The sequence below is a fragment of the Flavobacterium chryseum genome (genome assembly GCF_004362015.1).
In the GTDB taxonomy this organism is placed as follows: Bacteria; Bacteroidota; Bacteroidia; order Flavobacteriales; family Flavobacteriaceae; genus Flavobacterium.
This window is the reverse complement of sequence record NZ_SNWW01000012.1, coordinates 57672-115342: the sequence shown is the minus strand read 5'-3', so window position 1 is coordinate 115342 and position 57671 is coordinate 57672. Positions and strand designations below refer to the sequence as shown.

47 protein-coding genes and 4 tRNA genes (2 of these 51 cut by a window edge) are annotated in these 57671 nt (G+C 33.1%); 37 read left to right on the top strand and 14 right to left on the bottom strand.

All coding sequences use genetic code 11. The features are described 5' to 3' along the window. Positions 1–721, bottom strand: the 5' portion of a protein-coding gene (locus EV143_RS19210) for a M23 family metallopeptidase (RefSeq protein ID WP_133509551.1). The gene continues 257 nt to the left of window position 1, outside the view; 721 of the gene's 978 nt are visible here — the first part of the coding sequence; it begins with the start codon at positions 719–721; its stop codon lies beyond the left edge, outside the window. A 221-nt stretch (positions 722–942) separates the two neighbouring features. Here EV143_RS19210 and alaS point away from each other — a divergent pair, with 221 nt between their 5' ends. Both alaS and EV143_RS19200 read left to right on the top strand, forming a co-directional pair. After that, the gene (alaS, locus tag EV143_RS19205) at positions 943–3579 is read left to right on the top strand and encodes an alanine--tRNA ligase (RefSeq protein WP_133509550.1); all 2637 of its coding nucleotides are present in this window, start codon (positions 943–945) and stop codon (positions 3577–3579) included. 118 nt (positions 3580–3697) lie between these two features. After that, complete coding sequence (locus tag EV143_RS19200; RefSeq protein WP_133509549.1) at positions 3698–4075, top strand: GxxExxY protein; 378 nt, start codon at positions 3698–3700, stop codon at positions 4073–4075. A gap of 91 nt (positions 4076–4166) precedes the next feature. Here the strand turns inward: EV143_RS19200 and EV143_RS19195 are convergent, their stop codons facing one another. After that, the gene (locus EV143_RS19195) at positions 4167–5912 is read right to left on the bottom strand and encodes an ABC transporter ATP-binding protein (RefSeq protein ID WP_133509548.1); all 1746 of its coding nucleotides are present in this window, start codon (positions 5910–5912) and stop codon (positions 4167–4169) included. A gap of 148 nt (positions 5913–6060) precedes the next feature. Here EV143_RS19195 and EV143_RS19190 point away from each other — a divergent pair, with 148 nt between their 5' ends. The 4 genes from EV143_RS19190 (at position 6061) to tamL (ending at position 15550) form a co-directional block, all read left to right on the top strand. Then, entirely contained in the window at positions 6061–6852 is a 792-nt protein-coding gene (locus tag EV143_RS19190; RefSeq protein ID WP_133509547.1) for a hypothetical protein, read from the top strand. 93 nt (positions 6853–6945) lie between these two features. After that, positions 6946–7881, top strand: coding sequence for a GSCFA domain-containing protein (locus EV143_RS19185; RefSeq protein WP_133509546.1), 936 nt, complete (start codon positions 6946–6948; stop codon positions 7879–7881). A gap of 273 nt (positions 7882–8154) precedes the next feature. Next, complete coding sequence (locus tag EV143_RS19180) at positions 8155–13251, top strand: translocation/assembly module TamB domain-containing protein (protein ID WP_133509545.1); 5097 nt, start codon at positions 8155–8157, stop codon at positions 13249–13251. Continuing rightward, complete coding sequence (gene tamL / locus EV143_RS19175) at positions 13235–15550, top strand: translocation and assembly module lipoprotein TamL (protein WP_133509544.1); 2316 nt, start codon at positions 13235–13237, stop codon at positions 15548–15550. The genes EV143_RS19180 and tamL overlap by 17 nt, the downstream gene beginning before the upstream one ends. A gap of 205 nt (positions 15551–15755) precedes the next feature. Here the strand turns inward: tamL and EV143_RS19170 are convergent, their stop codons facing one another. After that, the gene (locus EV143_RS19170) at positions 15756–16130 is read right to left on the bottom strand and encodes a SpoIIAA family protein (protein ID WP_133509543.1); all 375 of its coding nucleotides are present in this window, start codon (positions 16128–16130) and stop codon (positions 15756–15758) included. Positions 16131–16331: 201 nt separating this feature from the next. Between EV143_RS19170 and EV143_RS19165 the strand changes: the two genes are divergently transcribed. Then, positions 16332–16952: a DUF4230 domain-containing protein gene (locus tag EV143_RS19165; protein ID WP_133509542.1), complete on the top strand. Its 621-nt coding sequence runs from the start codon at positions 16332–16334 to the stop codon at positions 16950–16952. A gap of 269 nt (positions 16953–17221) precedes the next feature. Here the strand turns inward: EV143_RS19165 and EV143_RS19160 are convergent, their stop codons facing one another. From EV143_RS19160 to EV143_RS19150, 3 genes are all read right to left on the bottom strand, one after another. Further along, positions 17222–18979, bottom strand: a complete 1758-nt coding sequence (locus tag EV143_RS19160; RefSeq protein WP_133509541.1) for an aromatic amino acid hydroxylase — start codon at positions 18977–18979, stop codon at positions 17222–17224. 140 nt (positions 18980–19119) lie between these two features. Next, positions 19120–19563, bottom strand: coding sequence for a hypothetical protein (locus tag EV143_RS19155; protein ID WP_133509540.1), 444 nt, complete (start codon positions 19561–19563; stop codon positions 19120–19122). 92 nt (positions 19564–19655) lie between these two features. Further along, positions 19656–20066 (bottom strand): group III truncated hemoglobin, encoded by a 411-nt coding sequence (locus tag EV143_RS19150; RefSeq protein ID WP_133509539.1) that lies wholly within the window; start codon positions 20064–20066, stop codon positions 19656–19658. A gap of 371 nt (positions 20067–20437) precedes the next feature. Between EV143_RS19150 and EV143_RS19145 the strand changes: the two genes are divergently transcribed. Then, positions 20438–22579, top strand: coding sequence for an RICIN domain-containing protein (locus tag EV143_RS19145; protein ID WP_133509538.1), 2142 nt, complete (start codon positions 20438–20440; stop codon positions 22577–22579). A gap of 291 nt (positions 22580–22870) precedes the next feature. On the opposite strand, the gene EV143_RS19140 is transcribed toward EV143_RS19145, so the two are convergent. The 3 genes from EV143_RS19140 to EV143_RS21550 all read right to left on the bottom strand — a co-directional run bounded on the left by EV143_RS19140 (position 22871) and on the right by EV143_RS21550 (position 25776). Then, on the bottom strand, positions 22871–23413 hold the full coding sequence (locus EV143_RS19140; protein WP_133509537.1) for a DUF4136 domain-containing protein: 543 nt from the start codon (positions 23411–23413) through the stop codon (positions 22871–22873). Between the two features lie 37 nt (positions 23414–23450). Then, positions 23451–25427, bottom strand: coding sequence for a urocanate hydratase (locus EV143_RS19135; RefSeq protein WP_133509536.1), 1977 nt, complete (start codon positions 25425–25427; stop codon positions 23451–23453). Between the two features lie 172 nt (positions 25428–25599). Beyond that, positions 25600–25776: a DUF5522 domain-containing protein gene (locus EV143_RS21550; protein WP_165830187.1), complete on the bottom strand. Its 177-nt coding sequence runs from the start codon at positions 25774–25776 to the stop codon at positions 25600–25602. Positions 25777–25889: 113 nt separating this feature from the next. Here EV143_RS21550 and EV143_RS19130 point away from each other — a divergent pair, with 113 nt between their 5' ends. The 4 genes from EV143_RS19130 to hemL are packed head-to-tail and all read left to right on the top strand — an operon-like array spanning position 25890 to position 29333. Beyond that, entirely contained in the window at positions 25890–26225 is a 336-nt protein-coding gene (locus EV143_RS19130) for a hypothetical protein (protein ID WP_133509535.1), read from the top strand. Positions 26226–26233: 8 nt separating this feature from the next. Then, positions 26234–27130: a 1-aminocyclopropane-1-carboxylate deaminase/D-cysteine desulfhydrase gene (locus EV143_RS19125; protein ID WP_243739915.1), complete on the top strand. Its 897-nt coding sequence runs from the start codon at positions 26234–26236 to the stop codon at positions 27128–27130. Next, positions 27123–28016: a glucosaminidase domain-containing protein gene (locus EV143_RS19120; RefSeq protein WP_133509533.1), complete on the top strand. Its 894-nt coding sequence runs from the start codon at positions 27123–27125 to the stop codon at positions 28014–28016. Before EV143_RS19125 ends, EV143_RS19120 begins: the two co-directional genes overlap by 8 nt. Positions 28017–28046: 30 nt before the next feature. After that, the gene (hemL, locus tag EV143_RS19115) at positions 28047–29333 is read left to right on the top strand and encodes a glutamate-1-semialdehyde 2,1-aminomutase (protein ID WP_133509532.1); all 1287 of its coding nucleotides are present in this window, start codon (positions 28047–28049) and stop codon (positions 29331–29333) included. A gap of 45 nt (positions 29334–29378) precedes the next feature. On the opposite strand, the gene EV143_RS21860 is transcribed toward hemL, so the two are convergent. Together EV143_RS21860 and EV143_RS19105 are read right to left on the bottom strand one after the other, a co-directional pair. Beyond that, a complete protein-coding gene (locus tag EV143_RS21860) occupies positions 29379–30110 on the bottom strand; it encodes a hypothetical protein (RefSeq protein WP_243739914.1) in 732 nt (243 codons plus the stop codon). Positions 30111–30273: 163 nt separating this feature from the next. Further along, positions 30274–30714 (bottom strand): hypothetical protein, encoded by a 441-nt coding sequence (locus tag EV143_RS19105; RefSeq protein WP_133509531.1) that lies wholly within the window; start codon positions 30712–30714, stop codon positions 30274–30276. Between the two features lie 160 nt (positions 30715–30874). Between EV143_RS19105 and EV143_RS19100 the strand changes: the two genes are divergently transcribed. Both EV143_RS19100 and EV143_RS19095 read left to right on the top strand, forming a co-directional pair. Beyond that, positions 30875–31900: a 2-hydroxyacid dehydrogenase gene (locus EV143_RS19100; RefSeq protein WP_133509530.1), complete on the top strand. Its 1026-nt coding sequence runs from the start codon at positions 30875–30877 to the stop codon at positions 31898–31900. Positions 31901–31948: 48 nt separating this feature from the next. Beyond that, positions 31949–32551, top strand: a complete 603-nt coding sequence (locus EV143_RS19095; RefSeq protein ID WP_133509529.1) for a hypothetical protein — start codon at positions 31949–31951, stop codon at positions 32549–32551. Positions 32552–32663: 112 nt separating this feature from the next. Here the strand turns inward: EV143_RS19095 and lysS are convergent, their stop codons facing one another. Continuing rightward, on the bottom strand, positions 32664–34364 hold the full coding sequence (gene lysS / locus EV143_RS19090) for a lysine--tRNA ligase (RefSeq protein WP_133509528.1): 1701 nt from the start codon (positions 34362–34364) through the stop codon (positions 32664–32666). A gap of 329 nt (positions 34365–34693) precedes the next feature. Between lysS and EV143_RS19085 the strand changes: the two genes are divergently transcribed. The 4 genes from EV143_RS19085 to EV143_RS19070 all read left to right on the top strand — a co-directional run bounded on the left by EV143_RS19085 (position 34694) and on the right by EV143_RS19070 (position 37734). Next, positions 34694–35419 (top strand): hypothetical protein, encoded by a 726-nt coding sequence (locus EV143_RS19085; protein ID WP_133509527.1) that lies wholly within the window; start codon positions 34694–34696, stop codon positions 35417–35419. A gap of 133 nt (positions 35420–35552) precedes the next feature. Further along, positions 35553–36305 (top strand): hypothetical protein, encoded by a 753-nt coding sequence (locus EV143_RS19080; protein ID WP_133509526.1) that lies wholly within the window; start codon positions 35553–35555, stop codon positions 36303–36305. Positions 36306–36310: 5 nt separating this feature from the next. Next, complete coding sequence (gene lipB / locus EV143_RS19075; RefSeq protein WP_133509525.1) at positions 36311–37009, top strand: lipoyl(octanoyl) transferase LipB; 699 nt, start codon at positions 36311–36313, stop codon at positions 37007–37009. A gap of 128 nt (positions 37010–37137) precedes the next feature. Continuing rightward, complete coding sequence (locus tag EV143_RS19070) at positions 37138–37734, top strand: NAD(P)H-dependent oxidoreductase (RefSeq protein ID WP_133509524.1); 597 nt, start codon at positions 37138–37140, stop codon at positions 37732–37734. On the opposite strand, the gene EV143_RS19065 is transcribed toward EV143_RS19070, so the two are convergent. Beyond that, positions 37731–38390 carry a ribonuclease HII gene (locus tag EV143_RS19065; protein ID WP_133509523.1) on the bottom strand — a complete coding sequence of 220 codons (660 nt, stop codon included), beginning with the start codon at positions 38388–38390 and terminating at the stop codon, positions 37731–37733. The two genes, EV143_RS19070 and EV143_RS19065, sit on opposite strands and share 4 nt — an antisense overlap. A gap of 426 nt (positions 38391–38816) precedes the next feature. Between EV143_RS19065 and EV143_RS19060 the strand changes: the two genes are divergently transcribed. From EV143_RS19060 to EV143_RS19030, 7 genes are all read left to right on the top strand, one after another. Then, the gene (locus tag EV143_RS19060; protein WP_133509522.1) at positions 38817–42122 is read left to right on the top strand and encodes a SusC/RagA family TonB-linked outer membrane protein; all 3306 of its coding nucleotides are present in this window, start codon (positions 38817–38819) and stop codon (positions 42120–42122) included. Between the two features lie 3 nt (positions 42123–42125). Then, complete coding sequence (locus EV143_RS19055) at positions 42126–43640, top strand: SusD/RagB family nutrient-binding outer membrane lipoprotein (protein ID WP_243739913.1); 1515 nt, start codon at positions 42126–42128, stop codon at positions 43638–43640. Positions 43641–43987: 347 nt separating this feature from the next. Then, positions 43988–45955, top strand: a complete 1968-nt coding sequence (locus EV143_RS19050; RefSeq protein WP_133509520.1) for a putative porin — start codon at positions 43988–43990, stop codon at positions 45953–45955. A 37-nt stretch (positions 45956–45992) separates the two neighbouring features. Beyond that, entirely contained in the window at positions 45993–47354 is a 1362-nt protein-coding gene (locus tag EV143_RS19045; RefSeq protein WP_133509519.1) for a pyridoxal-phosphate dependent enzyme, read from the top strand. Between the two features lie 86 nt (positions 47355–47440). Continuing rightward, positions 47441–47923 (top strand): 3'-5' exonuclease, encoded by a 483-nt coding sequence (locus EV143_RS19040; RefSeq protein WP_133509518.1) that lies wholly within the window; start codon positions 47441–47443, stop codon positions 47921–47923. Positions 47924–48000: 77 nt separating this feature from the next. Next, a complete protein-coding gene (locus EV143_RS19035; protein WP_133509517.1) occupies positions 48001–49272 on the top strand; it encodes a DUF2851 family protein in 1272 nt (423 codons plus the stop codon). Positions 49273–49378: 106 nt separating this feature from the next. Then, a complete protein-coding gene (locus tag EV143_RS19030; protein ID WP_133509516.1) occupies positions 49379–49606 on the top strand; it encodes a PspC domain-containing protein in 228 nt (75 codons plus the stop codon). A 75-nt stretch (positions 49607–49681) separates the two neighbouring features. Here EV143_RS19030 and EV143_RS19025 read toward each other — a convergent pair whose 3' ends face one another. Further along, the gene (locus tag EV143_RS19025) at positions 49682–51172 is read right to left on the bottom strand and encodes an amino acid permease (protein WP_133509515.1); all 1491 of its coding nucleotides are present in this window, start codon (positions 51170–51172) and stop codon (positions 49682–49684) included. A 258-nt stretch (positions 51173–51430) separates the two neighbouring features. Here EV143_RS19025 and EV143_RS19020 point away from each other — a divergent pair, with 258 nt between their 5' ends. The 12 genes from EV143_RS19020 to nusG all read left to right on the top strand — a co-directional run. Next, positions 51431–52324: a ComEA family DNA-binding protein gene (locus EV143_RS19020; protein WP_317128078.1), complete on the top strand. Its 894-nt coding sequence runs from the start codon at positions 51431–51433 to the stop codon at positions 52322–52324. 17 nt (positions 52325–52341) lie between these two features. Continuing rightward, positions 52342–53484 (top strand): acyl-CoA dehydrogenase family protein, encoded by a 1143-nt coding sequence (locus EV143_RS19015; protein WP_133509514.1) that lies wholly within the window; start codon positions 52342–52344, stop codon positions 53482–53484. Positions 53485–53630: 146 nt separating this feature from the next. Next, positions 53631–53825 carry a 30S ribosomal protein S21 gene (gene rpsU / locus EV143_RS19010; RefSeq protein WP_026985791.1) on the top strand — a complete coding sequence of 65 codons (195 nt, stop codon included), beginning with the start codon at positions 53631–53633 and terminating at the stop codon, positions 53823–53825. Positions 53826–53967: 142 nt separating this feature from the next. Next, on the top strand, positions 53968–54861 hold the full coding sequence (locus tag EV143_RS19005; protein WP_133509513.1) for a tyrosine-type recombinase/integrase: 894 nt from the start codon (positions 53968–53970) through the stop codon (positions 54859–54861). A gap of 34 nt (positions 54862–54895) precedes the next feature. Next, on the top strand, positions 54896–55198 hold the full coding sequence (hpf, locus tag EV143_RS19000) for a ribosome hibernation-promoting factor, HPF/YfiA family (protein ID WP_133509512.1): 303 nt from the start codon (positions 54896–54898) through the stop codon (positions 55196–55198). Positions 55199–55288: 90 nt separating this feature from the next. Next, positions 55289–55362, top strand: a tRNA-Thr gene (locus EV143_RS18995). Positions 55363–55415: 53 nt separating this feature from the next. Further along, positions 55416–55496: transfer RNA gene (locus EV143_RS18990), tRNA-Tyr, on the top strand. 89 nt (positions 55497–55585) lie between these two features. Next, positions 55586–55657, top strand: a tRNA-Thr gene (locus EV143_RS18985). Between the two features lie 54 nt (positions 55658–55711). Beyond that, a complete protein-coding gene (gene tuf / locus EV143_RS18980) occupies positions 55712–56899 on the top strand; it encodes an elongation factor Tu (RefSeq protein ID WP_056195151.1) in 1188 nt (395 codons plus the stop codon). 59 nt (positions 56900–56958) lie between these two features. Then, positions 56959–57029, top strand: a tRNA-Trp gene (locus EV143_RS18975). A gap of 18 nt (positions 57030–57047) precedes the next feature. Further along, positions 57048–57245 (top strand): preprotein translocase subunit SecE, encoded by a 198-nt coding sequence (gene secE, locus EV143_RS18970; protein WP_041517377.1) that lies wholly within the window; start codon positions 57048–57050, stop codon positions 57243–57245. Between the two features lie 10 nt (positions 57246–57255). Beyond that, positions 57256–57671 carry the 5' portion of a transcription termination/antitermination protein NusG gene (gene nusG, locus EV143_RS18965; RefSeq protein WP_133509511.1) on the top strand. Its footprint extends 136 nt past the window's final position, so only the first 416 of its 552 coding nucleotides appear in the window; the start codon lies at positions 57256–57258; its stop codon lies beyond the right edge, outside the window.

The window sequence follows — 57671 nt, the reverse complement described above, 5'->3', positions numbered from 1 at the left end:
TGATGACAACATGATTTCCAAATCCGGAAGCCGCAGCGTCTGCTCTTGCAACAACACCATCACCGGTAGCGTACACTGGAGAGCCTGAGGGTGCAGTAAAGTCCATTCCGTTGTGCATTTTTCGCACTTTCGTGAAAGGATCAATTCTATATCCAAAGCCTGACGCGACACGTTTTAAATTTTCATTTCGAACTGGCTGAATGGCAGGAATGGCTAATAACAAACTTCCTTTTGCACTGGCCAATTTCAAAATTTCATCTAATGATTTCGATTGAATAGCCAATTGTTTCGATAACTTATCAATTCGTTTTGTAGTATTTAAAACTAATTGCGAATTGTTATAACCTTCTAAATCCTTATATCTTTCCAGATCTTTAAAACCTGATTTTCGAATAGAATCCGGAATTTCGGCTTTATTAAAATAAACTCTGTAAATATTATTATCCCTGTCTTCTAATGCTTCGGTTACATCATCAATTTCGTCCAGTTTTTTATTCAAAATTGAATATTGCAATTTTAGATTTTCCATTTCACGTGTTAGTAAACGATCTTTTGGAGTTTCAAAATACGGCGTATTAATTAAAAGTATAAAAACTAGAAATCCAAACAGTGCCGAAGCCAGCAAAAACAGTAAAGCGTAACCGATTTTGATTCTTTTTCTGGTTTTTATTTTTGTATAAGCCAGATTTTCTGAGTCGTAATAATATTTTACTTTCGCCATATTTTAAAATACCCTATTTTTGCAGCTTGTAAAATAGTTTGTCGAACAAATTTAATAAATGTTTCAAATGTTCACAGCTTTTTTTCCAAGAATAAAAACAATTAGATAATTAGATAACGGGGCAATTAGGCGATTAATTATATTTTTTTTAATAAGATTTTCTAACTGGCACATTTTCAAATTATCACATTTTCAAATTGACACATTTTTCTAATTAAAATATGAAATCACAAGACGTACGTAAACAATTTTTAGACTTTTTTCAAAGCAACGGACATTTAATTGTTCCTTCAGCTCCCATCGTTCTTAAAGACGATCCAACTCTTATGTTCAATAACTCGGGAATGGCCCAGTTTAAAGAATATTTTTTAGGAAACGGAACACCAAAAAGTAAAAGAATAGCCGATACGCAAAAATGTCTTCGTGTTTCAGGAAAACATAATGACCTTGAAGATGTAGGTTTTGACACATATCATCATACGATGTTTGAGATGCTTGGAAACTGGTCTTTTGGAGATTATTTCAAAAAAGAAGCGATCAATTGGGCTTGGCAGCTTTTGACAGAAGTTTATAAAATTCCAAAAGAAAACCTTTATGTTTCTGTTTTTGAAGGAAGCAAAGAAGATAACGTTCCGTTTGATCAGGAAGCTTGGGATATCTGGAAAACACTAATCGATGAAGACCGAATTATCCTTGGAAACAAAAAAGATAATTTCTGGGAAATGGGCGACCAGGGACCATGCGGACCATGTTCTGAAATTCACGTTGATTTACGTCCGGAATCTGAAAAAGCTTTAGTTTCAGGAAAAAGTCTGGTAAATAATGATCACCCGCAAGTTGTTGAAATCTGGAATAATGTATTCATGGAATTCAACCGTAAAGCTGACGGATCTTTAGAAAAACTTCCTGCACAACACGTTGATACCGGAATGGGATTTGAGCGTTTGTGTATGGCATTGCAAGGAAAAACATCAAATTATGATACTGACGTTTTTACTCCGCTTATCGAGAAAGTGGAACAAATTACAGGTTTAAAATATACGTCTGATGAAGTTAAAAACATCAGCGAAGAACAAAATAAAACGAACATAGCAATTCGTGTTGTTGTAGATCACGTTCGTGCGGTTGCTTTTGCAATTGCAGACGGACAATTACCATCAAACACTGGAGCAGGTTACGTAATTCGTAGAATTTTGCGTCGTGCTATTCGCTACGGATTTACATTTTTAGGTACAAAAGAACCTTTTATCAATAAATTGGTAGAAGTTTTGGCAAACCAAATGGGAGAATTTTTCCCGGAAATCAAATCACAGCAACAATTGGTTACGAATGTAATTCGTGAAGAAGAGGCTTCTTTTTTAAGAACTCTTGATCAGGGATTACAATTATTAGATAATGTAATTGCACAAACTAGTGGCTCAGAAGTTTCTGGGGCAAAAGCATTTGAATTGTATGATACTTTTGGTTTTCCGAAAGATTTGACGGCTTTGATCTTGAAAGAAAAAGGAATGTCTTTAAATGAAACAGAATTTGATGCCTCAATGCAGGAACAAAAAAATCGTTCACGCGCTGCATCAGAGGTTTCTACAGAAGATTGGTCGGTTTTGATTCCAGGAAATGTGGAAACTTTTGTTGGATACGATCAAGTGGAAAATGAGGTAAAGATTACAAGAATTCGTAAAGTAGATTCTAAAAAAGACGGAATTCTATACCAAATCGTTTTAGACAATACACCGTTTTATCCGGAAGGTGGAGGACAAGTTGGTGATAAAGGAACTTTGGTTTCAGCAAACGAAACGATCGAAATTATCGATACTAAAAAAGAAAACAATTTGATTTTGCATTTTGCAAAACAATTGCCAGAAAATATTGAAGCTGGTTTTACAGCAAAAGTAAATACCGATTTAAGAAGTTCAACTTCTAAAAATCACTCTGCTACGCACTTGATGCATTTGGCTTTGAGAAACCTTCTTGGAACTCATGTAGAGCAAAAAGGTTCATTGGTAAATCCAAACTATTTGCGTTTTGACTTTTCGCATTTTTCTAAAGTTTCAGATGAAGAATTACATCAGGTTGAAGCTAGTGTAAATGCACAAATTGAAGCACAATTGCAATTAGTAGAGCACAGAAATATTCCGATTAAAGAGGCATTAGATAAAGGTGCAATGGCTTTATTTGGAGAGAAATACGGAGATAATGTTCGTATGATTGAATTTGGTGACAGTAAGGAACTTTGCGGTGGAATTCATGTAAAAAACACGGCAGAAATCTGGCATTTCAAAATTATTTCTGAAGGTGCAGTGGCGGCTGGAATTCGTCGTATTGAAGCGATTACGGGTGCTGCAGTAAAAGATTTCTACCAAAATCAGGAAAATACTTTATCTGAAATAAAAGAAACATTAAAAAATCCGCAGGATATTTTAAAATCAGTAGCTTCTTTACAAGATGATAATGCTAAGTTGAAAAAACAAATAGAGCAATTATTAAAAGAAAAAGTGGGTGCTTTAAAATCAGAATTAGAGAAAGATTTTCAAGAAGTAAACGGCGTAAATTTCCTTGCAAAACAAGTAGATTTAAGCATGGCATCTACTAAAGATTTGGCTTCTGCTTTAGGAAGCTCAAAAGCTGATTCATTTGTGTTTTTAGCTTCTGTCGAAGATGGATTACCAAATATTCATTGTTATATCTCAAAAGAATTAGTTGCAAGCAAAAGCTTAAATGCAAATGCAGTTATTAAAGAATTAGGAAAATATATTGAAGGAAATGGAGGAGGGCAGCCTTTCTTCGCTTCTGGAAAAGGTAAAAATGCCAGCGGAATTGCTGAGGCTTTGGCTCACGCAATCGAGTTTGTGAAGTAGCAAATGTTTTTAATCTCGCAAAGACGCAGAGTCGCAAAGTTTTTTTAAAGCTTTGCGACTTTTTTATTAAATTAATTTAAATGTAAGTTTTTTCCTTAATTTTGAAAGAAAAAACAAAATGACAGAAAATGAAATTTCAGCTGTTGTAGTTGATGTTTGTTATAAAATACATGTGAAGCTTGGACCAGGATTATTGGAATCAGTATATGAGGCAATATTATTTCATGAGTTAACTAAGAGAGGGTTATTTGTGGAAAGACAGAAACAATTGCCCGTTCTTTGGGATGGAATTAAACTAGATATCGGATTTAGATCAGATTTGATAATCGAGAATAAAGTTATTTTAGAGATAAAATCAATTGAGCAAATTACAGACATTCATGCTAAACAAGTTTTGACTTATCTTAAAATCACAAAAATGAAATTAGGTTTACTAATAAACTTTAATGTACCAATCATTAAATTTGGAATCAAAAGAATTGTGTGTAATCTCTAGCTTTTTAAACTTAAAAAAGTCTTTAAAAAGCAGAGTCGCAAAGCATAAAAAAACTTTGCGACTCTGCGTCTTTGCGAGATTAAAAACAGGCCTACTTACGCTCCCCAATTTGTTGACGCCACATCGCGTAATACAAACCTTTTTCAACTATTAACTCTTCGTGTTTTCCTTGCTCAATAATTTTCCCTTGTTCTAGAACAAATATTTTATCAGCATGCATAACGGTAGATAATCTATGTGCAATTAAAACCGTGATTCTGTTCTTGTCAGATATATTTCTAATCGTTGCATTAATTTCTTCTTCGGTAATAGAATCCAAAGCAGAAGTTGCCTCATCAAAAATCAATAGATTTGGATTTCTTAAAATAGCACGAGCGATTGATAAACGTTGTTTTTCTCCGCCGGAAACTTTAATTCCGCCTTCACCAATGGTTGTATTTAATCCGTCTTCGGCGCGTTTTAATAACTTCTCACAACTAGCTCTTTTTAAAGCATCATAAACCTCTTCATCAGTTGCGTTAGGTTTTACAAACAATAAATTTTCCCGAATCGTTCCCGAGAATAATTGTGCATCTTGTGTTACAAATCCTAATTGTTTTCTTAAATCTAATAAATCAATTTCTGTAGAATCGATTTCATTATAAAGCACCTGGCCTTCAGCCGGCGTATATAATCCAACTAATAATTTTACCAAAGTTGTTTTTCCTGAACCAGACGGACCAACAAAAGCAACAGTTTGGCCTTGTTTAATTTCAAAATTAATATTTTCAACCGCTTTAAATTTAGCCGTTTTGTGCTGGAAACTCACATTAGAAAATAATAAAGACTGAATAGCTCCAACATGTTTTGGAGTTTTTGGGCGAAATTCTTTTGGAGCGCTTAATAAGGTTTTAAAATTCTCCATTGAAACTTTCGTTTCATTAAGAGCAATAATAAAATTCCCTAATTCCTGTAAAGGTCCAAAAATGAAAAAAGTAAAGAAAACCATCGTTAGTAAATCACCAACAATAATTTTTTGTCCAAACAAGAAATAATATAAAGTAAAAACAACGCAGGTTCTTAAAAAGTGAACGGTTGTTCCCTGAATAAAACTCAAACTTCTTATAAAACGAATTTTTTCTAATTCAAGCTGTAGAATTTTAAAGGTATTTAAATTCAGACGTTTTTCTTCCTGATACGTTAATCCAAGACTTTTTACAAGTTCAATATTTCTTAAACTTTCGGTTGTAGAACCGGCAAGTGCATTGGTTTGATTTACAATTTTTCTCGAAACAATTTTTATTTTTTTACCCAAATAAGAACTGATTACAGCAATAATTGGTGCTGTAATTAAAAAGATAATCGAAATGCGATAATCGATTCGGGCAACATAAACAATTACGAATATGAATCCGATAATGGTTTGAAAAATTAAAGAAATCGAAAGTGTAATTAATTTTTCAGAATCAGAACGAACTTTGGTCAGTTTGCTCAAAGTTTCGCCGCTTCGCTGATCTTCGAATTCGGCATAAGGCAAATCAAGCGATTTTTTAATTCCGTCAGTATACATTTGCGCACCAGTTCGCTGAATCACAACATTAGTGAAATAATCCTGAAAGTTTTTGGTAATTCTTGAAATCATTGCAGCGCCAAGTGAAAGCCCGAGCCAGAATGATAAGGATTTAATAAAACCAATTTCATTTCCTGCATATTTGTGTAATCCAACACCACAATCCTGCATTAATTTACCGGTAATAATAGAGTCTGATAAGCTGAAACAGATATTGATTGCAGCCATAATCAAAGCAAAAAACAAAAGCATTTTATGTTTGATTATATAAGAATATAGTAATTTCATATATAGAGTATAATAAAAAATAGAAGATGCAAAAGTAGTGAATAGTTTGTGTTTGTGAAGTTGCTAATATGTATTAAAAATGTTAATTATTTTTATTTTTCCTTTTTGATTTAAACATATATTTGTCGCATCATAAAATACAACAGATATGAAAAATTTTTTATTGCTTCTTAGCATTTTAATGCTGGTTATAACTTCATGTTCTAACGACGAAAATTCTTCATCTTCAGAAGATAACTCAATTTTGCCCAAAACAATCACTTATATTTATCCTTATTTAGAATTGGGTTCCAATCGGGTAAGTACTTTAAATTATGATGGAAATAAAATTGTAAGTATTGATGAAGGTGGTTCAAGAATAAAATTTACATATGATGGTGATTTTATTGTAAAGCAAGAACATTTTATGACCAATAATGAGGGAACACAGGCTATAGATAATGAGATTTCATATAGTTATGAAAATGGAAAAATGAAGACGAGAATCTTTAAAGAAGGTATTACTAAAGAATATCCTGATGGACAATATATCGTAAAGATAGTTTATACTCATAATTCTAATGAGCTAATTTCCTTTGTGAACTATTCGATCAACAAAGACACAAAAGCGGAAAGTAAATATTCCCAAGGTATTTTGACTTATAAAGATGGAAATCTTGTAAAAGGACAAGAAACGACTGGCTCTTCAGTATCAACAAGAGTTTATGAATATGATGCTAAAAATAATCCTCTTAAAAATATTACAGGCTTTAATTTATTGTTAAATGAAACAGCATTTTCTAATAGTAATGTTATTAAGATTAGCCGAACTGAAACAGAATTTCCTAATCCTGTTACTTATTTAAATAACCACATTTATAACGACAAAAACTATCCGACCAAAAGTACTTCACTATCGAGTGGTGGATCAATTGAGTATGAAATAGAATATACATATTAGTATTATTACAATTATATTTTAAAACCAAATACTTCAGTATTTGGTTTTTTTATTGATGAAAATTCGTGAAATTCGTGTTTAAATAAAAAAGCCATGCAATTCAGAACCCTAATTCCAATTTCTAAAACAAACAATCCAATCGATTATAATTCGAAAGTATTGTCATTTGGTTCTTGTTTTGCAGAAAATATGGCTGATAAGTTCGACTATTTTAAATTTCAGAATGAAACAAATCCATTCGGAATACTATTCAATCCGGTTTCGATTGATAAAGTAATTGAAAGAACAGTTCGGGAAGAATTATTTACAGAGAAAGATGTTTTTTTCTATAACGAACGCTGGCATTCTTTCGAAACGCATTCAGATTTAAGCAATGCCGACAGACAGGAACTACTAGAAACATTGAATAAAGGTATTGAAGTAACAAACAAGCAACTAAAAGAAGCTACACACATAATTATCACTTACGGAACTTCCTGGATTTATAGAAATATCGAAAGTAACAATATCGTTGCCAATTGTCATAAAGTACCTCAAAAGCAATTCTCAAAAGAATTATTATCGGTTGATGTAATTCAGAAAAGCATTCAAAATACCATAGATTTAATTCAGACCCTAAATCCGAATATTAGTTTCATTTTTACTGTTTCTCCAGTTCGCCACCTAAAAGATGGCTTTACAGAAAATCAATTAAGCAAATCGCATTTATTTACAGCTTTGCAATCCAATCTAAAATCTGAATACTTTCCTTCCTATGAAATCATGATGGATGAACTTCGTGATTATCGTTTTTATGCCGAAGATATGCTGCATCCCAATCAGGTAGCAATCGATTATATCTGGCAAAGATTCAGTGAAAATTATATTTCGCAAGACAGTGTTTCAACAATGCAGGAAGTAGAAGAAATTCAAAAAAGCCTGCGTCATCGAAGCTTTAATCCCGAATCAGAACAGCATCAAAAATTCTTAGCAAAACTTCAGCAAAAAATAAATCTTTTAAAAGAAAAATTACCGCATATAAAGTTTTAAATTTTCTTAATAACTCTTTGTCTTAGTGAATTTTCCATCATTTCAGCTTATAAAAACTGCGCATTACTTTGCGTAAAAATTCAAGGAATTTGAGGTGAAATAAGCGTAAAACTGACTCAAATCAAAAGTAAGAAATTAACTATTGGGCAGTGTAATTTTAGAATAATTGCTTGTAATTATGTAAATTGTTAAAACTTAAATTTTAGAATTTTGTAGACTGTATAATTACAGCCATTTATAACGCAATTTTAATTTAACGTGTTTTGCTGACATATGAATAAGAAACCCATTCATTTTCTTAAAAAAACACTACGTATACTACTTTGGTGCGTGGGTTCTATCATCGCACTTTTATTACTTATAATTATTCTAATTCAGGTTCCGTCAATTCAGAATTATGCTAAAGATAAGGCGGTTATCTATCTTCAGAATAAAATAAAAACTAAAGTTTCGTTAGATCATATTTCAATAAAATTTCCAAAAGATGTAGTTCTTGAAGGTTTTTATTTTGAAGATCAAAAAAAAGATACTTTATTGGCCGGTAAACGTTTAGTCGTTGATGTTGACTTGTTTAAGCTTGTAAGCAGCGAACTCGAAATTAATTCAATTGCACTTGAAAACGTAAAAGCAAATATTTATAGAAATAAAGAGGGCGTTTTCAATTTCGATTATATCATAAAAGCTTTTGAATCAAAAGAACCAAAAGTTGAAGATCCGGATAGTAAACCTTTCAAAATATCAGTTGTAAATGTAAATCTCGATAATATAGATTTTAATTTTAAAGATGATTTTGCGAAAAATGATGTAAAAGTAAAATTGACACATTTTGACACCAACTTCAACAAATTCGATCTGGATAAAATGGATTTCGATATTCCGAATATTAATTTAAACGGACTGAAATTGGTTTTAGATCAGGATGCTGTCGAAAAAATTGCAGAAGTTTCTGTTAAAACCGTCGACACCATTTCTAAAAGAAAAGACTTCAAATTAAAATTAGATAAAATCAGTTTGTCAAAAATTGATATTTCGTATGATAATAAAGATTCGAAATTAGATTCAGGAATAAAACTGGGCAATTTAGATTTAGAAGTAAATGAAATCGATCTCAATAAACAGCTTTTAGATTTTGATTCTTTCCAATTAAAAAACCTGAAAGGAAACTTACGTTTAGGAGCAAAAGACAAACAAATAAAAGCGCCGAGTTTAGATTCAACTTCCATAAAACAATCGGGATGGAAAGTAAAACTGAACAATGTTAGTATTCAAAACATAGCTTTCAAATTTGACGATATGCAATCAGCTCCAACTCAAAAAGGAATAGATTACAGTCATTTAGATTTAAGCAAATTCAATCTTAATGCAGAGAAATTATATTACGGAAACGATACGATTTCGGGAAATATAAAATCGCTTGCCGCCAATGAAAAACGCGGATTAGAGATTCAGTCTTTAAAAACTAATTTGTTTTACGGACCAAAAAATGCATCTCTCGAAAATTTATATGTAAGAACGCCTCAAACGCTTTTGCAGGATAAAATAACGTTAAAATATGCATCTCTTGCTGCTTTGAAAAAAGACATCGCTAATCTTGGTATAGATGCCAATTTAAAAGATTCAAAAGTTGGTTTTAAAGACATCTTGCTTTTTGCGCCGGATTTACAAAAAACAAATCCGTTTAAAGGAAATCAAAATGCGATTTTGTATTTGAGTACGCGCCTAAACGGAAAAATAAAAGACCTGAATATTCCGTTGTTCGAAATGAGCGGAATAGGAACTACAAGAGTTTCCCTTTCGGGGAAAATTACCGGTTTGCCCGATGCCAAAAAAGCATATTATGATTTAGATATCAGGAAACTTTCAAGCACTTCAAAAGATGTTTATTCTTTTGTGCCGGCCGGAACAATTCCGAAAAACATTCAATTGCCTTCTCAATTTAATTTAGTTGGAAAATTTAAAGGTTCTGTTCAGAATTTCAAAACCAATTTAGCTTTAAACAGCAGTTTTGGAAATGCAAAAGTTGATGCTTTATTTGACCAGCGCGTTAAGAAAAGAGAAAAATACGATGCAACAGTTTATTTGCTTGATTTCGATTTAGGAAAATTAATCAAAAACGATTCCATCGGAAAAATTACGCTAAAAGCGAAAGTAAGAGGGAAAGGTTTAGACCCGAAAACCGCACAGGCAAATCTGGACGGAATTGTTCAGAAAGCAGTCTTCAATAAATATACATATAGAGATTTAACTTTAAAAGGAAATATCGAAAACGGATCATTTGCTGTAAAATCCGGAATGAAAGACCCGAATTTAAATTTCAATTTAGTGGCCAGCGGAAATACGAAAGACAAATATCCGTCCGTAAAATTAAAATTAAACCTTGATATTGCTGATTTAGAAAAGCTGAATTTGCACGCGGGACCAATGAAATTGCGTGGAAATATCGATGCCGATGTTGCGAATAGTAATCCGGATTTTTTAAACGGAAAAGTATTTCTTTCGAATATTCAGATTTTGAAGGATGCAGAACCAATTGTTTTAGATTCGGTTCGTGTAATTGCTTTTTCAGACAATACCAGAAACAATATCAAAATATCATCTCAGTTTTTAAAAGCCGAAGTTGATGGAAAATACAAATTGACAACATTAGTAGCGGCAATAAAAAAATCATTGTCAAAATACATTGATTTAAAAAATCCGAAAGTAAATGGAGAATCAGATGAGCAAAGATTAGCTTTTACATTAACCGTTGATAACGATCCGATTCTGTTTAAACTAATTCCGAAACTGACAGGTTTTGAGCCAATTAAAATTACAGGGAAATACAATAATGTTGCTGATTCTTTAGAAATTAAAGGAACGATTCCGAGAATTACTTACGGAAATAATACGATTGCAGATGGAAAAATTAACATCGAAGCCAAAGGAAATGCATTAGAATATTTAGTTTCTGTTGCTACAATCGAAAGCGGTTCTATAAAAGTTCCGTTTACGAGTTTATCCGGTAAAGTCGAAAATAATAATCTGACTTATGCGCTTGAAGTTCAAGATTCCAAACAAAAACAGCAATATTATATTGCAGGTGTATTTAAAGCAGAAGATTCTAAAAACATCTTAAAAATTGATGCGGAGAATTTCGTTTTAAATTATGATAAATGGAGTATTGATCCTGAAAATGTAGTTGAATTTGGCGATAAACGACTTTATATCAATAAATTTTATTTGGATAATGCCGGAAATCAATTAAAGATTCAGTCGCAGGGAACCCAGAATAATGCGCCGCTGCAAGTTGATTTTGTGAATTTTAAAATTGAGACCATTATGAATATGGTCAAAAAAGATAAATTGTTAATGCAGGGTTTGATCAACGGAAACGCCGTGGTTGAAAATGTAATGACAAGCCCCATTTTTACATCAGATTTGAAAATAGATGATTTTGCTTTTAGAGGCGAACCTGTTGGTGATATTGCCATAAAAGTTGATAATAAATCGAACAATTCTCTGGCAGCAAATGTTACGCTAAGCGGAGAAGGAAATGATGTTAACGTAAATGGAACCTACCAAATTAAGGGCGGAAATTTAGATTTTAATGTTGATATCAATAAGTTGAGCATCAAAAGCATTCAGGGCTTTACAATGGGAAATATTACGGAAGGAACCGGAGATCTTTCAGGAAATTTTAAAATTACCGGAAACGCAAGCGCACCAAAAGTAGTGGGCGAATTAAATTTTAATAATACAGGATTTAGAGTTACGCAACTGAACTCTTATTTTAAGACAGATCAGGAAAAAATCACCTTTAATAATGATGTAATTACGTTTGATAAGTTTACACTTAATGATGAAAACGACAACGAATTATATGTAGACGGAACGATACAATCTCCTGATTTTAAAAATTATAATTTTGGATTAACGGTTGTTGCCAACGATTTTAGAGCCATACATTCTAAAGCCGCAGACAACGATTTGTTTTACGGAGATTTATTTTTAGACACCAAACTAAACATAAAAGGAACACTTGAAAGTCCGGTTATTGGCGGAAATATCAAAATAAACGAAGAAACGAAATTCTCCGTTGTTTTGCCACAATCAGATCCTTCAATAGCTGACAGAGAAGGAATTGTAGAATTTGTTGATGAAGATAATTTGTACCTGAAACAAACTGTCGAGATGCAGAAAAAACTCAATCAATCTGAGTTAAAAGGAATGGATGTGAGTGTTGATATTACGATTGATAAAGCGGCAGAACTTACTTTGGTTATCGATAAAGGAAATGGAGATTACCTGAATCTTAAAGGAGAAGCGCAACTTACAGGTGGAATTGATCCTTCGGGAAAAACAACTTTAACGGGTAAATACGAATTTTCAGAAGGAGCTTATGAAATGAACTTCAATATGATCCGTAGAAAATTTGATATTCAAAAAGGAAGTTATATCATCTGGAACGGTGAACCAACAATGGCGACTTTAAACATAACAGCGATTTATAAAGTAGAAACTGCTCCAATTGATTTATTAGGAAATCAATTAGCCGTAAGTCCTACAATTCGAAATACATACAAACAAAAAATTCCGTTTCAAACGCATTTGAAAATGAAAGGCGAATTGCTAAAACCGGAAATCTCATTTGATATTGTGCTTCCTGACGGGAATTATGATGTTTCATCAGATATCGTATCGGCTTCGCAGGCAAAACTGGAACAATTGCGACAAGATCCTGCGGAATTAAACAAACAGGTTTTTGCTCTTTTATTATTGAACCGATTTATTGGTGAAAATCCGTTTGCAAGTGAAAGCGGCGGAACAAGTGCAGAATCATTGGCCAGACAAAGTGTGAGCAAAATATTGTCACAGCAGCTTAACGACCTTGCAGGAGAATTAGTAAAAGGTGTTGAATTAGAATTTGATTTAGAATCTACCGATGATTATACGTCAGGAACAAGAGAAAACAGAACCGATTTGAATGTTGGTGTTTCTAAAAAATTGCTTGACGACAGATTAAAAGTTACGGTAGGAAGTAGTTTTGGTGTAGAAGGGCAGGAACGCGCCAACGAAGAAAGTACCAATATTGCCGGCGACGTAGCATTAGACTATCAACTTACAAAAGACGGCCGATATATGGTTCGTGCCTATCGTAAAAACGAATATCAGGTTGCGGTCGAAGGTCAGGTGGTAGAAACCGGAGTTGCCTTTATTATTACAATGAGTTACAATAAATTCCGAGAACTTTTTCACCGCAGTGCCGCAGAAAAAGAAATGCTAAAAGAAGAAAAATTGCGTAAGGAAAAAAAGAAACTCAAAGAAAGAGAAGCAAAAGAAAAAGAAGAAAATCAAGAAGAACAAGTTGTTGGAAATGAGCAAAAAACATAATATAATGGGAAACAGATATATAAAATACTTTATAGTGCTATCCTTGTTTTTTGTTTTTGGATGCAGCAATACTAAATATTTGCCTGAAGGTGATTTATTATACGTAGGATCTTCTGTAACGATAAAGGATTCTATTATAAAAAAGAAGGAACGAAAAGCACTGGAGAAAGAATTAAAAGATTTGTTGCGTCCTAAACCCAACAAACAAATTCTTGGCTTGAGACCAAAATTATGGATTTATAATATTGCGGGAGAACCAAAAAAAGAAAAAGGAATCAGATATTGGTTGCGCAATAAAGTGGGCGAAGAACCAGTACTTTTCAGCAAAGTCGATTTAGATTATAATGCATCCGTGCTACGAAATTTCACAGAAAATCGCGGTTATTTTAAAGTTCGTGTAAGCGCAGATTCGACCGCAAAAAATAAAAGAGCGACGGCAGAATATACCGTTCAGCCCAAAAAGCAATATAAAATTAAAGATGTAAAATTTCCGGAAGATTCATCGGCATTAGGAAAAGCAATTGCAAGAACAAGCCGCAGAAGTTTATTAAAACCGGGAAATCCATACGATCTGGATGTTATAAAAGCAGAACGCGAACGTATAGATGCAAGGCTGAAGGAAAAAGGATATTATTACTTTAATCCGGATTATATTCTCGCACAAGTCGACAGCTCAAAAGGTGATTATGAGGTAAATATCAGATTAAAAATAAAAGATGAAACACCTGAAAAAGCCAAAATCGCCTATAAAATAGATAAGATTATTGTGTACCCTAATTTTTCGATTTCGAAAGACAGCGTTAAATATAATAAGGAAGACATCGTACAATACAAAGATTTTACGATTATTGATACCGCAAATACGTTTAATCCGAGAGTTTTTGACAGAACAATTTATTTTAAAAAAGGAGATTTATATAACCGAAAAGATCATAATCTTACTTTAAACCGATTTGTAAATCTAGGAACATTCAACTTTGTAAAAAATGAATTCAAACCATCAGACAGTTTAAAAAACACGCTAGATTCTTATTACTATTTAACGCTTTTGCCTAAAAAGTTTATTCGTGTTGAGGTTTTAGGAAAAACCAATTCCGCAAGTTATACCGGAACAGAAATAAATGTAAACTGGAACAACCGAAATTTATTTCGTGGTGCCGAATTATTAACCGTTTCTGTTTTTGGCGGAGCCGATTTTCAGCTTTCCGGAACCAATAACGGAAAAAACATTTATAAGCTTGGAGCAGAAACCAGTTTGACCTGGCCAAGATTTATTGCGCCGTTTAAAATTGCAGGTTCAAGCGAATTTGTACCAAGAACAAAAGCAACGCTTCGATACGAATTTCAGAATCGAACACAACTTTATGCGTTGAATTCGTTTAATGCATCGTTTGGTTATTTATGGAAAGAGAACGCCCGTAAAGAACATCAATTGAATATTGTAGACATAACCTATGTAAGTCCAAATAATGTTACAGAAGAATATTTGCAAGATATTAAGGATGATCCTGCATTAGGAAAAGTAATCGAAAAACAATTAATTTTTGGTCCAACGTATCAGTATACGTATACGAATACGATGCAAAAGCGTCGAAAAAATACGTTTTATTTTAATGGAGAAATTGATCTGGCTGGAAATATAACCGGATTAGCAACTGGAGCAAACGTTAAGGAAGGCAATCAAAAAACTATTTTTGATGTTCCGTTTAGCCAATATGTAAAAGTGAAAGCGGATTTCAGGCATTATTTGAAATTGAGTAAAGAAAGCGAATTAGCAAGCAGAATTATTTTGGGAGTCGGAATTCCGTACGGAAATTCAAGTTCGCTGCCAACATCAAAACAATTTGTAGTAGGAGGAACCAATAGTATTCGTGCCTTTAGAGCTAGAACACTCGGACCGGGAAGTTATCTTAATGTTCCAACTGTTAACTCCTATTTACCGGATCAATCGGGAGATTTAAAACTAGAATTCAATACAGAATATCGGGCAAAACTTTTTAGCATTGTAAGAGGAGCATTGTTTGTGGATGCCGGAAATATTTGGCTTATGAATGAAGATCCAAATAAGGCAGGTGCCAAAATTTCTAAAGATTTCATGAAAGAAATTGCAGTTGGAGCCGGTGCCGGATTACGTTTTGATTTGTCATTCCTTATTTTAAGAACCGATTTAGCATTCCCTTTAAGGAAACCCTATTTGCCGGAAGGCGACAGATGGGTAATTGATGATATCGATTTTGGAAGCGGACCGTGGAGAAAAGAAAATCTAATTCTTAATATTGCTATCGGATATCCATTTTAAGGATAAAATTCCAAAAGGAAATTTCAAATTCCAAACTTAAATATCTCGCCAACATGTGATTTTTTATAAAATTGCTTTTCAATTATTGCTTTTTCCATCATAGTTCGCTGTTCAACCGTGGGATATTAATTAAAAGACAAAAAAAAAGAGACTCCAATAAGAGTCTCTTTTTTTACTAATTCAATATTTAATGTTTAGCAAAACTTTATTCCAAATCTATTTTTTCAGAAGTCCAGTCAATTGCCAATAAGTAATCTTCTTTTTTAAATCCTTTAAATTCACCCGGCATAATTTTATTAAAAACCATAGTAAAATTGATCATTCTCTGGCAATCAGTAACAATCGCAGCGCGAGTCCATTTCGAAAGGTTTTTAATGCTTAAAAGTGACTCATGTAACCAGGCACCCAAACTAAAATCTGTTGGAGAATTATCGAAAAAGAGTAGATAATTCAGTTTCTCCGTGTCATCTATTAAAAGTTTAACTTCAGAGGTAACGAAATCTACATCTCCTCTAACGATATGTCCGGCCGTTTTAAAGCCAATCATATTTGATGGTAATTCTTTGATTTTTTCGATCATAGCGTTTAAATTTGGGGTTTAAATGAGTTGTGGCAAACTTACCACACAACTCCATGTTTATTCTTATTAACAATACTTTGTTTTATATAATTCCCATGTTTGCAATTAGTTACGATTTATTTTTTGCAAGTCATCGCAACAACGACGGAAGTTTTATAAAAAAATGCCTAAATTGGCTATGTCAATTTTATTATGAATATTATGCTTAAAAGAATTTTAGCTTTAGTTGGAGTTATCCTGATAATTGTACTCGCATTTAAATACTGTGAGTTCAAAAAAGACGACGATTCTACAGTCGATTATAACACCAATTTAATACAGCAGCAAATTTTAAATGTTGGAAAATTGGTTGTCACCGAAGGACATTTCTCTGAAGTTCTAACGTATAAAAACCAACAAAAGTATTTGATGGACATGGTTTCTTTTGAGAAAAAAGCGCTAATTGTCGTAAATGCGAATGTTACGGTAGCATACGATTTGCATAAAATGAAATATGATATTGATGAAAAAAATAAAACCATCACAATCTTAAATATTCCAAAAGAAGAAATTACGATCAATCCTGATATTCAGTTTTATGATGTTGAGCAAAGCAAACTGAATCCGTTTACGGGAGATGATTACAATAAAATCAACAAATCTGTAAAAGCGAATCTAAAAAAGAAAATTGATAAATCTTCCCTAAAAACAAACGCCCAAAACAGATTAATCAGCGAATTGTCTAAGATTTTAATTCTGACGAATTCCATGGGTTGGAAACTGCAATACAATGGAAAAACGATAGAATCTGATGCAGATTTGAGTCAGGATTTGAAGATTTAATCAAAGGTTCAAAGGTTTTTTTTTAATCTTCTTTTCAGCGGATTAATCTCGAAGCTTGGGTACGTAGATAGAAATAAATTATTTCACCGGAATTTTATAAAGAGTTCTGGAGGAACAAATCATATTGTAGGGATGGATTTTAATCCATTCATCGCAAGCAAAATCTGCAATTTGTGTCATTTCGACGAAGGAGAAATCACATTAAGATAGCAACGAACTATAAATCCGTTATGTGATTTCTCCTCTGTCGAAATGACAAAACTATAGCTTTAAACTGTTTCCTTATCAAAAATCAAATCTAAACCACCGGAAATTAAATGTGCAATTTCAGGACGTCTTTCTTTCAACTGATCAAGATAAACCAACACTTCCTGCAAAAGTTGTTTCTCCTCTGCATCTTTCAAAAGTTCAGCGATTTCAATAGACAATAACCAGTCATTACCATGATTACTTTTAAGTTTTTCGAAAACAGTTTTTAATTCTGATTTAGAATCTTTGTTTTCACGAATCATACGAACTGTTTGATATAGCACTTCTAAATCATCACGTTCGTCTGTATGTTTTGCTTTTATAGTGGTAGTTTTCGGAACATTATCAATAAGATCAAAACTATTTACATCGGCCGGACCGGAAAAAGCAGAAACCACTTTTTTACCAATAGCCATATCGTAATTTCCCCATTCAGGCTTAAACAAAATTGTTTCCCCATGAGTTACCGTACAATTTCTAAAACTGATTAGAATAATTTCTCCGTGTAGGTTTCGTGATCCTGTAATGATTTCTCCTTCAACAATAATATTGCCTTCAAACTCTAATTTTACCGTTTCGTTTTCTACAATACTATAGGCTTGTAAATCCTTCGGACTCATATCTTCAATCGCTAAATTGAAACCTTTAAGTTTCCCTATCGGACTTCCGAATCCTTCAGGATGCGTTAAAGTTCCGTGACCAACCAATTCTTTTTCACGATAGGATAAAGCCGTTTTTCCGGTAGTCTGAATGTAAACCGGTTTTCCTTCTTCTTCAATTACATGCATAAAAACGCCTGAAATTTGTAAACCAGTACTCAATTCAATTGTTCCTAAAGCATTTGAATGAATTAATTTCTGAATTCCCGAAAGACCTCCGGTTCTCAAAGCCATTTTATTCGCAAATTCTTCCAGAATCAAACTCAAATAAGAAAAAGTAGGCGTTACATAAAGCTGAGGCTGTAACTGCGTAATATCAAAATTCTGATTCGCTGCCGAAATATCATAGGGAATTTTCTTCACGTTATCTGTCATACACCACGCACTTTCACCAATAGAAGAAAGTAATCCGGCGCCGTATATTTTTGGATTTTCAACAGTTCCAATTAAACCATATTCAACTGTCCACCAATGTAGGTTTCTAATTTGAGCCATTTCAGACAATTCGCCCATATTATTTTGTAAATCGGCAACAGCTTTTTCGGCTGCATCAATTTTATCCTGAGGCGTATCTTCGGCTTCTTTCAAAATAGAAAGCAAACGAATCGCTTCATACATCTGGTAATCTTTGTGAGAGGAAATCGCTTTGCAGCCAATTTCACCAAAACGACGTAAATATTCAGCATATTCCGGATTCGCAATAATAGGAGCGTGGCCGGCACCTTCGTGAATAATATCCGGAGCAGGCGTATATTCTATATGTTCGAGCTGACGAATATCTGAAGCAATAACCAAAACATTGTAAGCCTGAAATTCCATAAAAGCATTTGGCGGAATAAATCCGTCAACTGCAACGGCAGCCCAGCCAATTTCAGTCAAAATACGATTCATGCCGTACATGCTCGGAATAGAATTAATTTCGATTCCGGTTTTTTTCAAACCATCTAAATAAGAATGATGGGCAACTTTCGATAGATAATCTACATTTTTACGCATTACATATCGCCAAACCGCCTGATTAATTGGCGTGTAATCGCTATAATCCTGAGGTTTAATAAATTGCTTTAAATGTTTAGGCAATCGCTCTAATAACGGATTTGTTTCAATATTTGCGTTCATTTCGAAAACGTTGTAGATTAGAATGTAAAATTACGAATTTAAGAAGCTATTTTTTGCTATTCATTACAATATTTTTGATCGAAAGTGTAGTTTATTGCGTTTTTATAAGTTAGGAGAGATTAAATAAAGAAGTGAATTTTTTAGCAGTCATTATTTTGGTAATTAACATTCTCCATTATTTCTTCGTAATTCTCCAATTCTTTTTTAGTCATTTTAGATTCTTTCAGGTCAACAGTAAGTTGCTTTTTAGCATCAGAACTAATCCAGATTCCTGTAAAGGCATTTTTGGTTTTCTTTAAAATTAAAACGCCACTAAAACCGTATTCCACCAAAACAAATTCATTTTCTTTTGCATTTTGCGTCACACGAAGCTGTATCCAATCGTTCGATTTATTATAGCGATACATGGATGTAAACATTAACTCGCCGGTACATGGGCTTTCTTGCGTTTTAATGTATAATATGATAGGAAATTTTCCGTCAATAGTGCCTTTATATAAATTAGAAACCGGAGCTTCAGATTGTGCTTGTAAGTTGCTTAGAAAAGAGAAACAAAGTATAAAAAAAAGAACTGTTTTTTTCATGGATAAGTGGATTAGATTAAATTTTAATTGCATTTTCAGTCAATCAAATTTATCTAATAAAAATAGCATTTCAATTTAATTTTAAATTAGTTTTAAGATTTATCAGATGCATTTCTCAATTCATTTTCAGCATTTCTTAAATAATCAATTTTATAATTGAACATATAAGCCATATTTGCTGCACGCATTTTAGCTTCCTCAGTAATGGGTCCTGAAAACTGAGCATCAATAGACGTATTAAAAAGTGAAACCCAGCGGTCAAAATGCGTTTTATCTACCGGTAATTGTTTGTGTGGTGGGAATGGTGTTCCTGAATAAGCACGAACATCAAATAAAATAGTTTGCCAAAAGCCATACATTTTTTGCAAATGTTCAGGCCAGCGATTTTGCAATTTTTCATTGAAAATAGGACCAATTAAATCGTCATTTCTCACACTTTCGTAAAAAGTATTAACCATTTGTTTGATGTCTTCTATGTTTGAAATGTCTTTAACAGCTGCCATGTTTTCATAATATTAATGAATTACAAAAATACGATTTAACTTATCTCTATTCTGTGATATTTGTCATTTCTTATCATTAATTGGTATAAAAGCAGAAAAAATACAATCTGATTTTATGTTTAAATGTTTGATATATAATGAGTTAAAAATGAAGTAAGATTTTTATTAATTTTACATTAATTAATAAATTGATAATCAATAATTTGAAAAAAAATGTGATAAGTTTTTGTAAGGTTTAAATTTCAAAATGATGGGTTTTTGTAAAGTTGAATAATTGTTATTTTAATTATTTTTAGCATAATATTGATATGAATTAATAATATTAATCTTAAAAATTGAGAAAAATTTAATTATTAAAAAATCAAAAAACAATGAAGAAAACTACCCAAACACCAAAAAATCGAATGAAGTTTACTCTAATAATGTTTTTCATTATTATGACTTCGTTTATTACTAATGCTCAAACTGTTACCCCTTGGATAACATCAGGAGATCAGACCAAATTACTGCAGCAACAAGGTACTGTTAACTTTGGAACAAATTCAGGAACAAATCCTTCAACAGTTACCATCAATGCAGGAATTACATATCAAACTATGGATGGATTTGGTTATACACTTACCGAAGGAAGTTGCGAAGTTATTAGCGGAATGGCAGCAACGCAGCAAAATCAATTATTAAACGATTTGTATAATCCCACTATAGGATTAAACGCAAATGTTGTCAGAATTAGTATAGCAGCTTCTGACTTAAGCAGTTCTTCTTATAGTTATAACGAAACTTCAGGTGATGTAAACATGAACAATTTCAGTCTTAACGGACCAGATTTGACCTATTTAGTTCCGATTTTAAAAAAGATTCTACTTATTAATCCAAACATAAAAATACTGGCAACGCCTTGGTCAGCACCACGCTGGATGAAAACGAATAATTCCTGTATTGGCGGAAGTTTACAAACTCAATATTATGCTGCTTATGCGAGATATTTTGTAAAATATTTTGCAGCCATGCAGGCGCAGGGAATTTCTATTTGGGGAATCACGCCTCAAAACGAACCGGAAAATCCAAATAATGAACCAAGTATGTTAATGAATTCTACCGAACAAAAGAATTTTATAAATAATCAACTTGGCCCTCAAATGGCAACTGCAGGTTACGGAAATATAAAAATCATTGCTTTTGATCATAATTGCGATAATACAGCTTATCCTATTGATGTTTTAAATAATAGTGGTTATGTAGATGGCGCAGCGTTTCACTTGTATTTAGGAAATATTTCAGCAATGTCAACAGTTCGAAATGCGACCAATAAAAACGTATATTTTACAGAACAATATACAGGATCGGGCGGAAGTTTTAGTGGCGATTTTGGCTGGCACATGCAAAATGTAGTTATTGGAAGTACCAATAACTGGGCAAAAACAGTTTTAGAATGGAATGCTGCAAACAACTCAAGTTTAGGACCACGCACTCCGGGTGGATGTAATACCTGTTTAGGAGCTATTACGGTAAACAATAGTACAAGTTATACTAAAAATGTGGCGTATTATATTATTGGTCAAATCTCAAAATTTGTTAAACCCGGTGCTTTAAGAATTTCATCTTCTAGTACAAGCGATACCATTTTTTCTGCCGGATTTAAAAATCCTGACGGATCAATTGCGCTTGTAGTTTATAATTCAGGAGGATCTGCAAATACAATCAAAGTGGTGTCAGGATCTTCAGCCTTTAATTATTCAGTTCCGGCTTCATCGGCTGTTACTTTTAATTGGGGAGCCGGAAACCCGCCAGTAGAGACTTTTCCGGGATATTACAATATTATTTCAAGAAATAGTAACAAAGGATTAGACGTTGCTGATAACTCTACCACTAGCGGAGGCAGAATTCAGCAATATGATGTTACAGGCGGTGGAGGAAATAACCAACGTTGGAAATTCGTTCCTGACGGAAGTGGTAATTTTTACATCATTGTAAAATCGACAGGAATGTATCTGGCGACTGAAAATAACAGCACTGCTGATGGGATAAAAGTGCAGCAAAAAACATTCTCCGCTTCAAATGAATTCAAATGGACGGTTACAAGTTTGGGTGGAGGTTATTACAAAATCATCAATGTAAACAGTGGAAAATCATTAGATGTTGAAAACGTTTCTACAGCAAACGGAGCTAATATTCAGGTTTGGTCTTACACTGGAGGTTTAAATCAGCAATGGCAATTGGTGCAAGTTGAATCTACCGCTAAAAAGGTTGGTGCGGCAGAACCAGCGAATACATCAGATTTTTCTCTTTACATAAATTCAACAAATGATTATTTAAAAATTAATACGCCAAATTCAGGTTCTGGTCAGGTTGAGATTTATTCTGTAACGGGACAAAATGTGCTAAAAAGAAGCGTTGAATTTGTAAATGGAAATGAAGCTGAGGTAGAGATTTCGAAATTACCAAAAGGACTTTATGTTGTTAAGGTTAATGACAGTAAAAGATCCTATTCTAAAAAAGTCATGAAACAATAATAAAAAATTGGAAATTTAATTAGTAATTTTATTTTTGATTTTAAAAGGCTGTGTGATGTATCATGCGGCCTTTTTTGTTTTTTGTCACGAATTGTTAGTGTTTTCTTTTGCCACGAATTTCACAAATTAGCACGAATTTTTTTGCCACAGATTTAATGATTTTAATCTACTTGACACTAATTAAATAGTTTACAAAGAAAAATAATTCGTGCTAATTTGTGGAATTCATAGCAACTTTTAATAAAAAAACCTTCCAATTGGAAGGTTTTCATTTATATAAGATCTTGTGCTTTATTGTTTTTTCACCGGAGGATATTGTGCCAAAACTTTGCTTACAATTTCTTGTACTCTCTCGTCTTTTTTGTCAATATTTTTAGTTAAAGTTCCAACGCCTTCACCTTGCCAGATCATTTCTTTCTTTTTGGCATCGATTAAGTCAATAAATAAAGTTCCTTCTGTAGAGGTAGAAACTGTAGTTTGGTTTCCTCCATACATCATGTACGGATTCCATCCCCAACCCCAACCATAACCCCAACCGGCGCTAAATTGGTTTACGTTTACTTGTTCTCTTGATTTAGTAAAAATATTTACTAATAAATCAGGATTTTCACTTTTTGTAAAACCTTTGGCTTGTAATTCAGTGTCTATTGCGTGAAGAATTCTTCTTTTATCCAAATCAGAAATTTCGACTTTATCAATTCCCGGCTTAAAAAATGCATACGTTTTATAAGGCGCGAAATCTACGTTTTTGTCGTAATCAGAATAAACACTAACAGTGCTGCAGGAGGCTAGTATCAAAAGCAAAAAAACGGGTACTAATTTGAATGTTTTCATATTTATAAATGTTAAATGTTCTTGGTTCGACTTTAACTTAAAATAAACTTTCGTCTACAATATTAGGTAAAGTTACTTTTAATAAAGGCTGAACTTCCATTGCTCTTTTTATGGCAAAAATCGCTTCGTCATTTCGGGCCCAGCTTCGTCTTGAAATTCCGTTGTTAACATCCCAGAAAAGCATTGATGCTAAACGCTTTGAAGCCTCTTTAGATCCATCAAGAACCATACCAAAGCCACCGTTTATAACCTCTCCCCAGCCAACTCCTCCGCCATTATGAATTGATACCCAAGTTGCGCCCCTAAAGCTGTCTCCAATTACGTTTTGAATCGCCATATCTGCCGTAAAACGAGATCCGTCGTAGATATTTGATGTTTCTCTATAAGGAGAATCCGTTCCGGAAACATCATGATGATCGCGTCCTAAAACAACTGTTCCAATTTCACCTTTTGCAATCGCCTGATTAAAAGCTTCGGCAATTTTAATTCTTCCTTCAGCATCGGCATAGAGAATTCTCGCTTGAGAACCAACCACCAGTTTATTTTCCTGAGCGCCTTTTATCCATTTAATGTTATCTTGCATTTGCTGCTGAATTTCATTTGGAGCCGTTTTTGCCATTTCTTCTAAAATCTGACTTGCAATCGTATCTGTTTTTTGTAAATCTTCTGGTTTTCCAGAGGTACAAACCCATCTAAAAGGTCCAAAACCGTAATCGAAACACATTGGTCCCATGATATCCTGAACGTAACTAGGATATTTAAAATCGATATTATTTTCTGCCATTATATCTGCGCCTGCGCGGGAAGCTTCGAGTAAAAATGCATTTCCGTAATCGAAAAAGTAAGTTCCTTTTGCAGTATGTTTGTTAATTGCAGCAGCGTGTCGGCGTAAGGTTTCCTGAACTTTTTCTTTGAATAATTCCGGATTTTCAGCCATCATCTTATTGGCATCTTCAAACGAAATTCCAACCGGATAATAACCTCCAGCCCACGGATTATGAAGCGAAGTCTGATCTGATCCTAAATCAATTTTGATATTTTCTTTGTCAAAACATTCCCAAACATCAACCACATTTCCTAAATAAGCTATCGAAACCGTTTCTTTATTGGCTTTCGCCGAATTGACTCTCTTAACCAATTCTTCAGTCGAAGTTACAATTTCATTAATCCATCCTTGCTCATGGCGAATTTTAGTGATTTTTGGATTTACTTCGGCGCAGACCGTAATACAGCCTGCAATATTTCCGGCTTTTGGCTGCGCGCCAGACATTCCGCCAAGTCCAGAAGTTACAAATAAATTCCCTTCAGGATTTAGTTTTATTTTTCTGAAACCATTCAAAACCGTAATCGTTGTTCCGTGTACAATTCCCTGTGGGCCAATATACATATAACTTCCCGCCGTCATTTGTCCGTATTGTGAAACTCCAAGTGCATTCATTTTTTCCCAATCGTCCGGTTTAGAATAATTCGGAATAACCATTCCGTTCGTAACCACAACTCTTGGCGCTTCAGCATGTGAAGGAAATAATCCCATCGGATGTCCTGAATACATCGTTAAAGTCTGCTCATCTGTCATTTCAGACAAATATTTCATGGTCAATAAATATTGTGCCCAGTTTTGAAAAACCGCTCCGTTTCCGCCATACGTAATCAATTCATGCGGATGTTGCGCCACTGCATAATCCAGATTGTTCTGAATCATGTGCATAATCGCTTTTGCCTGTATTGATTTTCCCGGATATTCATCGATTGGGCGAGCGTACATTTTGTAATCCGGACGAAAGCGATACATATATATACGACCGTATTTTTCTAATTCTTCTGAAAATTCCTGAATTAATTCAGCGTGATGCTGAGGTTCAAAATAGCGTAGTGCATTTTTTAAAGCCAGTTTTTTTTCTTCTGCAGAAAGAATTTCTTTTCGTTTCGGAGCGTGGTTAATCGCTAAATCGTAAGCTGCCTTTGGAGGTAATTTGGATGGAATTCCTTGTTGTATTTGTTCTTTAAAAGTCATTATTTTTTTTAGATTATAAGATTTTTAGAATGTTAGACTTCGTAGATTTTTTGAAGTCGTATTTTAAAAACCTATTTTAATTATTGGTTAGTGTAGTATTTTTTTTTATTCAAGATCGAAATGTAAAATTCAGAGAAATCTAATAATCTAAGAAGTCTAACAATCTAACGATCTATTTCCTGATTTCTCCCGTTCGTTTATCAAATCCATACGGACAATGTCGACAGCCGCTTTTGCAGCAATATCCTCTTTTTAGGTGGTGTTTTTCAGTAAAGCATTTATAACCTTCGGGCGTATAGTAAAAATCTTCGCCTTCGATTAATTTATTTTCATTACTTTGCTCTTTCATAGATCTGCTTTCGGTTTTATGTTCTTATTTTTAAAATCAAAATGAATTTAATTGATTGTGATTTTAATGAAATCGAACAATTTTCATCTACAAATTTATAAATTTTACAGCTAATGTTTCTGATTGTTGCCAAATATTTAATTCCGAAAGGATATCGAGGAATGGCTGTTTTTCCGTTTGTTTTAATGAAATATGATTTTGATAAAGCAAATACAACTTTTGTTAATCATGAAAAAATACATTTAAAACAACAACTTGAAATGCTGATTCTTCCTTTTTTTATTTGGTACTTTTTAGAATATTTTATTCGTTTAATTCAATATAAAAATAAGGATTTAGCCTATCGAAATATTAGTTTTGAAAGAGAAGCTTACGCAAAAGAAACCGATTTAAATTATTTGAAAAACCGACAATTTTATCAGTTTATAAATTACATCAATTTAAAATAAAACCGATTTTGAACCAAGAAATTCATATCACTTTTCCGAACGAAATCTCTTTGACAATTAAACGTGAAGACTTGATTCATCCGTTTGTTTCCGGGAATAAATTCAGAAAACTTAAATACAATTTACTTCAGGCGAAAGCCGAAAATCATACAACCGTAGTAACTTTTGGCGGCGCTTTTTCGAACCATATTGCAGCGGTTGCTTTTGCCGGAAAAGAACAGGGCTTTAAAACAATAGGAATAATTCGCGGCGATGAACTTTTTGATAAAATTGAAGAAAATCCGACTTTAAAATTCGCTCAGCAAAACGGAATGGAATTCGAATTTGTAACGCGGGAAGAGTATCGGCTTAAAAATGAAATTTCCTTTCTGGAAAAGCTTAAAAATAAGTTTGGCTATTTTTATTTAGTGCCTGAAGGCGGAACAAATGAACTGGCAGTAAAAGGCTGCGAAGAGATTTTAACTACTGAGGATGCTATTTTTAATTACGTTTGCTGCGCTGTAGGAACTGGCGGAACCATTTCAGGATTAATTAATAGTGCATTGCCAAATCAGAAGATTTTAGGGTTTCCGGCGTTAAAAGGTGACTTTTTAAAAGATGAAATTCGTATTTTTGCAAAACAAGATAACTGGGATTTAATTTCTGACTATCATTTTGGAGGTTATGGAAAGATAAGTTTAGAATTAATTGAGTTTATCAATGCATTTTTTGAAGAAAATAAAGTGCCCTTAGATCCAATTTATACTGGAAAGATGGTTTTTGGCGTTATAGATTTAATCTACAAGAACTATTTTCCTGAGCATTCAAAAATTTTACTCATTCACACAGGCGGATTACAGGGGATTGAAGGAATGAATTTAAAATTGAAGCAGAAAAAATTACCAATACTAAAAAGGAATGTTTAAAAAAACTCTAATACTTCTCATAATTGCAACTTTGGCAAGTTGTTCTTCCAGCAAACCGGCTATTGCAACAACTAAAAGAGAAGCAATACAGAAGCCCAGAGTGGCGACAACAAAAAAACCGGTTTATACAAAAGCAACGGCTAAAAATTTCCCTTCTACAAATAACACTACAGAAGTTATTCAGTCTACATCAAAAACGGTTGTATCCAGCAATGTAATTACAGATTATGTTTTGCAGTACAAAGAGATTGCAATGGGAAATATGCAGAAATACGGTATTCCGGCAAGTATTATTCTGGCTCAGGGAATTTTAGAATCAGGAGCGGGAAAAGGCGATTTAGCAATGCAAGCCAATAATCATTTCGGAATTAAATGTCATAGTGACTGGCTGGGCGAAAGTGTTCGTCATGATGATGATTCGTCTCAGGAATGTTTTAGAAAATACAGAGAAGCTTCAGAATCGTATCGTGATCATGCCTTGTTTTTAGTTGGAAAAAAGAGATATGCTAATTTATTTACTTTCGAAAAAGACGATTACAAAGCGTGGGCAAAAGGTTTAAGAGCCGCAGGTTATGCCACAGATCCTAATTATCCCGATAAATTAATTAGTTATATCGAACGCTATAATTTGCACCAATATGATTGTCAAGTTACGGGTAAAGAGTATAAACCTTTTGAGAAATCAAGTTCAACTAAAACGACAGGTTCAACTAAAAGTTCTAATTCTAATTCAAACCCGAACGATCCTAATTTATACGAAGTGCAACAAGGAGATACCTTATATTCAATTTCAAAAAAATTCAATGTATTGGTTGATGATTTGAAGAGAAAAAACAATCTTTCAGATAACACACTTTCGGTAGGACAGCGGTTAAAAGTTAAGTAAACAATCTAAATTCAGAAATCTAAAATCATAATGATCTATAAAAGAAGTAGTCAGCTTTTTGCTGAAGCAGAAAAAGTAATTCCGGGAGGAGTAAATTCGCCAGTTAGAGCCTTTAAAGCAGTTGGAGGAACTCCTATTTTTGTAAAAAGTGCCAAAGGTGCTTATTTGTATGATGAGGATGGAAATAAATTAATCGATTATATTAACTCTTGGGGACCAATGGTTTTGGGTCATGCGTATCAGCCTGTTGTTGATGCTGTGATTGAAAAAGCAAAATTGGGAACTTCTTTTGGAATGCCAACGGAATTAGAAACTCAAATTGCAGCTTTGGCTGTTTCTATGGTTCCGAATATTGACAAAATCAGATTCGTAAATTCAGGTACAGAAGCTTGTATGAGCGCGATTCGTTTGGCTCGCGGCTTTACAAAAAGAGATAAAATCATCAAATTTGCAGGTTGTTACCACGGACATTCAGATTCATTTTTGATTCAGGCTGGGAGCGGAGCTGTAACTTTCGGATCTCCAAATAGCCCGGGTGTTACGGAAGGAACTGCAAAAGATACTTTATTAGCAAAATACAATGATTTAGAGAATGTAAAAACTTTAATAGAAGCCAATAAAAACGAAATTGCAGCGATCATTATCGAAGCAGTTGCAGGAAATATGGGTTGTATTCCGCCTCAAAAAGGTTTTCTGGAAGGTTTAAGAGAATTGTGCACAGCAAACGGAATTTTACTAATTTTTGATGAGGTAATGACTGGTTTCCGTTTGGCTCGAGGAGGTGTTCAGGAATTGTATAATATTAATGCTGATATTGTTACTTTCGGAAAAGTAATTGGTGGTGGTTTACCTGTTGGCGCTTTTGCTGCGCGCGAAGAAATCATGAATTATTTAGCGCCGCTTGGTCCGGTTTATCAGGCAGGAACACTTTCCGGAAATCCGTTAGCGATGGCTGCAGGGTTGGCAATGTTGCAATCTTTAAATAATGACCGTGAAATTTTTACACGTTTAGAAGAAAAAACAGCGTATTTAGAAGCAGGAATTGATAGAGTTCTTAAAGCAAATAATGTTGTCTTTACAATAAACAGAGTCGGTTCTATGATCTCTGTTCATTTTGATGAAAATCCGGTTGTAGATTTTCAGACTGCAGCAAAAGGAGATAACGAAACATTTAAGAAATTCTTTCACGGTTTATTAAACGAAGGAATTTATATTGCGCCTTCTGCGTATGAAACCTGGTTTATTACCGATGCATTAACCTACGAAGATTTAGATTTTACAATTAATGCGATTGATAAGGTTTCAAAGACATTTTAATAAAACAAAAAAGAGGCTTTTAAAGCCTCTTTTTTTTGATCTCAATTACATTTTATTTCGGTGATCTTTCATTTTATCTTTATGCTCTTTTTGAATTGCTGTCCATTTTTTATATTGATCAGCAGTTAAAATAGATTTCATTTTTGCATCATTAGCTTTGTGATCTTCTAGCATTTGTTTTTTCATGGCTTTTCTTTCAGCGTCAGTTGGTTTCACGTCAGAATCTTTTCTGCTTTTTTTAAGCATTGCCATTTTTGTACTTCTGTCAGATAAAAGTTCACTAACTTTCTTTTGCTGATCGGTATTTAAATTTAACTCTGTAGTTAATTTTTGCAAATGAGCCTGATCACGTTCTTGTGGCGTTTTGTGATCTCCGTGTCCTTTGTGATCCTCTTTGTGTTCTTTCTTAAGAGCCGTCCATTTAGTGTATTGATCTGCATTTAAAATCGCTTTCATTTTAGCATCGTTAGCTTCTTTTTCAGCTTTCATTTGTTTTTTAAAAGCTTCTCTTTCAGCATCAGTTGGTTTTGTTTTACTATCCTTTCTGGCATCCCTAAACTTATCAGCCTTAGCACTTCTTTCTGCTAAAAGTTGTTTTACCTGATCCTGTTGCTTTTTATCTAAATTCAAATCAGAAGTCAATTTTTGTAAATGTTTTTCATTACGTTGTTCCGGAGTTAATTTTTCTCTTTGATCACGTGTTGATTTCTGATTGATGTCTTGTGCAAAACTTACTACTCCAACGAATAATAAAGCTGCGATAAATAATTTTTTCATAATTCGTTTTTTTTAATGATTATACCATTTAGACTTCAATAAGTTTGCTAAGTTTAATGGGCTTGTCAGATTTATCTTTTATTTAACAGAAACTATTAATGAAAGCATAAATGATTATCGAAAATAAAAAAGAGGCTTAATTGCCTCTTTTAATAACCTGTATTTAATTATTTTCATTTTTGTATTCCTTCATTTTTTCTCTGGCTTTGTCTTTATTTTTTTCTTGTAAAGTATGCCATTTGGTGTATTGGTCAACAGTTAAAATAGATTTCATTTTAGCATCGTTAGCCTCTTTTTCAGCTAGCATTTCTTTTTTAAAAGCCTCTCTTTCTTCTGCAGTTGGTTTTACGTTGCTGTCTTTTTTGTCTTTTCTTGCTTCTCTAAATTTTTCTGCTTTTGCACTTCTTTCAGCCAGTAATTGTTTTACCTGAGTTTGTTGATTGGCATCTAAAGTCAATTCAGAAGTTAATTTTTGCAACTGTTTTTCGTTACGTTGTTCCGGAGTTAATCTTTCTCTTTGTTCACGTGCCGGTTTTTGATCCATGTCTTGTGCAAAACTTGCTATTCCAACGAATAACAAAGCTGCGATAAATAATTTTTTCATGAGGTAAGTTTTTTAATTGTTATATCGATTTAGACTTTATAATGTTCAATAGGTTTAATTTGATTGTAAGAATTATAGTTTATTTAACTAAACGGAAAGTAGTTAGCTAAAATTGCTTAACTTGGTAAAACTATAGGTATCAACCCAAAATAAATGGATTATGAGTTTAAATGCTACATCAGACGAAAATAAAATTGCTTTCTTTTCTACACAGCCGTATGATAGAGCTTTCTTTAATAAATACAATCAGGATTTTGGTTTTGAATTGGATTTTTTTGAAACGCAGTTAAATCCGCAAACCGTAATTTTAATTGAAAAGGCCCAAATCGTTTGTGTCTTTGTAAATGATATTGTAAACGAAGTGGTCATTAAACAACTGGCAGAAAAAAAAGTAAAAATTATTGCGTTGCGTTGTGCCGGTTTTAATAATGTCGATCTTGAAGCTGCAAAAAAACACAATATAAAAGTATGTCGTGTTCCCGCCTATTCGCCTCAGGCAGTCGCAGAACATGCCATGGCGATGATTTTGACTTTAAACCGAAAAACACATAAAGCCTACAATAGAGTTCGGGAACAAAATTTCTCTTTAAACGGTTTGTTAGGTTTCGATTTATTCGGAAAAACAATCGGAATCATCGGGACAGGAAATATCGGAAAAGCTTTTGCAAAAATTGCTTTAGGTTTTGGCTGCAAAGTCTTGGCTTATGATATTGTAACAAATTCCGAAATGGAAAAAGACGGAGTTCAGTTTGTACCTCTGGAAGAAATTTTTAAATCAAGCGATATTATCTCATTGCATTGTCCGTTAAACGAGCAGACAAAGCATATTATCGATAAAAAATCAATTGATTTAATGAAAGACAGCGTCATGATCATCAATACAAGTCGTGGCGGATTAATAGAAACTGCTTGTGTTATTGAAGGTTTAAAAGAAGGTAAAATTGGCTATCTGGGAATTGATGTTTATGAACAAGAAGAAAAACTATTCTTTAGAGATTTATCTGCAGATATTATTCAGGATGACGCCATTCAGCGTTTAATGAGTTTTCCGAATGTTTTGGTTACGGCGCATCAGGCGTTTTTTACTAATGAAGCATTGACTCAGATTGCTTTGGTCACGTTTAATAATATAAAATCTTTGCTGGCGAATAATGATATTGAAAATAAAGCTGCTTTGCTGGTTTAAATCAAATTGGCAAACACCGAATATTTTAAAAATATAAAATCATCAATTATGAAGACTAAAATATTAATTGCACTAACAATTCTAGGCATCTGCTCCTGTCAAAATAAAGATAAAACGGAATCAAAGAATATTATCAAAACAATTGTTCAGGATACATTATCCAAAACCGTTGCCGGAACTGCTGATATCAGTAACGCTCCTGCAAAAGAGGACAAAGCAGTCGAATTAATTCAAAAACAATTAAATGTTTTATTAATGAAAGATCTTCCTGCAATTACAAAAGAAGATCGATTCTTTTATTATGAAGCTTTTGATTTAAATAACGACAAGAAAGATGAATATTTTGTCGGCTTTTCTAATCCTTATTTCTGCGGAAGCGGAGGCTGTTCGGGTTACATTTTGAATAATGATGGAAGTTTGATCAATTCATTTACTGTAACTGATTTCCCGATTATTGTAACAACTTCTTCAACGGATAAATTCTATGATCTTATTTTTGAAAGTGGAGGAAAATTTTATCTTTTAAAAATGGAAAATGGAAAATATCCTTTTAATCCCTCGGTTCAGGAAAAGTGGCAAGGCGATGTTCCGAAAGAAAGTACAAAGGTTTTGGATATTGATGGGAAAAAATTGGAGAAGTATTCTTTTTAATCTATTAGTAATTTTAAATAGTAAACCCGACAGGTTTTTAAAACCTGTCGGGTTTGAATATTATGGATCAATTTTGAAATTTGGAATTTCCAAATTGGAATTTAAATAAAAACTAGCCCACCAATTCAACCATTTTAAATTCGCCTTCAACAGCAACTTTGGTCAAACCGTGTTTAGATAAGTTTTTCATAGAAGCATCCCATTTTTTACCGCTTAAATTAGCAGTAACTTTTAGTTGCGCCAAATCCATTTTGTTTTCGTTTCCTTTTAGTAAATCGATAATTATTTTCTCTTCATCAGATAATTCAATTACTTGTTTTTTCTCCGGACGCATTTGCGGGAATAATAAAACTTCCTGAATAGAAGCATTATTTGTCAAGTACATAATCAAACGATCCATTCCAATTCCCATTCCGGAAGTTGGAGGCATACCATATTCAAGAGCTCTTAAGAAATCTTCGTCGATAATTCCGTTCGCTTCATCATCACCTTTTTCAGACAAACGCATTTGGTCTTCAAAACGCTCACGCTGATCAATTGGGTCGTTCAGTTCAGAATAAGCATTTGCAATTTCTTTACCACAAACCATCAATTCAAAACGTTCTGTAAGTTCTGGATTGTCGCGGTGTTCCTTACACAAAGGCGACATTTCTTTTGGATAATCCGTAATAAAAGTTGGCTGAATGTAATTTCCTTCGCATTTAGCTCCAAAAATTTCATCAATCAATTTTCCTTTACCCATTGTTTTATCAACATCAATTCCCATTCCTCTTGCTGCTTCAAACAATTCATCTTCATTTTTTCCTGAGATATCAAATCCGGTAAAATGTTTAATAGAATCTGTCATTGTTACACGAGCGTAAGGCGCTTTAAAGTTAATTTGGTGTTCACCAAAAGTAACTTCACTTGTTCCGTTAACCGCAATAGCGCAATGTTCAAGCAAACCTTCAGCAAATTCCATCATCCAGTTGTAGTCTTTATAGGCTACATATATTTCCATAGCAGTAAATTCAGGATTATGCGTTCTGTCCATTCCTTCATTTCTAAAGTTTTTAGAGAACTCATAAACACCTTCAAAACCACCAACAATTAATCTTTTTAAATATAATTCGTTCGCAATACGCATGTAAAGCGGAATATCAAGCGAATTATGATGCGTTGTAAAAGGGCGTGCCGCAGCTCCACCCGGAATTGGTTGTAAAACCGGAGTTTCAACTTCAAGATAACCCGCATCGTTAAAATAGCCGCGCATTGCGCTAAATAACTTGGTACGTTTGATAAAGTTTTCTTTTACTTGAGGATTAACCGTTAAATCTACATAACGCATTCTGTAACGTAATTCAGGATCATTAAATGCATCGTGAACGTTTCCATCCTCATCAACTTTTGGTAAAGGAAGCGGACGTAATGTTTTACTTAAAAAAGTAAATCCGTCAACACGAATACATTGCGCACCTACTTTTGTAGTAAACAATTCTCCTTCAATACCAATAAAATCACCTAAATCGGTTAATTTTTTAAAAACCGTGTTGTATAACGTTTTATCATCGCCTTCACACAAAACATCCCGATTCACGTACAATTGTATACGCCCTTCGCTATCCTGCAATTCAGCAAAACAAGCTTTTCCCTGATCTCTAACACTCATCAAACGTCCGGCAACAATAACCTTTTTACCTTCTTCAAAAGTCTCCTTTATTTGCTTTGAAGTATGATTTACAGGAAAAAGATCAGCGGGATAAGGATTGATTCCTAAGTTGCGTAAGTTTTGAAGTTTCTCTCTTCGGATAATTTCTTGTTCTGATAATGCCATTTTGTGCTCTTTTTTAAGTGTGCAAAGATAAAGAAAAGAATGTAGATTTTAGAATGCAGATTTTAGATTTTTTGTAGCAGTAATTTTCTTGTTTTCAATGCCCTTTAGTCCCGCTATTCACTTGTATCTTTTTTGCAGAAAAAGCAAAAAAGGATACCGCTGCTATCGGGGCTAGATGAGAAATTTTTGTTTTCAGAATACATTTTGGTTGAAGTCGTTTGTCTTTGCGAGGAACGAAGCAATCACACATTTTAATTATTTAAATTTAAGAGATTAAGTTTAAAATCTCAGTATATTAGTAACTTAAAAACCTCAGAATCTTCCCGAAAATGAAATATTTAAAAGTCTTTGCACTCTTAATTTTAACATCAAGTTACCAAGTCACAGAAACCATAAATATAAAAGCAGATGGAAGTGGAAGTGTTGAAATCGTTCAGCTTCGGGACGAAAATAGCTACATGCAATTGGCGGGTGAAAGCTATTCTCGTGAAGAATTTTTTAAAGATACAACCTATGTTTTTAAGGAATATCTAGAAAAGTATAAAGAGAATTTTTTAAAATATACTGCCGAAGAGCAAAAGTTGATGCAAAAATATTCGAGCGTAAAAGTGTATAAGAAAGAAAGCTCTTTTGAAAAAGAATTTAAAAGTTTATTTTCATTAGATTTTAATAAAGTCTCAGAAATTCCGGATTTATACAAAACCGAAGATTATGCAAATGATATAAAATATAATTATGCATTAACTGCCGAAAATCATTATTATAAAATAGATTATGATTTTGATGGAAAAGTTTTTAAGCGTTTAGTTACCATTACAAATCCAGCCGAACTTCAAAAAACAAAAGAGCAATTTAATAATGCGTATTCTAAATATACTTCTTTAAAACTAACACAAACTTACACATTGCTCTACCATTTCTCACGAAAAATAAAATCCGTTTCAAATGAAAAGGCAATTATAAGTTCAGATAAAAAAATGATAACACTTGAATTTCAACTTTCTGAATGTTTAAAAAATCCTGAAATGACAAGTCTTGAAGTTGTTTTGGAGTAAAATTCATTTTGTTATCGAAGGACAACAAACAAAACAATCATAAATAAAACCAATTATACGATTAAACAAATCAACAACTAAACGATTAAACAATAAAAATAGAGTTCGTATATTTGATAAAAATTTAGCTACGATGAAATTATATAAACTACTTGGTTTTTCTTTTTTGTTGGCAACACTTACAAGTTGCACTTTCACTGAAAATATTTATGTAAACGACAGCGGAACCGGAAAGTTTTCTCTCGACATGGATGGTTCAGCATTGATGGAAATGGCTGGAGATCAGGTAGGGAGTCAAATGGGCGCTGAAGCAAAAAAAGATATCGATTCTACTTTTACCTTCAAACAATTATTTGAAGAAAAGAAAGATAGTATTGCCAAATTATCTCCTGAGGCTCAGATAGAACTTAAAAAGCTGGAAAACTTTGTTGTGAATACTAAAATGAGTACTGAAAAAAAGCAGTTTTTAATGGTTTTGTCTACTGATTTTAAAAAAGTAAATGAACTGCAGGATGTTTTACAAGCGGCGAGCACAATTCAAAAACTGGAGGGCGCAAGTAGTCCGGCAACTCAGTTAGGTAATAGTTTTACTAATAACAGTAAATTAAGTTATAATTATGATGGGAAAAAATTTAGCAGAAAAGCAGTAATTGAAAAACCAAAAGCTGACGAAAAAACAGCTGATTCTGGTGCAGATATGTCTAAGATGGTTTTTGCTTCGTCTAGTTATATTGTGAAATATCACTTTCCAAAAAAAATCAAGAAAGTATCAAACCCTAATGCTTTATTTAGCGACGATCGAAAATCAATTACAATTCAATACCCTTTCACGGATTATATGGAGAATCCCGACAAACTCAATTTTGACGTTGAGTTTGAAAAATAATTAAAATGAACACAAAAATTCAACTTCAGGATTTAGGAAGCAAAGATTATAAATCGACCTGGGAATATCAGGAAGAACTTTTTAAAGACATAGTCGACTTAAAAATCAAAAACAGAAGAGAAGAACTCGATTTGCCAACACCCAATTATTTACTTTTTGTAGAACATCCGCATGTGTATACTTTGGGGAAAAGCGGCGATTTAGAGAACTTATTATTAAACGAAAAGCAACTCGAAGCCAAAGGAGCAACTTTCTATAAAATTAACCGTGGCGGTGATATTACCTATCATGGACCGGGACAAATTGTAGGTTATCCTATTCTGGATTTAGAAAATTTCTTTACCGATATTCATAAATATTTGCGTTTTTTGGAAGAATCTATTATTCTAACGTTAGCAGAGTACGGTTTAGAATGTGGACGAAGTGAAGGCGAGACAGGAGTTTGGCTCGGCGTAGGAACTCCGTTTGCGCGCAAAATTTGTGCGCTTGGCGTACGCGCTTCGCGTTGGGTAACCATGCACGGATTTGCCTTAAATGTAAATGTAGATCTAGGATATTTTGATAATATTATTCCGTGTGGAATTCGCGGAAAAAGTGTTACTTCCTTAAACGTTGAACTCGGCGTAGAAAAAGTCGATGAAGCCGAAGTTAAAGCTAAAATTATAAAACATCTCACTAATTTGTTTGAAGCAGAATTTGTTTAAGGACTGTTTTTTAATAATTTTTAAAATGAAAAAGCCAACTAGATAATAGTTGGCTTTTCGTTTTCTTACAATTCTCATCAAAGCTTACGTTCTACATTTGTCATGTTCAATCTTAAAAACAAAAAAACATGAAAAATTTAATTATTTACGCGCATCCAAATCCAGCAAGTTTAAATCATTTCTTTAAACAAACAATTGTTGAAAGCTTAGAAAAAACAGGTCAGGAAATTGTAGTCAGAGATTTAAACGAAATCAATTTTAATCCGGTTCTTTCTTTAGAAGATATGCACGGGCAAAGAATAGGGCAAGTTGGTGAAGATGTTAAAACAGAACAGGGTTTTATTTCCTGGGCAGATCGAATTGTTTTTATTTATCCGATTTGGTGGACAGGAATGCCCGCAATTATGAAAGGATATATCGATCGTGTATTTAGTTACGGGTTTGCATATCGATACGATCAAGGTATTCAGAAAGGTTTATTGACCGGAAAACAAACTATCATTATTAATTCTCACGGAAAATCAAATGCAGAATATGAGGCGATGGGAATGGATAAAGCTTTAAAATTAACTTCTGATACCGGAATTTTTACCTATTCAGGATTAGAAATCAAGCAGCATTTGTATTTTGATCAGGCCGACAGAGCTTCTGTTGAAAATATTTCAAAATGGGAAAATCAACTAATTTCTGCTTTTGAAGAAAATGAATTAGCGGAGAAAAATTAAAATTCTAATTCCAATTGATCAGGCAAAAGCCTGAAACTCATTCGGTGGTATTTTGTGGTGCCGTATTTCCTGATAGCTTCTCGATGTTCTTTGGTTGGATAACCTTTGTTTTGTTTCCAGTTGTACATCGGGAATTCTTGATGAATTTGATTCATATAGGCATCGCGATAGGTTTTTGCTAATACTGAAGCTGCGGCAATACTTAAAAATTTCGAATCTCCTTTTATAATTGATTGATTAGGAATTGATTTTAATAACTCAATTTCAGTAACAGAAAATTGTTTCCCGAAAGAATTTTTCAAACCGAGTTTTGCATTTAGTGAACGATTACCATCTACAATAATATATTCAGGACGCTGGTTTAATTTTAAAATACATTCCTGCATTCCTTTCATAGATGCATTCAGAATATTTATTTCATCTATTTCTTCCGGATGAAGATGTGTTACAGAAAAACACACGGCGTGCTTTTCTATTAAAGGTTTTAATTCTTCTCTTATTTTTTCGGATAACTGTTTACTGTCATTTAAAAATTCATTTGCAAAATTAGCTGGTAAAATTACAGCAGCAGCAGTTACCGGTCCGGCCAAGCATCCTCTTCCGGCTTCATCGGTCCCAGTTTCAAATACAAACCCTGAAAAATTTTTTTGAAGCATAGTTCTTTTGTGAATAGCAAAGATTATAATTTTTTCTTGAAACCAATAAAAAAACGGAATGAATCTAAGATAAAAGTTTTCAAATAAAAGTGTTATAAATTATATTCGAATAGTAAATCCTAGCCGAAAATCTTTAATAAAGAAAAATTTAAAGATTGGTTTTTAAGATTTATTTAGGCGACAAACGCACTTTTTTTGATTTTAGTACAATTTGGAATGTTAAATTTTTCGAAAAAATGTACTTAATAAAAAATCATTTTTTTGTAAAAAACTTTAGGAATAATGCTGTTTTACAGTGAATAAGTTGTTTTATTTTGGCTAAACGTTAAAGCTTTATTAAAAAAAAGTAATAGTAAAAGTAAAATTGCTTGTTATTTTAAGAAATTATTATGATGTTTGCCGAATACTAATTCAAAATTTTCAAAAATGAAACTTAAGTTTAATGGATTCTTAGTACTCTTCGTAGTACTTATGGCGCAACTAACCTTTGCGCAAGAAAGAACTGTTTCGGGTATTGTTTCCGATAATGCAGGAATGCCTTTACCAGGTGTTAGTGTGCAAGTTAAAGGAACACAAACTGGATCGCAAACAGACTTTGATGGAAAGTACACTGTCAAAGCATCATCAAGTCAAATCTTGGTATTTAGCTATATTGGGATGAAATCTCAGGAAATAGCTGCAAGTTCAACAACAGTAAATGCTAAATTAGGAAGCAATACTACAGAACTGGAAAGCGTTGTTGTAACAACTGCATTAGGTATTAAAAGAGAGAAAAAATCTTTAGGTTACGCTTCACAAGAGGTTAAAGGTGCTGATTTAACAGCAGGAGCTGCAAGTAATAACTTTCTTAACGATCTTTCTGGAAAAGCTGCCGGAGTTTATGTTAGAAAAAATACAAACTTTGGAGGTTCTACAAACGTAGTTTCCAGAGGTGTTAAAAACTTAACAGGAGATAACCAAATGCTTATTGTTATTGATGGTATGCCAATCAACAATAGTAATACAAATGCAAGTGTATCTCAAGGAAACGGGGCGAGTCAAGCTTCAGGTGCCCGTAATACTTATGATTATGGTAATGCCGGTATGGATATTAATCCTGATGACATCGAGTCTGTAAATATATTAAAAGGAGCTGCTGCAGCTGCTTTATACGGATATTTGGCTGGTAATGGTGTAATCATGATTACAACCAAAAAAGGAAAAACCAGAAAAGGAATGGGAGTTACTATCTCAAGTGAATTTACTGTAGGTACTGTAGACAAAAAGACTTTTCCTGTTTACCAAACTAAATACGGACAAGGTTACGGACCAACTTATGATGCAGCAGGTAACCCTAAAGGTGTGCCGGTAGGACCTACAGGAGCATTTTTTACTATCGACAGCAATGGTAACCAGGTTGCCACTACTGTAGATGATGCTTCATATGGTGTTGCTTTTGATCCAAGCCTACAAGTTTATCAATGGGATGCTTATAGCAGATTCTCTCCAAACTTTGGAAAGAAAACGGAATGGAAAGCCGCTGATAATGGACCTATTACTTTTTTCCAGACTGCAACTACATTTAGTAATTCAATCTCTTTAGAGGATGGTGATGAAAAAACTAATTTTGTTTTAAATTACAACAACTATAAAGAAACTGGGATATTACCAAATAGTGAATTGAGAAAAAACAATGTGAGTCTTAAATTCAATCACAAGTTTACAGATAAACTTTCTGCTAATGTATTCGCAAATTATGTGGCACAAACTACAGTTGGTAGAAATACGACAGGTTATGGTGGAGATAACGTTGCTGGATTATTCCGTCAATGGTGGGGTACAAACGTAGATATTAAAGCGCAAAAAGAAGTTTTTGAAGCTTCTGGCGGACAAAATATATCATGGAATATGGCAAACCCTTCAGGTGGTGATACTACTCCTAAATACTGGGATAATCCATATTTTACAAGATATAAAAACTATCAGTCAGATGAAAGAAACCGTTTTATTGGTTATGTACAGTTAGATTATAAAGTTACAGATTGGCTTACAGCTCAAGGAAAAATAACCAATGATAGTTATGCAGAATTAAGAGAAGAAAGAAAAGCTGTTGGATCTTTGAATGCTACATTTGGACTAAATAGATTAGCTGTTGGTTCTGGATACCAAAAATATGATGGTATGTTCTCTGAGCAAAACTATCAGTTTACTTTAAATCTTAATAAAAAGCTGACAGAAGATATTTCTTTGACAGGTCTGCTTGGATCTAACGCTTTAAGAACAAGACGTGTTTCAACACTTACTTCTACTGATGGAGGACTTATTATACCAGAAATCTATGCATTATCAAATTCAGTAAACCCTTCACCATTTCCGGGAGAAGTTGAACAGAACGTAGCAGTAAATAGTATGTTTGCTTCTGTTTCATTAGGATACAGAGATTTCTTATACGTAGACGGAACTTTTCGTAATGATGCGTTCTCTGTATTACCAAAAGGAAATAATGATTTAAATACATTCTCTACATCAGCAAGTTATGTTTTTACGAAACATATTGATGCGCCTTGGTTAACTTTTGGAAAATTAAGAGCAAGTTATGCTGAAAACCCACAAGGAGGTGTTGACCCATATTCATTACAAGATGTCTTTTCTAAATTTAATGCATTTGGTACAAACATACAACTTTATTCAAGACCAAATATTGCGAATAACGATGAGTTACGTCCTGTAAAAACTATATCTAAAGAGGTTGGTCTTGAAATGCAAATGTTTAACAGAAGAGTAGGATTTGAGGTGAGTTTATACCAAAGTTTAAGTTCTGATCAGATATTTCCTGTAGATTACTCTACATCAACTGGTTACTCTTCAAGATATGTTAATGCTGGATCTGTAGAAAATAAAGGGGTAGAGGTACAATTAAATTTAACTCCATTAAAGTTTAATAATTTTCAATGGGATATTAATGTAAACTGGTCTAAAAACGAGAATGAGGTAGTGGCTTTAACACCAGGAATCGAAACTCTTACATTGGGTACGTTTCAGGGAGGTGTAAGTATTGTAGGAACTCCTGGTCATCCTTATGGAGACATTGTTGGTAAAGATTATATTTATAAAGACGGACAAAAAGTAACACAAAATGGTGTTTATTTAATGACTGCAACAACTAATAATGTTATTGGTAATGTTACACCAGATTGGATTGGTGGAGTTCGTAATAAATTTACATACAAACAACTTTCATTAGGTTTCTTGATCGATATGCAAAAAGGTGGAGATATTTTCTCTCTTGATCAATATTACGGACAAAATTCTGGTCTGTATGAGTCTACTGCAGGAAATAATGAATTAGGAAACCCAGTAAGAAATACACTTGCTAACGGTGGTGGAGTTATTCTTCCTGGTGTAAATGCTGATGGTACGCCAAATACAATAAGAACACCGGCACCAGAGGTTGCGGGAGGTATTTACGGATATACTAAAAACCCACAAAAAGCGTTTGTTTACGATGCAAGTTTTATTAAATTAAGAGAGGTAAATATTACGTATAGTTTTCCATCAAGTCTTATCTCAAAATTGAATTTGACAGATTTACGACTTTCTCTAGTAGGTTCTAATTTATGGATCATCCATAAAAACCTTCCGGATGCAGATCCAGAAAGCGGACTTGGTTCAGGTAACCTTTCATCAGGTTATTCAGGAGGTTCACTACCTACAACAAGAAACATTGGTTGTAACCTAACATTAAAATTTTAAATCATGAAAAAAATACTTTTATTAATATCTTTTGCCGGCATAGCTTTTTCATGCAGCTCGGATATTACAGATATGAATACGGATCCTAAAAGACCAACTATTACTAAACCGGAATATTTGTTTACTAATGCTGAGAAAAAAGTAGTAGATCAAATAGTAAGTACTAGTGTAAATAACAATGTTTTTAGATTACTTTCACAACAGTGGGCAGAAACAACTTATCCAGACGAAAGCCAATATAATCTTTCAAACAGAAAAATTCCTGATAATCATTTCTTGGTATTGTACAGAGACGTTTTGGCCGATCTTCACGATTCAAAAGTTATGATACAGAATCAAACTACAGCAACACCTGCTGAGGCTGCAGTTAAGCAAAATAAAATAGCACTTATTGATATTTTAGAATGTTATGCTTATAGCATATTGGTAGATACTTTTGGAAATGTACCTTATTCTCAGGCAATAGATATTGAAAAATATCCTTTGCCGGCGTATGATGATGCTAAAACTATATATAAAGATCTTATTGCAAGATTAGCTGCAGATGCTGTAATATTAAAAACAAATACTGCAAATGCTAACTTTGGTATTGCAGATATTATTTATGGAGGAACAGCTGCAAGTAATGCAAAATGGGTAAAGTTTACTAACTCACTTATCGTAAGATTGGCAGTAAATATTTCAGATGTAGAACCAGCTTATGCAGCTACTGAAATTCAGGCAGCCCTTGCTTCAGGAGTATTAGCAAGCAATGCTGATAATACAAAATTGGTATATGCAACTACATCAGGAAATCAAAACCCATTGTACGCTGATTTAGTAACAAGTAACAGAAATGATTTTATTCCTGCTGAGCCTTTTGTTGCAGCAATGGAATTTGTTGTTCCTGGAGGTGATCCAAGGATGGCTAAATATTTTGTTAATGCTCCTGCGCCAGCTGCGCCAGTTATTCCTGCGGGAAGAACTTTCGTAGGAGGTACTTATGGAGAGGCTAATGTATTTGCAACGTATTCACACATTACGGCAACATTAAATAACCCTGCGGTTCCGGGTGTTATATTTGATTACGCTGAATTACAATTTTTATTGGCAGAAGCTGCTGAGAAAAATTTAATTCCGGGTGGTTCTGCTCAGGCTAAAGTTTATTACGATGCAGGTATTACTGCTTCTTTTTTAGATTGGGGATTAACTGCTGCTAATGCTACAACTTACCTTGCAAGCCCTAAAGTAGATTATACAAATGTTCTTAGTGGAGCAACTTGGAAAGAAAAAATTGGTATGCAAGCTTGGTTTGCTCTTTATAATAGAGGATATGAAGCTTATAATTCATACAGAAGATTAGATTTTCCAGTTTTGGCATCACCAACTTCTGCTAAAAACAAAGGTATTTTGACTGTTCCGGTAAGATATACTTACCCAGGAGTTGAGGCATTAATAAATGGTGCAAACTATAAAAAAGCAGCCAGCGATATTGGAGGTGACTTATTAGAAACAAAAATATTCTGGGATAAGTTCTAATTTATATTTTGAATCAGCAATTAAGCTGAAGCTTAAGATAAATTAAAAACCAAATATGGAATACAGAAAATAAATATTTTGATTTTTTTTGAAATACCCCTGATTACTTTTTTGTAATCGGGGGTTTTCTTTTGTGTAAAGTATTGATTGTGATTTTACTTAAAATATCCGAATTAATTGTAGGTAGTTTTTAGATTAATAGTAGTGTAAAATTTTTAAACAAATAAAACGTTTACTTCTATTACTATTCTATACTATAATTTGCTGCGTTTTTTTATTTATACGTTTTTATCATTTACCTTTGCTCAACAAATTTTTGCCGAAATAACTATATATAAAGCTATCCAATGAGAATATTCTTTTTTCTATATCTATTAGTCGTACCAACTTTATTGTTTTCTCAAGAAAAAAATGCGTCTAAAAATAATTTAGATATGAATACAAAATATTCAAGTATTACAGATACAGTAAAAAAGAAAAAAGCACTAGTAGCAACGATTGATCAGTATCAAAAATATACTTTAGAACATGATACTATTTATGTAGATACGTCTTTAACACTTAAAAGTTCTTACAGACAAAACTATCTTCGAAAGGATAATTTTGGACTTTTGCCTTTTGCGAATATTGGGCAAACTTATAATACATTGCAATATAGTTTAACAGATTATTCGCCATATCCGGAAATTGGTTTTAGCGGTAAACATTTTAATTTTCTCGAAGCCAATCAAATTCAGTATTATTCTGTAGCAACTCCTTTAACCGAATTGTTTTTTAATACAACTATCAATAAAGGACAAAACGTAGATTCGTTTATTACCTTAAACACATCAAAAAACCTTAATTTTTCTATTGCTTACAGAGGATTGCGTTCCGAAGGAAATTACATAAATCAATTGGTAAGTTCGGGCAATTTAAGAATGACAACAAGTTATTTTACAACCGATAAAAGGTATGTGTTAAATGCTCATTTTACTTCGCAGGATATTTCAAATGAAGAAAATGGCGGAATAACAACACCTGAGGATTTTGAAAGCGGAGATCCGGATTTTAGAAACCGTCAGAGATTGCAGGTTTATCTAACAGATGCAAAATCGTTCTTAAAAGGAAGACGTTTGTTTTTTGATCATGCTTTTAGAATAAATCCAACAGAAGGAAACAATAATTTATATGTAACGCATCAGTTTAATTACGAAAATAAATTTTTCGAATACAATCAGCCAACCGTTTTTTCTACAGTAGATGGTGCTGTAGTAGAAAGATTTGGAGAATCGTATGTTGCAAGCGGAATAAATGATCAGACACGTTTTGAAAAATTGTATAATAAAGCCGGTCTTGCTTATGAAAACTCACTTTTAGGAAAATTCAATTTCTTTATAGACGATTACAGGTCGAATTATGAATACAACCGAATTATATTTAAAGAAGACGGCAGCAGAATTCCTGACAATTTATTTCTTCAGATTAATAATGTTGGAGGGCAATATGAATATCAAAAAAATAAATGGAACGGAAGATTTTTATATACCAGATCAATTACAAATCAGTCACTTTCTGATTTAGATGCAAAATTGAGATATAATTTAAACGATCAAATTCAGTTTGATTTTAGATATCGTAACATCAATAAATTACCAAATAATAACTATAATTTGTACCAAAGTAGTTATGTACAATACAATTGGTCGAATAATTTTAAAAACGAAAAGATCAATTTAATAAGTGCCAATATTTACACGCCTTGGTTAAATGCAGAAGTTCAATACACCGTTTTAAAAGATCATTTGTATTTTGCAGATGTTTCTACAGATGCACAAATAACAGCCAGAACTCAGATTATAAATCCGGCGCAATACGGAAATGCAATAAATTATTTCTCAGCAAAAGCAAATAAAGAATTTAAATTCGGAGGATTTGGCTTAGATAATACATTCTTATATCAAAAAGTAGATCAGTCAGATTTAATTTTAAATGTTCCTGATTTTGTTACCAGAAATACGCTTTATTATTCAACTTACTTTTTTAAGAAGGCACTCTTTATGCAAACAGGATTAACATTTAACTATTTTACTGAATATTACGGTAATGATTACAATCCGGTTGTTGGAGAATTTTTTGTTCAAAATGAGAAGAAAATCGGGAATTATGCCAACTTTGATTATTTTATAAATTTCAGAATCAGACAAACAAGATTTTACTTTAAAGCAGAACATTTTAATGCTGCTTTTTCCGGGAACAATTATTATTCAGCACCTAATAATCCATATCGTGATTTTACCATCCGATTTGGTTTAGTGTGGAATTTCTTCCAATAAAATTATATTAAAACCAAATAAATTAAATTCATATAAAATGGACTTTTCAAATAACATTTTAGAAACAATTGGTAATACGCCGTTAGTAAAACTTAACAAAGTCGTTGCTGAAATTGATGCGTTAGTATTAGCAAAAGTCGAAACTTTTAACCCTGGAAATTCTGTAAAAGACAGAATGGCCGTAAAAATGATTGAAGATGCTGAGGCTGATGGTCGTTTAAAACCAGGCGGAACTATTATTGAAGGGACTTCAGGAAATACAGGAATGGGATTGGCGCTTGTAGCAATCATCAAAGGATACAAATTAATTTGTGTAATATCTGATAAACAATCTAAAGAGAAAATGGACATTTTGCGTGCTGTTGGTGCCAAAGTAGTCGTTTGTCCTACCGATGTTGAACCTACAGATCCACGTTCCTATTATTCTGTATCAAAACGTTTGGCTGAAGAAACACCTAATTCCTGGTATGTAAATCAGTATGATAATATGTCAAATTCGTTGGCACATTACGAGCAGACAGGTCCGGAAATCTGGAAACAAACAGATGGAAAAATCACTCATTTTGTGGTTGGAGTAGGAACCGGAGGAACAATCTCAGGAGTTGGAAAATATTTAAAAGAGAAAAATCCAAATATTAAAATTTGGGGAATCGATACGTATGGTTCGGTTTTTAAAAAATACCATGAAACTGGAATTTTTGATGAAAACGAAATTTACTCTTATATTACTGAAGGAATTGGAGAAGATATTTTACCTAAAAATGTAGACTTTTCTTTAATTGACGGTTTTACAAAAGTAACCGATAAAGATGCTGCTGTTTACACAAGAAAAATTGCTCTTGAAGAAGCTATTTTTGTTGGAAATTCAGCCGGAGCTTGTATAAAGGGATTGTTACAACTAAAAGAGCACTTTAAACCCGAAGATGTTGTTGTAGTACTTTTTCACGATTCAGGAAGCCGTTACGTAGGTAAAATGTTTAACGACGATTGGATGCGTGAACGTGGATTTCTGGAAGAAAACGTAACAAAGGCTGAAGATGTAATTAAAGATCATATCGATAAAGAATTGATCGTTGTACGTACAGAAGAATTAGTTTCGCACGCTATTGAACGTATGCGTAAGTACAAAATTTCGCAAATTCCTGTGGTAGATATTAACGGATTTGTGGGTTCTGTTGACGAAACAGATTTATTCAGAAGCTATGTTGCCGATAAAAATGTTGCCGAAAAACCAATTAAAGAAGTAATGGGAAAACCTTTCCCAATTGTAAAATTAGGAACAACAATCGAAGAAGTTTCGAAATTATTTACCAAAGAAAATGATGCTGTTTTAGTAGATCTTGGAAACGGTAAACATCATATTATTACCAAATACGATATCATCGGAGCAATAAAATAAGACAATTTTTATAATTTTAGAAATCCATAAATCTAGTTTTCATAACAATTAGATTTATGGATTTTTTAGCTTAAATAAACCCAATAATGAACTTTACCGCTATAGATTTTGAAACCGCAACTGGTCATCATCCTTGCTCTGTTGGAATTGTTACCGTCGAGAATGGCGTAATTGTAGATGAGTTTGTTACTCTAATAAAACCACCTAACAACGAATATAATTATTTTACGATTCAGGTTTATGACATTTATCCAAAGGACACAATAAATGCAAAATCATTTAAGCAAGTTTTTCCTGAAATCGAAAAACGGTTAAAAAACAGAGTCGTTGTAGCTCACAACGAAAGTTTTGACCGTAATGTATTAATGAAATCAATGGCACTTCATGGTTTACAATACGAAGATTTGAATATCGCTCCTAAATGGGAATGTACTGTTAAGATATATAAAGGAAAAGGTTTAAAACCGACAAAGTTGAGCGATTGCTGCCGGGAAATGAAAATTCAACTGAACCATCATGAAGCTTTGTCTGATGCAAGAGCTTGTGCCAAATTGTATATGTTACGGTAATTAAAAAAATATTTTGTAAGATTAGTATTATTTTATTTAATTTTAGGCTTTTATAAAATTTAATTTAAAAGCTAAAAATGAAAGAAGATTTTCTTCATTATCTCTGGAAATTCAAGAAGTTTGATACACTAAATTTACGAACTACTCAAAATGAACAAATTACCATTATTAAAACCGGTGATTATTTAGAACTAGCCGGTCCTGATTTCTTTAATGCGCAAATTAAAATTGGAGAACAAAAATGGGCTGGAAATGTTGAGATTCATTTAAAATCTTCCGATTGGTATGTACACGGTCATGAAAGAGATACGGCTTACGATAATGTTATTTTGCACGTCGTTTGGGAACATGATACAGAGATTTTTAGAGGCAATAATACTGAAATTCCGGTTTTGGTTTTGAAGGATTATGTTTCATCAGAAATACTAAGTAATTACCATTCCTTAATAACTCCAAAATCTTGGATATCCTGTGAAAAACAAATTGCCGAAATTGATGCATTCATTTTTAAAAACTGGCAGGAAAGATTATTCTTCGAACGATTAGAACGTAAATCAAAATTTATTTATGACCTGCTCGAAGAAACAAATCAGGATTGGGAAGCCGTTTTATTTCGTATGTTAGCGAAGAATTTTGGATTAAATACAAATGGAAATTCTTTTTTGCAAATTGCCAAATCACTTCCATTTTCCATAATCCGAAAAGAAAGTTTTGAAGTCGAAAATCTCGAAGCTTTGATTTTAGGAACTTCCGGCCTATTAGATTCGGATAAAGAAGATGTGTACTTTAAAGATTTGAAAATTAGATATTTTTATCTTTTACACAAATATCAATTAGATAAAGTTTATGCAGATCCTTTGGAGTTTTTTAAACATCGACCCGACAATTTCCCTACGATTAGACTTTCTCAATTAGCAAGTTTGTACAATAAACACCAAAACTTATTTTCTAAAATTATTTATTTAAAATCTGTAAAAGAAGTTTATAAATTATTAGATGTTTCAGCGAGTATATACTGGCAAAACCACTATCAGTTTGATAAAGAAAGTCCAAAGAAATCAAAACCATTATCTAAATCATTCATAGATTTATTGATTTTAAACACCATTATACCAATTCAGTTTGCTTATTCGCATATTATGGGAGAATCTAATTCTGAAGATTTAATTGAATTAATGAATGAAGTTGCTCCGGAAAAAAATTCAATTATTGATAAATTTGAATCTTTTGGCATTTCATCAAAAAATGCTTTTGACACACAAGCGTTATTACAACTTAAAAATGAATATTGTAATTTTAAAGCTTGCTTAAAATGTGCAATAGGAATGGAGTTACTGAAGAATAATTAATTAAAAATTACAAAATCGCATGATAGATAATTTTGTACTTTTGTAATTCTAAACGAACAAAATGTTATCCTGAGCCAAGTCGAAGGATAAATCTAAAATTAAAACTATGCCGGCTATTTTAAGACTTAAATTCTTTTTAGAAAAATACGGATTTCATGTTTCTTCACGATTAGCAGATAAACTAGGGATGCGTGTTACAAGCGTGCGATTATTTTTTATTTATATTTCGTTTGTCACAGCTGGTTTAGGTTTTGGAATCTATTTAACGTTAGCTTTCTGGATTCGTCTTAAAGATTTAATTCGTGCAAAACGAACTTCTGTTTTTGATTTATAAAATTAATTATTAAGCATAAAAAAAGGATCATAAAGTAATTAGCTTTATGATCCTTTTTTTTATTTATATAGAAAATTATTTTTCCGTATTGTTCAGTTTACTATGTTTTTTACCATAAGTAAAGTAGAAAATAACTCCTAAAGCCATCCATGCAAAAAGTCTTAACCAGTTTGTCCATCCTAAACCGTACATCATAGCACAACAAACCAGAACTCCTAATATAGGTACAAAAGGAACGAACGGAGTTTTGAATTCTCTAATCATGTTAGGTTCTTTTTTACGTAGAATAATAACTGAAATACATACAAGCACAAAAGCAAATAATGTTCCAATACTAGTCATATCTCCTACAATATCACCTGGAATAAATGCTGCAAATGCACCAACAATTATTAAAATGGCAAGATTTGCTTTGTATGGAGTTTTGTATTTTGGATGAACATCGCTAAAAGCTTTTGGAAGCAATCCATCTTTACCCATTGCATAAAATACACGTGATTGACCTAATAACATTACTAAGATTACTGAAGAAAAACCAGCAAGAATAGCAACAGTTACTAATTGTCCTAACCATTCATATCCTATCATATATTTGTTGATTGCAAAAGCTACAGAAGCTTCTTTACCACCAGTTCTAAAATCTTCAACAGTTGCAACACCTGTTAATACGTGTGCAAAAAGAATGTATAAAAGAGTACAAACAGCTAATGATCCTAAAATACCAATTGGCATTGCTTTTTTAGGATTTTTTGTTTCCTGAGCAGCAGTACTTACAGCATCGAAACCGATAAATGCAAAGAAAACAGTTCCTGCAGCTCCTAAAATTCCCATAATTCCACCATAACTATGTCCAACTCCATGCTCATCTGTAAAAATTGAGGATGGCGGGATATAAGGTGTATGATTTACTGGATTTACGAAATTCCAACCAATTACAATAATTAAGATAACAATCGCTACTTTAACGATTACAATAATTCCGTTAACAAAAGCAGATTCCTGTATACCTTTAATCAATAATAAACTAATTACACTAACAATAAAAAGTGCGGGAAGATTGATGATTCCACGTGTAACTTCTTGTGTTACCGGATCAATTATTTTTTGAAATGGAGAGTGAGAAAACTCAAAAGGAATCGGACTGACATGAAAGACATTGACCAGCAAATTATTGAGATATTCACTCCATGCAATCCCTACAGTTGCTGCTCCTACAGCATATTCAAGAATTAAATCCCAACCTATGATCCAGGCAAGGAATTCTCCCATAGTAGCGTATGTATAAGTATAAGCACTACCAGAAATTGGAATTGAAGAAGAGAGTTCTGCATAGCATAATCCGGCTAATGCACAACCTATGGCAGCTATAATAAATGCAATTGTTACTGATGGACCAGCATTTTGGGCGGCGGCGGTAGCAGTTCTAACAAATAATCCTGCACCAATGATGGCGCCAATACCTAAGGCTATTAATGACCAAGCGGTCAAAGTTCTTTTTAATCCTTTTTCAGAATCAGCAGCTTCTGCTAAAAGCTGTGCTAATGGTTTTCTTTTCCAAATTGACATACTATAATAGTGGTTTATTGTTATTAAGCTCCAAATGTATCGTTTTTTATAAAAAATAAAAACAATTATGTAATTATAAGTTACAAAATGTTTAAAATTTTTAATTTATCAACCGTAAATTGGTTTTTAGTAGTGTATTTCATCAACTTAATTTAACCTAAAATAGAAAAATATATTGTAGAAGATTATATTTTTTACTATTTTTCTTAATAAATAACCTCTTTTCGTTTAATTTTGGCTTAAAAAAATAATTCATTAATGATTAATTTTAAAGCGCTCGCGCCATATTTTAAGTTTACAAATAAACAACGTACAGGTATTTTTCTGCTTTTAGCCGTAATTGTCATTTTACAAATGGTATATTTTTTCGCCAATTTTACTTTGCCTGAAAAAAAAATCCCTGCAAAAGAACAGGAATGGATGTCATTACAATCAGAAATTGATTCGATGAAATTGGCAAAATATGATGCTAAACCAAAAATGTATTCTTTCAATCCAAATTTTATTTCAGATTATAAAGGTTACAAACTTGGCTTATCAGTTCAGGAAATAGACCGATTAATGGCTTTTCGAAAAGAGAATAAATACGTTAATTCAGCTGAAGAATTTCAGAAAGTAACTAAAATTTCTGATTCATTATTAAATGTAATTTCACCTTATTTCAAATTTCCAAATTGGATTAACAATGAAAAGAAATTTAAAGAAGATAAAAAAGAATATGTTCCAAAGACATTCCAGAAAAAAGAAAAAATAGTAACTTTAGATATAAATGAAGCGACTCAGGAAGATTTTATGAAAATTTATGGAATTGGTGAAGCATTATCTTTACGAATATTAAAACAAAAAGAAATCTTAGGAGGTTTTGTGTCTATGGAACAAATTAAAGATGTGTGGGGACTTTCGCCAGAGGTTATTTTTGAAATTAATGCTCATTTTAAAATTTCTGCTTTGCCAAATTTTAAAAAGATAGCTATAAATGATGCTTCCTTAAAAGAATTATCGCAATTCCCCTATTTTAGATATGCGTTGGCAAAACAAATAGTCACCTATCGAAGTATGAACGGAAATTTTAAAAATATTGAGGATTTATCAAAAATTAAAGATTTTCCTGTTGAAAAAGCAAAAATAATTAGTTTATATTTGGAGTTCTAAAAAAATACTGACTTACAATGAATTTTGATTATAACGAAACACAAGTAATGATTGCACAATCTATTAAAGATTTTGCAGAGAAAAATATCAGACCGAATATTATGGAATGGGATGAAGCTCAGACTTTTCCTGTTCCTCTCTTTAAGAAATTAGGAGAAATGGGATTTATGGGAGTTTTAGTTCCGGAAGAATATGGAGGATCTGGATTAGGTTATCACGAATATATTACCGTTGTCGAAGAAATTTCAAAAGTAGATCCTTCAATAGGACTTTCTGTTGCTGCTCATAATTCATTATGTACCAATCATATTTTGACTTTTGGAAATGAAGATCAAAAGAAAAAATGGTTACCAAAATTAGCAACAGCTGAACATATTGGAGCTTGGGGTTTAACAGAACACAACACAGGTTCTGACGCTGGCGGAATGAATACCACCGCAGTTAAAGATGGTGATTTCTGGATTGTAAATGGTGCAAAAAATTTTATAACACACGCTATTTCCGGAGATATTGCAGTTGTAATCGTTCGTACCGGAGAAAAAGGAGATTCTAAAGGAATGACAGCTTTTGTTTTTGAAAAAGGTATGCCAGGATTTACATCAGGAAAAAAAGAAAATAAATTAGGAATGCGTGCCAGTGAAACTGCAGAGTTGGTTTTTGATGGCTGCCGTGTTCCGGATGCTAATAGATTAGGAGAAGTGGGTCAGGGATTTGTTCAGGCAATGAAAATATTAGATGGTGGAAGAATTTCGATAGGAGCACTGTCTTTGGGAATTGCAAAAGGCGCTTATGAAGCAGCACTAAAATATTCTAAAGAGAGACACCAGTTTGGACAACCAATTAGTAGTTTTCAGGGAATATCATTTAAATTGGCTGCTATGGCAACTGAAATTGAAGCTTCAGAATTATTGTTGCATAAAGCTGCATTTTTAAAGCAACAACATAAACCCGTTACCACATTAGGAGCAATGGCAAAAATGTATGCCTCTGAAGCTTGCGTTAAGATTGCAAATGAAGCTGTTCAAATTCATGGCGGTTATGGATATACAAAAGATTATCCGGTAGAAAAATTCTATAGAGATTCTAAATTATGTACAATTGGAGAAGGAACAACTGAAATTCAAAAATTAGTTATCTCAAGAAATTTGCTGAAAGAGTAAAGAGAGTGCTTTAATCGTTATTTATAATCAAAATCTCTTCTCTTTTTTCTATCTTCTTTTTTCTTTGAAAAAAATCGCAATTTATAACTCATAATTCATAATAAATATATACTTTTGCACCCTTAACGAGAGGAGGTGTCTATATTATGTTAATTATACCAATTAAAGACGGAGAAAATATCGATAGAGCATTAAAGCGCTATAAGAGAAAATTTGATAAAACAGGAACTGTTCGTCAACTAAGAGCACGTACTGCTTTTATTAAGCCTTCTGTTATCAAAAGAGCTCAAATTCAAAAAGCTGCTTACATTCAAAACATGAGAGATGGTTTAGAAAGTTAGTATTTCGCTTTTCAAAAATAATTACCGTTAGTTGTCAAGATTTGATGCTAACGGTTTTTTTATGCTTAATTTTGAGGTAATGCGATGATTATATAAAATGATATAGATTGCTGTTTTTTAAAACAAAATAAATTTTATTCTAATGAAGTCAAATAAAGAAGCGTTTCGTGATTATCTTCAGTTAGAGAAAAAATATTCTTCTCACACCGTAAATGCTTATTTAAATGATATTGCATTTTTTGAGGAGTTTAATAAGGCCCATTTTGATCAGGAAAGTATAGAACTTGTAAATTATAGTCAGATTAGGAGTTGGATTGTTTCTTTAGTTGATCAAAATATTTCTAATGTATCTGTAAATAGAAAGATGGCTTCCTTAAAAAGCTTTTATAAATTTCTATTAAAAACAAAGCAAATAGAAATAAGTCCAATGCTTAAGCATAAGGCATTAAAGACGCCTAAAATTATTCAGATCCCTTTTTCTGAAAAAGAACTTACAGATTTGATTCAGCAAATAGAGGAGCCTGTTGGTTTTGAAGAAATACGTGATAAGCTTATTGTTGAGATGTTTTATACAACCGGAATGAGAAGAGCGGAATTAATACATTTAATGTTGCGAAATGTAGATTTGTCTTCAAATGTAATTAAGGTTTTAGGTAAAAGAAATAAGGAACGTATTATTCCTGTTTTGCCGGTTATTGTTGAGCAGCTTCAATTGTATTTGAACGAACGTGCTTCGCTGGAAAATATAGTGGATGAAGATTTTTTCTTTATTTCAAAAAAAGGGTTAAAATTGAGCGAATCTTTTGTGTATCGATTAATAAATTCTTACTTTAGTAAAGTCTCTGAAAAGGTAAAAAAAAGTCCACATGTGCTGCGGCATACTTTTGCGACTCACTTGCTAAATAACGGAGCAGATTTAAATTCAGTTAAAGAATTATTAGGGCATTCGAGTTTGGCGTCTACACAAGTCTATACTCATAATAGTTTAGCAGAGCTTAAGAAAGTGTATACTAACGCGCATCCAAGAAATAAATAATAATTCCTAAATGTTTAACCCTAAAATAAGTATTATGAAGGTAGATGTTCATGCCGTTAACTTTACTGTTGACAGAAAGTTGGTAGATTTTATTCAGGAGAGATTGGATAAGTTAGAAAAATATTACGATCGAGTTGTCTCGGCGGATGTTTTTTTAAAAGTTGAAAGAACAAGTGATAAGGAAAATAAGGCAGTAGAGATTAAGATTCATGTTCCTGGGGATGATTTTTTGGTTAAAAAACAATGCAAAACATTCGAAGAAGCAGTTGAACTTTCAGCAGAATCTTTAGAGCGTTTACTGGTAAAAAGGAAAGAAAAAATAAGAACACATATATAATTGAAATTTTTTTCAAAAAATGTTTTGATTCAAAGATAAAATAGCTACATTTGCAGTCCGTTAGAAATAGCGGGCTTTTTTATTGATATTGCCAGCGTAGCTCAGTTGGCTAGAGCAGCTGATTTGTAATCAGCAGGTCGTGGGTTCGAGTCCCTCCGCCGGCTCAAAATATTTCAAATTCGATTTGAAATTGTTCATGCAATTATTGATAAAAAAAGGGGAGATACTCAAGCGGCCAACGAGGGCAGACTGTAAATCTGCTGTGTGAACTTCGCAGGTTCGAATCCTGCTCTCCCCACAAAAAAAGAAGTTAAGATTTCGGATTTTGGCCTTCAGATTTTTATAAATCTCAAAACTAAATTCAAAAATCTAAAATCAGAACTCTCTGCCGGTGTAGCTCAGGGGTAGAGTGCTTCCTTGGTAAGGAAGAGGTCTCGGGTTCAATTCCCGACATTGGCTCAAGTAAGTAGGAAATTGAAATTAATATATAACTAAGATTAAAAATTAAGTAAAATGGCAAAGGAGAATTTTAATCGTTCCAAACCGCACTTAAACATAGGTACAATTGGACACGTGGATCACGGAAAAACTACATTAACTGCTGCAATTACAAAAGTATTGTCTGATGCAGGTTACTGTCAAGCAAAATCGTTTGATCAAATCGATAACGCTCCAGAGGAGAAAGAAAGAGGTATTACTATTAATACATCACACGTAGAGTATGAAACAGCTAATCGTCATTACGCTCACGTTGACTGTCCAGGTCACGCGGATTACGTAAAGAACATGGTTACTGGAGCTGCTCAAATGGACGGAGCTATCTTAGTAGTTGCTGCTACAGATGGTCCAATGCCACAAACTCGTGAGCACATCCTTTTAGGTCGCCAGGTTGGTATTCCTAGAATGGTAGTTTTCATGAACAAAGTTGACATGGTTGACGATGCTGAGTTATTAGAGCTAGTTGAAATGGAAATTAGAGATTTATTATCTTTCTACGAATATGATGGAGATAATGGTCCTGTAGTTCAAGGTTCTGCTTTAGGAGGATTGAATAATGATCCTGCTTGGGTTCCTAAAATTATTGAATTGATGGAAGCTGTAGATTCTTGGATCGAAGAGCCAATTCGTGATACTGCAAAACCATTCTTGATGCCAGTTGAGGATGTATTTACAATTACTGGTCGTGGAACTGTTGCTACAGGTCGTATCGAAACTGGTATTGCTAATACAGGAGATGCTGTTGAAATCATTGGTATGGGGGCTGACAAATTAACTTCTACTATTACAGGAGTTGAGATGTTCCGTAAAATCCTTGACAGAGGTGAAGCTGGAGATAACGTAGGTTTATTGTTAAGAGGTGTTGATAAAGAATCTATCAAAAGAGGAATGGTTATCATTAAGCCAGGATCAGTAAAACCACACGCTACTTTCAAAGCTGAGGTTTATATCTTGAAAAAAGAAGAAGGTGGACGTCACACTCCATTCCATAATAACTACCGTCCACAGTTCTACGTACGTACAACTGACGTAACAGGAGTTATTACTTTACCAGAAGGAGTAGAGATGGTAATGCCAGGAGACAACTTGACTATTAATGTTTCTTTATTAAGCCCAATCGCAATGAGCGTAGGTTTACGTTTCGCTATCCGTGAAGGTGGTAGAACAGTAGGAGCAGGTCAGGTAACTGAAATCGTAGGATAATCCTATAAATATTTAAAAAGCCAGTTGATTTTCTTAACTGAAATCACTGGCTTTTAATTACGGGCGTAGTTCAAGGGTAGAATAGCGGTCTCCAAAACCGTTGATGGGGGTTCGAATCCCTCCGCCCGTGCAATATAAAATATATCAAATGACAAAAGTTACTAATTATTTATCAGAGGCTTTCGAAGAGTTAAAGTCAAATGTTACTTGGCCTGCTTGGGCTGAGGTTCAAAAATTGACAATTGTTGTAGCTGTATTTTCGGTTTTATTCGCTTTGGCAACATGGGGTGTAGACGAATTTTTTGCAAAAGCTTTGGCTGGATTTTTTAACTGGTTAAAAGGATAATTTTTTTGTGATGGCAGATAATAATGTGAAAAAATGGTATGTGGTTAGAGCTGTAAGCGGACAAGAAAATAAAGTCAAAACTTATATCGAAACTGAGATTGCCAGACTAGGTATGGGTGATTATGTTTCCCAAGTTTTGGTACCTACAGAAAAGGTAGTTACTGTAAAAGAAGGAAAGAAAATGTCTAAGGATAAAGTTTATTTCCCTGGATATGTTATGATCGAAGCCAATTTAGTTGGTGAGATACCTCATATTATTAAGTCTATTACTAGTGTAATTGGATTTTTAGGTGAGATCAAAGGCGGAGAACCTGTTCCTTTGAGACTTTCTGAAGTAAATAGAATGTTAGGTAAAGTGGATGAGCTGGCTGTAAATACAGATACTCGTGCTATTCCTTTCAACTTAGGCGAAACTGTTAAAGTGAT

Coding starts and splice junctions, on each gene's coding strand:
- alaS (WP_133509550.1), top strand. CDS start 943: ATGAAATCACAAGACGTACGTAAACAATTTTTAGACTTTTTTCAAAGC.
- EV143_RS19200 (WP_133509549.1), top strand. CDS start 3,698: ATGACAGAAAATGAAATTTCAGCTGTTGTAGTTGATGTTTGTTATAAA.
- EV143_RS19195 (WP_133509548.1), bottom strand. CDS start 5,912: ATGAAATTACTATATTCTTATATAATCAAACATAAAATGCTTTTGTTT.
- EV143_RS19190 (WP_133509547.1), top strand. CDS start 6,061: ATGAAAAATTTTTTATTGCTTCTTAGCATTTTAATGCTGGTTATAACT.
- EV143_RS19185 (WP_133509546.1), top strand. CDS start 6,946: ATGCAATTCAGAACCCTAATTCCAATTTCTAAAACAAACAATCCAATC.
- EV143_RS19180 (WP_133509545.1), top strand. CDS start 8,155: ATGAATAAGAAACCCATTCATTTTCTTAAAAAAACACTACGTATACTA.
- tamL (WP_133509544.1), top strand. CDS start 13,235: ATGAGCAAAAAACATAATATAATGGGAAACAGATATATAAAATACTTT.
- EV143_RS19170 (WP_133509543.1), bottom strand. CDS start 16,130: ATGATCGAAAAAATCAAAGAATTACCATCAAATATGATTGGCTTTAAA.
- EV143_RS19165 (WP_133509542.1), top strand. CDS start 16,332: ATGCTTAAAAGAATTTTAGCTTTAGTTGGAGTTATCCTGATAATTGTA.
- EV143_RS19160 (WP_133509541.1), bottom strand. CDS start 18,979: ATGAACGCAAATATTGAAACAAATCCGTTATTAGAGCGATTGCCTAAA.
- EV143_RS19155 (WP_133509540.1), bottom strand. CDS start 19,563: ATGAAAAAAACAGTTCTTTTTTTTATACTTTGTTTCTCTTTTCTAAGC.
- EV143_RS19150 (WP_133509539.1), bottom strand. CDS start 20,066: ATGGCAGCTGTTAAAGACATTTCAAACATAGAAGACATCAAACAAATG.
- EV143_RS19145 (WP_133509538.1), top strand. CDS start 20,438: ATGAAGAAAACTACCCAAACACCAAAAAATCGAATGAAGTTTACTCTA.
- EV143_RS19140 (WP_133509537.1), bottom strand. CDS start 23,413: ATGAAAACATTCAAATTAGTACCCGTTTTTTTGCTTTTGATACTAGCC.
- EV143_RS19135 (WP_133509536.1), bottom strand. CDS start 25,427: ATGACTTTTAAAGAACAAATACAACAAGGAATTCCATCCAAATTACCT.
- EV143_RS21550 (WP_165830187.1), bottom strand. CDS start 25,776: ATGAAAGAGCAAAGTAATGAAAATAAATTAATCGAAGGCGAAGATTTT.
- EV143_RS19130 (WP_133509535.1), top strand. CDS start 25,890: ATGTTTCTGATTGTTGCCAAATATTTAATTCCGAAAGGATATCGAGGA.
- EV143_RS19120 (WP_133509533.1), top strand. CDS start 27,123: ATGTTTAAAAAAACTCTAATACTTCTCATAATTGCAACTTTGGCAAGT.
- hemL (WP_133509532.1), top strand. CDS start 28,047: ATGATCTATAAAAGAAGTAGTCAGCTTTTTGCTGAAGCAGAAAAAGTA.
- EV143_RS21860 (WP_243739914.1), bottom strand. CDS start 30,110: ATGAAAAAATTATTTATCGCAGCTTTATTATTCGTTGGAGTAGTAAGT.
- EV143_RS19105 (WP_133509531.1), bottom strand. CDS start 30,714: ATGAAAAAATTATTTATCGCAGCTTTGTTATTCGTTGGAATAGCAAGT.
- EV143_RS19100 (WP_133509530.1), top strand. CDS start 30,875: ATGAGTTTAAATGCTACATCAGACGAAAATAAAATTGCTTTCTTTTCT.
- EV143_RS19095 (WP_133509529.1), top strand. CDS start 31,949: ATGAAGACTAAAATATTAATTGCACTAACAATTCTAGGCATCTGCTCC.
- lysS (WP_133509528.1), bottom strand. CDS start 34,364: ATGGCATTATCAGAACAAGAAATTATCCGAAGAGAGAAACTTCAAAAC.
- EV143_RS19085 (WP_133509527.1), top strand. CDS start 34,694: ATGAAATATTTAAAAGTCTTTGCACTCTTAATTTTAACATCAAGTTAC.
- EV143_RS19080 (WP_133509526.1), top strand. CDS start 35,553: ATGAAATTATATAAACTACTTGGTTTTTCTTTTTTGTTGGCAACACTT.
- lipB (WP_133509525.1), top strand. CDS start 36,311: ATGAACACAAAAATTCAACTTCAGGATTTAGGAAGCAAAGATTATAAA.
- EV143_RS19070 (WP_133509524.1), top strand. CDS start 37,138: ATGAAAAATTTAATTATTTACGCGCATCCAAATCCAGCAAGTTTAAAT.
- EV143_RS19065 (WP_133509523.1), bottom strand. CDS start 38,390: ATGCTTCAAAAAAATTTTTCAGGGTTTGTATTTGAAACTGGGACCGAT.
- EV143_RS19060 (WP_133509522.1), top strand. CDS start 38,817: ATGAAACTTAAGTTTAATGGATTCTTAGTACTCTTCGTAGTACTTATG.
- EV143_RS19055 (WP_243739913.1), top strand. CDS start 42,126: ATGAAAAAAATACTTTTATTAATATCTTTTGCCGGCATAGCTTTTTCA.
- EV143_RS19050 (WP_133509520.1), top strand. CDS start 43,988: ATGAGAATATTCTTTTTTCTATATCTATTAGTCGTACCAACTTTATTG.
- EV143_RS19045 (WP_133509519.1), top strand. CDS start 45,993: ATGGACTTTTCAAATAACATTTTAGAAACAATTGGTAATACGCCGTTA.
- EV143_RS19040 (WP_133509518.1), top strand. CDS start 47,441: ATGAACTTTACCGCTATAGATTTTGAAACCGCAACTGGTCATCATCCT.
- EV143_RS19035 (WP_133509517.1), top strand. CDS start 48,001: ATGAAAGAAGATTTTCTTCATTATCTCTGGAAATTCAAGAAGTTTGAT.
- EV143_RS19030 (WP_133509516.1), top strand. CDS start 49,379: ATGCCGGCTATTTTAAGACTTAAATTCTTTTTAGAAAAATACGGATTT.
- EV143_RS19025 (WP_133509515.1), bottom strand. CDS start 51,172: ATGTCAATTTGGAAAAGAAAACCATTAGCACAGCTTTTAGCAGAAGCT.
- EV143_RS19020 (WP_317128078.1), top strand. CDS start 51,431: ATGATTAATTTTAAAGCGCTCGCGCCATATTTTAAGTTTACAAATAAA.
- EV143_RS19015 (WP_133509514.1), top strand. CDS start 52,342: ATGAATTTTGATTATAACGAAACACAAGTAATGATTGCACAATCTATT.
- rpsU (WP_026985791.1), top strand. CDS start 53,631: ATGTTAATTATACCAATTAAAGACGGAGAAAATATCGATAGAGCATTA.
- EV143_RS19005 (WP_133509513.1), top strand. CDS start 53,968: ATGAAGTCAAATAAAGAAGCGTTTCGTGATTATCTTCAGTTAGAGAAA.
- hpf (WP_133509512.1), top strand. CDS start 54,896: ATGAAGGTAGATGTTCATGCCGTTAACTTTACTGTTGACAGAAAGTTG.
- tuf (WP_056195151.1), top strand. CDS start 55,712: ATGGCAAAGGAGAATTTTAATCGTTCCAAACCGCACTTAAACATAGGT.
- secE (WP_041517377.1), top strand. CDS start 57,048: ATGACAAAAGTTACTAATTATTTATCAGAGGCTTTCGAAGAGTTAAAG.